Raw genomic sequence first — 57671 nt, 5'->3', positions numbered from 1 at the left:
CCGATCAAAGCATCCTTCCATACAGCCGTATCCTTAAATGTATATTCAGCAAGCCGTTCTCCATCTAATGCTATAAAATTCGGCTTATCTCCTCCTGCTGTTTTATACCGAATTAAAATCATATAAGTGCCTTCAGCTTCAATATCCATCAGAAATCTCAGATTGTCGCCGCTCGTATCAAAGCCCTCCACGAATTTACCGCCTGATGCACTGTCATCCTCTGAGCTGGTTAATCCAGTCAGTTCTCCATCCTCTGCCTCTAACGTAAGTGTAGTTCCCAATATCCTTTGTTTCTCCCCAGATGCAGCCAATGTCTCCACTGGCAATTCAGTTGGAACAATCCATTCATTTTTAGTTGTTTCTGTATCTGCTTGCTTCATCACAATCACTCCAATTAAAAAAACGATAATAATACCCAATAGTATGAGCCACTTGCTGATACGGTTTCGTATGGCCTGCTTATTATGCATCTTCCATCCAACCTTCTACTTATTTACTCTGCATGCTGCAAATAATCATTTCAGACAAGGAAAAGGGCTGGAATCCAGCCCTCCCCCTATCCTATGAGTACCTATCCATTTCGTTATTGCAGCACAACACTGTCTACATAAACCGAAGTTGATCCGCTTGAGTTAGTAGGTGAAATGAACTGAACGCCTACTTCACGCACATCACCCAAATTGGCTACTCCAGATAAGCTCAGTGAAATCGTAGATGCCCCCGATGAATTGATGTTTACCGTTCCTGAGTCATACCAAGTGTAAGCGGAGCCCGTCTTAATAAACAGCTTCGCCTGCAGGCCGCTGCCAAAGCTTCCCCATGCAGCATGCTTTACTTTAACAGAAACAGAAGATTTTCCGCTGAAATTATTAGCACCCGCATATTGCAAATAAAATTGACCGCCGCCTAACGTAATGTCTGCTTTGAGCGAGCTGCTGCCGCTTGCCGCCCATTCCGTTACAGACCAAGGTCCGCCAGCAACGTTTGATGCCGTCCAGCCTTGTGCATTTCCGCCTTCAAAATCGTACAAGGTAGAGCTGCTGCTGCTATTAAACACAGAAGCTTTTGTAGAAGTAGCCCAAATGCCATTTGTTCCGTTAATGACAAGATTGCCCCATGAAGTAAGCGTCTGCCAATCACTTGTCGTCATATCCAGCCACGAATTGGCCGAATCATTTCCTGTCCATGACCATGCCATATAACCAATGCCTTTCGCCTGACTTTGGTTCATCACCTCTTGTGCATTAACTTGACTTCCCAAGTTATTATTGCCGTTGTTGTAGTTATAGCCAAACTCGCCAACCATAACAGCCAACCCTAAATTTTTAATCGCTTGCAGCTCCGTGCCAATCCGAGAAGAATCATTCCATGAGCCGTACATATGAATGGAGAACATGACATTATGATCCGGATCATGAGTGAGGAGCGCGTTGCCGTATGCTTTGATTGGTGAAGAATTTTGTCCCCAGCCTGAGGCGTCAACAATAATCGTATTATGAATTCCAGCATTTCGAATGGTTGAAATAGCCGTCTTGTACGCATCGCGCCAAGCGGTATCCGCAAGATTCCCATCGCCCCATTCATTAGCGATATTAACGAGCACATACTTTTCATTGTTCGTCAAAATCGTTTTAACCGCGCTGCTGGCAAAATAACTAGCCATATTATTTAAAGCAGTTGCGCTGTTAGAGCCTGTTGCATCATGCAGTTCAACAATGGCAACCATGCCGAGCTGTTTGCAACGATCGATAATTTGCTGCAACCGCGATGCCGAACCGCTTGTCGTCCAGACGATTCTAACAGCGTTCACTTTTTTCGAGCTAATCGTGCTCAGAGCATCATACGCCTGCGTATCAAACCATGCGTGAGCGTTATTGACTCCTCGAATGACAAAGTTATTTCCGTTTGCATCCTTTAAATTGTTTCCGCTTACATAAAAACCGTTAGCCGCATGGGTTTGTTCAGTTGCAATAAAAGGCACAACCAAAGCTAGCATAAGCACAAGCATAAACGTCATTTTCAATCTCCTGATCATCATAATAACTAAATCCCTCCAACTGTTTTTTTGTTTTGCAGTCTCGGTTCTTAGTGTTTGATCTGGTTGCCTGTTACTTTAAAGACGTTGACATATTTATGAGAGCCTACCACCCCCTTTCATCATCTGCTGCTTTCTTCGTTTTCCTTAATCGAGAAACCGCATCAAATTAGAAACCATTTCAGCCGCTTGCTCACGGTTCACAACTGACTTTGCTAAAATGGAATCATTACTTTTCACCGCTGTACTTCCAATAAGCTTGGCGACGCGTTCCAACAATGCTGCCGCATCCTGCTTAGTCATGGCTTCGCGCGGACCAAAACTTCCGTTTTCTTTTCCTTTAATAAGCCCGAGCTTTTGAGCTGTTGAAACAGCCTTGGTATACCAGCCATCACTCGGAACGTCGTTAAATGTGTTGCTGGCGGTATCGTCATTCAAATCAAACGCTTGAATAATGATTTGAACAAACTCCGCTCTTGTCACAAGGTCAAGAGGCTTAAATAAACCATTGCCTTTTCCCTGTATGATTCCTCTTGCAGCCAAATAATCGATTGCATCCTGGCTTGCTGCGGATGAACCTTTATCCTTGAATGAAACATCTACTGCCGCAGCTGCATATTGACTGAATTGAGTGGGATGAAAAATAACTTTTTTTGTTGTTGCATCGTAATAGCTGTTTTTTACAACCTCAAGCTCGCCGTTTTCTTTGATGTGGTATGTCACGATCGTGTTTGGATTTGCGCCTGAGGTCAGTAAATAATTCAAAGCAACTTTTAAGGATGCTGCATGAAATGTTGTTATTTTCTTTCCGTCAAAGTCAAGATTCAGGTCATAAACCTGCGCGCCACCAAGCTTAGCTTTGGCAAGATCGCTCATTTGGGATGGATCGACAATAGAGAATGTGAACGTAATCGTTGCAGATGTTCCGCTTAAATGGCTTGATATTTCAGATAGTGAAATTGTAATCGCAGCATAACCGATATTCACTTCAATCCGCTCAAGACCTTTGTCTATAGCCTTAGCTATTTGCTCAGCTGGAATATTGACCTTTACCTCCTTAGCTCCTGCTGCTGGAGTCCCGGTAACAAGGATTGTACCCTTTTGAGCTTTGGCGACAGCTGCCTCAAATTCCGCGCTATTAAGCTGAATCGTTTGTTTGCCGCCAGGTCCCGCTGTAGGAGGCTGACTTGTGTCTGGATTAGATGGCGTAACGATGGGCTCAGACAAAGTGGTTACTTCAATCTGAGGACCGCCAACGCTCCAAACTCCATCTCGTGTAGCCGCTTCTACTTTAAACGTATATTTTGTACCAGCTGCTAGTCCGCTCACCTCATAGCTGCTGCTGGAGCCATTCACCGCATCCAGTTGAATACCGTCTTTATAGATCAAATAATTTATGATTTCCTGCTCGCTTGATGCACCGCTCCATGACAAGGTGGCGCTCGTTTGATTGACATTTGCTGCTTGTAACTCAGCATTGATCCACTCTGGCGCTTTCAAGCCATAGGTTGACAAGTTGCTCGGCAGCTCATCGAGCGTAATGACATATTCATGGTTGAAGACATGAGTAAGATGCTCGGCCGTATTATAAATACCGTTTCTAATAAAATCACCCGTCCATGTGCTGAACCAGCTCCAGTCTGCACCATATAAAGGCAGCAAATCAGGATCTGGAATCGTTCCTGTCTCCGGAAGCGAAACAAGCTTGCGATCCTTGACAACCTCTACTAGACGATCATATTTATTAATATTTGGGCTATAATCGCCTGCTTGGTTGTAAATGTCGGTGCTGATAATATCAACCACATCATCTCCTGGATACCAGTCGGATGACACGGAGTTCCACACCCAAATCAAATTGTTCAATTGATGCTCGTTTGTTAACCGCTCATACATCAATCGATATAGCTGCTTTGCGGACTCTGGTCCTTTGGCGCCCCACCAGAACCAGCCTCCCTCTGCCTCATGCAGCGGTCTCCATAGAACAGGAATATTAGCATCCTGAAGCCTCTTCAGCTGAATGGCAATCACATCAATGTCACTGAGCAGCAGCTTATACTCCTCTGAATCCGGATGACTAAGCGCATACTCAACATCAAACGTTGTGGAGTCGGTGTAGAAGGCTCTCCACCATTCTTTGCCCGGCACATCGATTAAACCGTTTGGCGAATTCCAATGCCAGCAAAGGGATACGATCCCGCCTCTTTCCGCCCACTCCATCATTTTTTCTGTTTCCTCTGACTTCGTTCCATGAGCTACCCGAGTAGGTGAATAGTCGATAAGGTCGAAGGAAACCATCGCTGGATGCTTACCGGTTTTTTCATAAATCCACTCCGCATCAGATAATTCCTGCTGGCCGGAAATGATGTTTTTGCCGTAGTTATCAACTAAATAATTCATGAGCGCACGCGCTTCCCTTGTTGCATTTGGGTTGATTAACGACTTTGGAACCTGATGCTCTTTATTCTCGATAGGCATTGGAGTGAGCTTTATATAATCAATGTCATACCAACTCCAATTGGCATCAAAGGTTATCGTGTTGTTTCCTGCATTCAAAAAAACCTTACCTGCCGATATTTCAACAAATTCAGCTGATTCATTAAGATCAACTTCAAACCCTGAAGCCCCGGCTTGATTTTTATTAATGGTTATTAGCGTCTTTTTGAAGCCGTAAGAAGCTCTGTAACCAAAATCCAGCGTATAAAAACCTTCAGCAGAAGCCGATACATCTATCTGAACAGATCCTCCAGGAATAAAAACATAACCGTCGCCGGAATAGCCGTTTCCAGTAGCGCGTATTTCTGCTCCACCCGCCAAAATCCCCGCTTCCGCTTCATATTGGCTGGTATCTGGCACAGTAACGGTATCCGCGGATTCAAGCGTAATGTATTCAATGCCATAATAACCCCAGCCTCTTTCAAAACGAATCGTATTGTCACCTTGTTTCAGCATAACTCTCCCTGCGGAAGCTTCTGATGAAACAGAGCCAGCTTCCGCAATTGCAGGCAGCTCAATCTCCCCGTTGCTCTGACCGTTTACGAGCAGCGACGTTACCTTCCGTCCATAAGGCGAGTAATAACCAATGTTCAGCTTATATAAGCCAGTTGCTGCTGCTTGAACATGAAAGGTTGCAGCTCCCTGATCACCAGTGAAAAATGAAATGTAACCGTTTCCAATATATTGAATGTCACCTCCTGCAGTTGTAGTTAAAAATTGTGCAGCGCCCTCTACTTCTGCACTAGCTGCTTCATATTTAATAGCAGATGCAGTCGCGTTTACATAAGGGTAGAGAGGAATGGCCCCCATAACAAACGTTAGGATCAAAGCATAAAACAAAACCTTGCGTGTTCCCCATCGGTAGTTAAAATCCATTTCATTCGTCACCTCTAATTCATAATGATGAAGCTATGCTTTTGGGACGTGCCGCCTTGCGATAGTATAATCAGCCCCGCCGGAAAACGCTTTCAAAAATGAATCACCTCCTTTCTACATTTAGTAGACGTAAGTAGCTAAGTTACATGAACAGGAGCATCTTGCTGCATGGGTAAATTTACAAGCTGCATTTCGTTATTGAGAAGATAACATAAATAACATTATTTTTGCAATACAAATAATAAATAACTTTACAATAACAATTAATTATTTTGTTATTGTCGAATTTAGCCGTATAAATGCTGTACTTTGTCTCATTTGCTAGCTCAAACGAATAACAATTTTCATAAACCTTGCAAACAAAACCTCTCTTTCGACTAAAGTCTAGGTAACAATTAGACCAATGACTGATTTGATGAAATGGCGATTCCATTAAAGTTAAGAGGAAATAAATTACATATTACTTGAAAGGATGGAAATCAATGATGTTGATGTTTCAACAAAGAAGGAAAAGTAGGAAAGCTTGGGCACCCGCCCTGCTCGCAGCGGTGATCGCCTTTTCTGCCATCTCATTTCCTGCAAGGAGCGTTGAGGCAGCAGGTGCAACTGGCCCCAAGGATGCTAAGGAAGTTGAGGCGTTTGTCGATGAGTTCTTTAAACGTCCAGAGGTTGCGAGCTCGCTAGCTGGTAGTGCAGTGGTAGTGGTGGGCAATGATAAAGTGCTGCTGAACAAAGGTTATGGTTATGCCGATGTGGAGAGCAAGAAACCTGTTGATCCTGATAAAACCATGTTCAGAATAGCTTCCATATCCAAAGTATTTACAGCAACAGCCGTCATGCAGCTCGTAGAAGAAGGCAAAATAGATTTGGATCAGGATGTAAGCCCCTATTTGAAAGGTGTGACGATTCCCAATGAGACCGGCAGCAAACTAACGATGCGACATTTATTGACTCATACAACAGGTTTCGACAAAACAGATGTGTTGACTGCTCCAGATGCGACCCGTAAAGACTATCCTCTCGAACAATATATTAAAGAGAATTTACCTACCATCGTGCGTAAGCCGGGAGCGGCTTATCGCTATGATAATTTAGCTTTCAATTATCAAGGATTAATCGTGCAAAATGTGACAGGCAAGCCATTCGAACAAGTCATTGATGATCAAATATTCCGTCCGCTGCAAATGACAAACAGTGATTTCCGGATGACGGATAAAGTGCTGGAAAACCTTGCTACCGGCTATAACCAATTAAAGGAGCCTTGGCCGCAATACCAGCTCACGCCTACAATAGCGCCAGACGGGGGCATGTTCGCAACAGGCACGGATATGAGCAAATTTATGCTCGCTCAATTAAATGGCGGCAAGCTTGGAGAAAATCGTATTTTACAGGAAAATACAGTTAAGGAGATGCAGCGGATACAGGTTGGCATTCATTCAGAAATTCCGAACATGGCTTTAGGTTTTGAGATGTTTTTCCAAGAAGATTTCAATGGCGAGACTGTCATTGGAAAGGGTGGAGATTTGGAGGGCTATCATTCGTGGATGTGGCTGCTGCCTGAACAAAAGGTAGGCGGATTTGTTGTAACGAACAGCGATGCCAGCGATATACGTGAGCAGCTGTTCGCCGCGTTTATGGATCATTATTACCCTAAAACTGAGAAAGAGCGGCCAGCCATTGCACTAACCAAGGCACAATTAGCACGCTTTGAAGGCAGCTACCAGTATTTGCGCGCCCCGCTCGTTTATTACAAAGTAAAGGCGGAAGATGGTTATTTATCCGTTGCCGGACCCAATAGCACCAGGAAACTAAAACCCGTTGGCGAGCTGCTGTTCCAAGATGAAGATGGAAAACTTGGCGCATTTAAAAGAGATGAAGCTGGCAATATCTCATACTTTTATTATTTACTTATTGATGCTTGGTGTGAACGTATAACCCCATCACCTAACTATTCTGATGTACCGCGCAATCATCCGTATGCCGATGACATTTATACTTTACGTGATTTGGGCGGGGTTTTGAATCAAACGTCTACCCTTTTCGAACCAGAAGGAAACACGACTCGTGCACAATTCGCAGCTCAGATTGTACGACTAGCTGGTATTACCAAATCACACCAATCCTCTAAATTCACGGATCTAAAGGCTCATCCATATGAATCAGAAATTCAAACACTGCTAGAGATTCACGTATTAAGTGGTACTTCAGCCCAGAGGTTTGAACCAGACCGAACGATCACAAGGGAAGAAGCTGCTGTCATTATCTATCGATTATCACGTTTTCTTGGTTTCCCTCCCATTCCAGCGAAACTGAGCGGCAAGACTTCAGCTTGGGCCGAAGAAGCGGTTCAATTCATTGTTGGAGCTCGCTTATATGGACCAGAAATAAAAACGACAGATAAAGGTACTGATTTCCGTTCGAGAGATCCGCTGCTCAATAAGGAAGCTGCTGTGATTTTAAACCGTTTCGCTAAATTATTTGCGTCAAGTGCAGGCATCTAATACAAAAAAAGACTGCGTAGTCGCCCTTCATCAAGGCGGACTATGCAGTCTTTTTTTGTATAAACGTTAGTTGTAACGAAAGCAGTACAACATACGGATCACTCAATCATTCATTAATGCTTCTAAGGAATAAGCTCATCACCGTTCATAAACGTTTGCAAGTCTTGATCCGCCTTCGATTGGTTGCAAGCATTGCAAGCACAGACACAATTAACCGGCGTTGTATGCCCGCCCTTAGCGCGCGGCAGCATATGATCGATCGTATCACCCTGCTCCCCGCAAAAATAACAAATGTGATGGTCACGCTCCAAGATGTAGCGCCGGAATTCCTTATTGCTGAACAATCGGCGTATCGTATAGCGATTGACGATAACCGCAGCATGCTCCTTTACCAGCGTTATCGCAAGCTCTGGCTCAATTTCTTGATACCATCGCCGTCCTTTATCCGTCTTGCCTCTCATCCAAATCGTACCTTGACGCGTAGGTTTTAGTGCTGCCGGATCATTCTGCAGCGTTATGGATGTCATCGGTGGAACCGGGAATGGTTTGCTGGGATGAGCTTTTCTTCGTATTGCTTTATAATCATTAAGTTGAACATCAGGCAATGGAGCTAAAGCCGCTTTCGCCTGCCTGCAAGCTCGGCATGCACCGCGCCTTGCACCAGCGCCGGCTCGTTTGCCCGTTCGCCGCAGAAACTCAGAGAGCGGTTTCGTTTCCTTGCAAATGGCGCATGGTTTGGTAGCAAGAGGTTCTGTATCATCCATCATTTTTTCCGGAGCATATGATTAGCTACGCAGCCGAATTCGTCCCCTCGTGTTTTTATACTATTGTAGCATTAATATAGGTTCGAGGGGAAAATAGCACATAACCTATGATTCCAATAAACCGTATTTCCTCTTGAAGCGCTGCAAAATGGCAATCCAGCTGCTCCCAAACACGGCGAGGAAAAAAACATTGGACAGCGCATGCGCAAGATCAAAATAAAAGCTTTGAATGTAGGCAACAAAAATCAAATTCCAGCTCAGCGCGTCCGGCAATCCGATGATAAACCAAATATTCATAATCCAGCCAAACAAGAAGCCCCATCCAAAACCAAATACGAGCAAGCCGGTCTTTGTTTTGATGAGCCAAGTATTTCGCAGCCACCCCGCGCTAGCCCCGATCATCCCCCAGCAAAACATTTGCCATGGCGTCCACGGGCCCTGACCTAGAAAGATATTCGATACGACTGCAGCTATTGCGCCGATAATGAAGCCCAATTCAGCTCCAAACACAATCGCAGCAATAATGATCACGAAGGATGTGGGCTGAACGCTCGGCAGCGGCGCAAACGGTACGCGGCTAATGGCCGCAATGGCCGCCAGCACAGCAAGGATAACAATCTCGCGCGCTTCGATCTTCCGTCTCTCAAACCTTGCAAAAAAAGGAATCATCGTGACAAATAGCAGCACGATACTTAGCATTAAATAATGATCATCGGAAATGGCAGAGGATAAGGCCATAGCTGCGATGAACAGTCCAATGCTGGCAATGAACCAGAGCTTTATTTTGCCCACGTTGCAATCACATCCTCTGTCGTCAGCGCTTCTGGCAGCCATTCACGCACCGTTCGATTGATGGCTGTTGTGTAAAAATAATTAGTACCAAAAAATTGCGCCGGCTCCGACTCAGCAGATATTGCTCCATCAAACAGCATCGCGCAGCGCGTTGCATGCTCGGCAGCAAATTCAATATCATGTGTGACCATGACTATGGTTTTGCCTGCATGGCATAACTGCTGCAGCAGCTCCGCTGTTCGCTGCTTGGCTATGGGATCAAGCCCCTTTGTCGGCTCATCCAAGCATAGAACATCCGGCTCACCAAGCAGCACTAAGGCTAACGCCGCTCTCTGCTGCTCTCCTCCGCTCAAATCATAAGGATGCTTCGGCAAAATAGAGGAAATCTGCAGGGAATCGACAACCTGAGCTATTTTCCGATCCCGATCATCGAGTTTGGCGTAATCCGCCATTCGCTGAAGCTCCTCTTCAACTGTATCGTAGCTAAAATAAAGCAGTGGATTTTGCGCCAAATAACCAACTTTAATCGATTTATCCCGCTTCAGCTTGCCTCGCTGCGGCTTTAATAATCCGGCCATCATTTGCAGCATCGTTGTTTTTCCAGCCCCGTTGCCGCCAAGCACCGCCAAAAACTCATGCTTGTACACGTTAAGCGACAGCTTCTTCAACACCTCTGCACTCGCTTTTTCGTATTTAAACGTTATTTCATCACAAGCAAGCAGCCATTCCTTTTTTTCGAGCTCGCTGCTTTCGTTGATTACTGAATGATTTGCGCCTATTGTATGTACGCCGAAAACATTGGAGAGCCACTTCTTCCCTTCACGCACGGTAAGCGGAATTTGATTTGCTTCTGGTAGGCTGCCAGCCTTCTGGGCAGATAGAAACAGCTTCGTAACGGAAGGCAGGTATGGCATTTCTTTCTGCGCTGCATCAACACCAACGAGCCGGCATAGCTCTCTCGGCGGCGCGTCGTATTTCACTTTGCCTTCCTCCAGCAGAATGATTCGATCTGCAAGTGGAATAACATCCTCCAGCCGATGCTCGCTTATAATAACCGTCATCGACATTTCCTGATTCAGCCGATAAATAAACTGCAGAAAATCTCGCGCCGCTACCGGATCAAGCTGAGAGGTGGGCTCATCTAATAGAAGCAGCTTTGGCTGCAGCAGCAATACTGAAGCAAGATTGATCAGCTGCTTCTGTCCCCCCGATATTTCATGAACGGATTTGTTAATCAGCTCATCCAGCCCAAAGAAATGGCTCATTTCGGCTAGTCGTTTACGCATAACCGCTTGCCCATAGCCGACATTTTCCATGGAAAAAGCCAGCTCATGCCATACCTGATCCATCACAATTTGATTTTCAGGGTTTTGAAACACCATGCCGATCTGTTCAGCCGCCTCGACCGCAGGCAGTTCCTCTAGCAATACACGATTATACTTAATGGTGCCTGAGCGTTTCCCCGTAGGCTGCGTTTCTTTTTTCAAGTGCCGAAGCAGCGTCGTTTTGCCGCAGCCGGATGCCCCACAAAGGACGACAAAATCGCCTGGCTTGATATTTAAAGTAATGTTATCGAGTGCTGCAACCGTTGATTCCGGATAATGGAACGTCAATTGATCAACCTGAATTACTTCCATGACCTTCTCTCCATTTCTTCAAGTACGACTGGTGTTAACAGAAAGGCGCAATAGCAAGCGTATGCAATGCCTTCCCCCCTATGAAACTGCATTGTTTCCAGACGCGGGTAAATAGTAAGCACACCAAAACCTTGCATCCAGCCCCAAATGCATACTAGTGCCATTGCTCCAAGAAACAATAGAACATACCAATCTCTACGATCCATACGATAGATGACATAAGAGCTTCGTTTAGCTGCGCCATACCCTCTAGCTTTCATAGAATCAGCGGTCTGAAGCGCCTCCTCCAAGGACCAGGTCAACAGCACACGAACGAGCAGCATGCCATCCTTGCTCCGTTTTTTCAAGCTGCCTTCGAGAATCGAAACCCCTTTTATTCGTTGAACCGTAGTAATTTGATCCAGTCTCCGCAAGAAAAGCGGTACGAACCGAATCGACATCGAGGTTAGCAGTGCAGTTCGCGGAGCGACTCGTGAAAATAAATACATCCATTTCTCCGTCGTAACAATCTGCTGAAACGATACAAAGGCTAGTAAAATGCACAATAAAGATAGCATCATCGTCACACCATATAAAATAGCTTCCAACGTGATCGGCTGATCCATAAAATAAAATAAAATATGCCGCCCGCGATGAGAAAACAGCGGGTTAAGAACAGCAACTAAACCGCCCATTAGAACATAATAAGGAAGCAGCTTAAGCAGCCGCTTCCCTTCGCCATGAATGACAATAATTACCGTAATCGCAGCAAGTGACGTCAATAAGAAAACAGGATGAAATAAGAGCATGCCGAATGTAATGACTCCTGCATAATAACTGAAGCTCGTAACCGGATGTACCGAACCGAACGCACTATTCATCGAATTTTGCTCCTATATCCTCGCCAAGATCAGTCGTGTACAACCATTCAATAACATCACCTTCATTAACCTTGTAAACCCCGGCGCCCTTGTTAGGAAACTCACCGTTTACTCGGTACATCCAGCCGCTCTTCGCACCCAGATCGAATTCGTAAATATTATCGATGCCTTCGATATAAGCACCGCCTTTAACACCTCTGTATTCCATTTGTATTTTGTTTTTTCTCGTAATTTTCTTCAATACATCTAGAACGGTATCGTCCTTCTTGAACTCTACGGCTGTTGGTGCAAGCACCGTTCCCGTATCTTTGTCCGCGACAATTGAAATCGTAACCGTCTGCATAGGATTCGGCGTTGCAACAGGCGTGACGGGCTTCGCTGTAGCCGCACTGTCTGTTTTGGTTGGTTTCGCAGAAGTAGTAGGCTTCGTTTTTGGATCATCCAGTTTTGGCTCATTTGTCTGCTTCGGCTTCGGGGAAGGCGTTGCTTGCTTACCGCCAGCGTTGTCGGTTGCCTTCGCGTTATCTTGATCTTTATCTTCGCTAGGCAACTGCGTTGCCTCTGCCGTTTCTGATGCTGAAGTACTCGTTGGCTGCTCATCAGCGGCTTTCTCCGCTTCTTTTCCCACTTGTCCTTCGTTGCTGGTTTGCACTTGATTGGTATTGGAATTAACGCTTTGTGCCGGACTGGCACAGCCAGCTAATAAACCAATAAACAGCCATAGGATGATTAAGCTTGGTAACCATTTCTTGTAGATCTTTGCCATCGTCTCTTTTCTGCTCCTTTTTGTCTCATTCACACAAACCTTAACAATAAAAAAAAGACCCCCTTCTATTAGGGGATCTGCATGCCGAATGTAAGAATAGCAACCGTATATAACTAAAATATATGATGCGTCCTGCAAAACGATTACGCCTCCACATTCTTTACCCCCGAAGAATGAGAAACAAAATAAAAAAGGCAGGTTTCCTGGCTTGTGCGTCAACGCGATTCTCACACCTTCCCATCCTTGAATCGGACAGTGGCATTTGCAGAGAATCACTCTTCACATACAGTGGCGGGACCGCGCCGGCATTGAACCGGACTTCCCTATTAAGCAAACAAAAGCATGCTTTTGTTTGCACCTTCTCTATTCAATTATGCGATTATTTAATCAATCATATCGGGATTGCTGGGGTTTGTCTATATGGGATTTGAATGATTCGATCGCAAATAGCAGCTGCATCCTCTTGATCATGGGTGACGAACATACACGTAATTTGGGCTTTGTGAAGCAATCGCTTCAGCTCCTCCCGAATGCTTTGCTTTAAGTGTGAATCCAAACTGCTAAATGGCTCATCCATCAACAGCATCAAGGGAGACGGGGCAAGCGCACGAGCAAAAGCAACACGCTGCTGCTGACCGCCGCTAAGCTCATGCGGATAACGCTTGACGAAATCATTTAACTGTATCAGCTCCAGCATTTCATCCAGCCGTTTGAATCTATCTTTTCTTGATAATCGATGTAAACCAAATAATATATTTTGACCGACAGTCAGATGAGGAAACAACGCATAATCCTGAAACACCATGCCTATGCCGCGCTGCTCAGGCTGAATAAACTGCTGATCATCTACTAAAACCCTGCCGCCAGCGGCAATACGTCCCGAGGCAGGAATCTCAAGCCCGGCAATAATCCGCAGCAGCGTGCTTTTCCCGCAACCGCTTTGACCAAGCACTCCAACAACTTCACCCTTCTGCATTTGCATCGTAAAGTTTTCCAATACACTCTTTTTCCCATTGTCATAGCTAAAAGAAACGTTAGTCAGCTCAAAAAAGTTCATCTGGATTTCTTCTCTCCCAACCGATGATAAACAAAAACAGTTGCCATTCCCACCGTGATTATGAATAAAGACGGTACCGAAGCTTGATGAATTTGCTCATCGCTTGCATATTGATAGGCTTTTGTCGCTAGCGTCTCAAAATTAAACGGGCGCAGCAGCAGCGTCAGCGGCAGCTCCTTCATAATTTCCATAAAGGTAAGCAGGAAGCCTGCTAATATGGATCCTTTTATTAAAGGCAAGTCAACTTTGAAGAAGGTAGCAGTCATACCGATGCCGAGCGTTCTGGAAGCTTCAGAATAACGATTGCCTATTTTATCAAATCCCGCTTCCACCGCATTAAATCCTACACCAAGGAAGCGGATTACATAGGCGAAAATAAGCATTACGAGCGACATGCTGAGTACGAGCTTGCTCGATCCAAAACCTAACCATGAATAGACGCCGCTTAATTGATGGTCTAGGGAAATAAACAAAGCAAGCACGCCAATGGACAAAACAGCACCCGGGATAGAGTAGCCCATTAAAATTAGCTTTGTTGCTGCAAGCGACAAAAGCGATCGATTCAGGCTCCGGCTTACATTGGCGACAATAACTGCAAGCAGCATCAACACGGTAATCGCAACAATGGAAACCAAAAGCGTGTTTGAGACGAGCTGCGCAAATTTGCTGTTCAATACATCTTGATATGTCCATGTCGCCCAAACGAGGAGCTGAACTACTGGAATAGCGAACGAAAGGGCAAATATAACCGTGCTCACAAAAATAGCAGCAGCTGTCCCTAAATAGGATAACTTCCTTCGTTTAAGCGGATTAAGCTTGCTTGTCGCGGAATGATACATTTTTCGCCTGCGAAGCAGTCTCTCCATAATAAACAATCCAATAATAGCGCTCATTAGGAGCGCAGATAATCTCAGGGCAGAATCAACGTCATACATACCAAACCATGTTTTGAAAATCGTTGCAGTAAACGAAGCAATGCCAAAATGTTTTGTTACTCCAAAATCATTCAGTACCTCAAATGCGACGAGGCTGGCTCCGCCGATAATTGCAGCCTGCGACAAAGGCAATACGATTCGGAAAAAGATATGAAGCTGCCCTTTGCCGAGCAATCTTGCGTTTTCTATGAAAGCTGCGCTTTGCTTCTCCATAAAGGTTTTGGTCATCAAATAAATGTAAGGAAATAAAAACATTGAAAATATGAAAATAGCGCCTTTCATGGACAATATATCAAAATAAGCTTGGTTAGGGGTTACGCCGAGCGTATTTCGCATAAAAACTTGTATGCTGCCCGTATAGCTCAGCATAGAACCGTAAGTATAAGCTGCAATATATGGTGGAATAGCCAGTGGCAGCAAAAATGCAAAGTGAAAGAACTTCCGCATCGGGAAATCATAGGCTGCAACAAGCCATGCAAGCGACACGCCGATGATAACGGAGAAAAACACCGATCCTACTACAAGATATAAAGATTGAACGACAGATTCAAACAGCATATACTCTTTGATTTGCTGCCAGTTTTCATTCGGTTTGTCAAACAAACCGAAAAAAATATAAAGAGACGGAATAAGGGCCATGATGGCCCCTATTACGCTCAATATAACCCAGCCGTTCAATATTCTCTTTAAATTTCGCAAAGAGATGGAAGCCATCATTTTTATTTCCAACCTGCCTTAGCCAGAAGCTCGACTGCTTTTTTGTTATGATCGCCCAGCTTGGAGAAATCCAGCTTCTGTGTTTTAAAGTCACCCCAGCCCTTTAACAACTCAGGCTTTTCTGCAGCAGCATTTACAGGAAATTCGAAGCTTCCTTGCGTTAACAGCGTTTGCCCATCCTTGCCTGTCATGAATTCGATCAGTTTAACAGCGTTATCTTTATTCTTAGCATGCTTAGTAAGGCCTACACCGCTGATGTTAAGATGTGTGCCTGTCGTTTCTTGGTTCGGGAAGAATACGCCAATTTTCTCTGCAACCTTAACTTCTTCCGTATCCTTCGAATTCAACATCTGCCCAACGTAATAAGTGTTCATAATCGCAACATCACCTAGACCAGCAACGACCGCTTTCGCTTGGTCGCGATCTCCGCCTTCAGGATCACGAGCAAAGTTTGCTACAATCCCCTTCGCCCATTCTTCAGCCTTTTGCTCTCCATTTAGTTCGATGAATGAAGCAAGCAGCGACTGATTATAAAGGCTGGCAGACGAGCGCGCCAATACTTTCCCTTTCCATGCGGCATTTGCAWGATCTTCATAGGTGGACAGCTGCTCCGGCTTCACACGATCTTTGGCATAAACGATAACGCGTGCACGGGTTGCAATGCCAACCCAATTGTTTTCGTTATCCCGCAGCTCTGCGGGTACATTACTATCAACCGTTGTGGATTGAATCGGTTGAAGCACTTCATTTTGCTTCGCATAATTTAGAACGCCGCCATCTACTGTAATGAACAGATCTGCTTCTGAGCTTTCTCCTTCTCGCTTCAAACGTTCAACGAGCTCTTCTGCTGTACCTTTAATTTCATTGACTTTAATGCCTGTTTCTTTCGTAAAGGCATCAAACAACTGGCTGTCAACATCATAGTGTCTTGCTGTAAACACGTTTACGACTTGCTCTTTGTTGTTATTCTTACTCGTATCATTACTTCCACCAGCTGCTTCAGTCGTTGCTGGGCTCGCCTCTGGCGATGGCGAAGAAGCATTCGTCTTATCGTTTCCTGCATTATTCGCTCCACAACCTGCTAATACGAGCACTGTTAGCATCGTTAACAATACGACACTTACGATATAATTCTTTTTCATCTTTGTCATACCTCTCGTTCCCACTTTTAATTTGATAATGAAAATCATTACCACCAATTCAACAGTTCCTATTGTAACCTACTAAAATGAGAAAATGCTGTGAAAATAAAAAAAAGCTACCCGACATTCATTTTCGGGTAACTCGTTTAAAAACAGCTGAAACGGTGGTACCTTGATGAAGTTTACTTTCAATGAGCAAACTACCGTCATATCGTTGCACCAAACGGTTCGCAATCGCCAGCCCGAGTCCATGACCGCCGCTTGTGCCGCTCCTCGAACGGTCTGCGCGGTAAAAACGATTCATAACGAGCGGTAAGTCCTGATCAGATATGCCAACGCCAAAATCTGTGACTTGAATGACAGCATCCGTTTCTCCTAGCAAGCAGCAAAGCTCTATTCTTCGGCTTTCTCCCGAATAGTTGACTGCATTATCAAGTAAGATGAGCATAATTTGCTCCAAATGCTGCTCAGACACAAATAGATCTACGTCTGACAAATGACTCAAATCAGCATGAAAAGTGAACTCCGGATGAAGCACCTCTATATTTCTAATAAGCTGTTCCATGTTCTGCTTCGAATGGCTGCTCATCTCATTCCCGTAAGCGGGCTCTTTCTCCGCACGAGACAATGCGAGCAGCTCCTGTACAAGTCCTTTCAGCCGAGCTATTTCCTGYGACGAAGCTTGCAAAGACTCTTCCAGAACTGCAGGGTCATCCTTTCCCCAGCGCTGCAGCAGTGCGAGATGCCCTTCAATGATGGCAATTGGTGTTCTTAGCTCATGAGAAGCATCCTCTACAAATTGTTTCTGTTGCCCGAACGAGCGCTCAAGCTGATCCATCATTTCATTAAACAGCTTCATGAGCGTTGCAATTTCATCATTTTTATTTTCGTTTAGCTGAACCCTTTCTTGTAAGCCTTTCTGCTTTACGCCGGTCATGGCAACATTCATCGCTTGAAGCGGCTTAAGCAGCTGACGCGCCAGCAATCCTCCGCCGATGCCGCTTATAACAATGGCACCGACACAGCAAATTAACATAATTCGAAAAAAAGCTGAACTAAGCTTCTCAAAATCCTCGATGTTTTTCACAATTTCGATTGTTCCGTTAAACGAGAAGATCGTTAAAGGGCTCCGCATAAGCAGCAGGTTTTGGTCAAGGAACCACGACCCTTTGGCAGCTAAACTCGAAGATGGATAAGCATCTAACCACTGCTCTGTTAGATTATCAGAGACAATCATAATCGGTGCTCCATCTTCATCAAGCACGCGTATTAGCTGATTTTTACCATTTACTTTTTCAAGAAAGCTTCGTATTGAATTCAACTCCGATTGCTCGAAAGTGAACTCCTTTTCCAATAAATAGTTCAATATTTCCCGCATGTCTTCCTGTGTGTTCGTCTCTGCTTGTTTATTCATCCACTTCTCTACAAACATATATTGAACGGCATTGTATGCAGCAAATAAAAGAAATAACAGCAGCGCCGACCATAATGTCAGCTTCCACTTGATCGGTATTCGTGAGAAACTTACGCGCAAATTATTCATTTTTTCATCACATACCCAATACCGCGCAGCGTTTGAATGCAGCTCGTTCCTCCGGGGACATCAATCTTATTGCGCAAATATCTCACATATACATCAACAACATTCGTATCGACAGCCGCATCGTAACCCCATACGGTATCAAGCAGCGTTTCCCGTGAGAAGACACGGTTCGGATTTTGCATGAAAGCAAGCAGCAATCCGTATTCCCGCTTAGTCAACTCTATGATTTGTTCGCCTCTGCTAACGATTCTAGCGTCTAAATCTACAGTTAACTCACCAGAAGACAAAATAGAACGATGATCAGATGCAATCATATCCTGTCGCCTAAATACAACGCGTAGACGTGCAAGCAGCTCTTCAATCGCAAACGGTTTCGGGATATAATCGTCCGCCCCGCTGTCAAGGCCAGATACTCGGTCTGTAACGCTGTCCCTCGCTGTCAGCATAAGAATAGGTGTTGCTTTTGATTCCCGAATACGCCTGCAAACCTCAAGTCCGTCCATGCCAGGCAGCATTAGATCCAATAAAATAACATCCCATTCTTCTCGCAAGGCGCGCTCTAGACCACTATTGCCATCATAAGAAACAACTGTCTCAAACGATTCATGACGCAGTTCAAGCTCAATAAAACGCGCTAAATTTCTTTCATCCTCAATAAGTAAAATCTTTTTCATGGATTGACCCGCCTTTAGTATTGCAAATGCTTGTCTACAGCATATTTTCAATCATTGTAATTGATAATTGTTCTCACAGTCAATCGTTCTATCAAAAAAGAGACAGTCCATGTTCCCATAGACTGTCTCTAGTATTCAAATCTATTAATGCTGTTTGCTCACATGAACCCGTTTAATGAAGAAAGCAACGATCAAACCGATAATGGCAACAATCATAGCGAAAATAAATGCGTTCTGAATTCCTGCTGTCAACGCAAGCGGAGCATTGGCCGGATCTGTAGGATCAGCCACATCCTTCATAAAGCCGGTCATTCCTGCGGTCATAATACTTACTGCAACTGCGGTACCGATAGCGCCAGCGACCTGCTGCAGTGTATTCATAATCGCCGTACCATCCGGGTACAGCTCGCGTGGCAGCTGGTTGAGCCCGTTTGTTTGTGCAGGCATCCATACCATCGAAATACCGATCATCAAGCATGAATGAAGAACAATAATTAATGTAATCGTTGATGCTGTCGTTATGCCTGAGAAGAACCATAGCGCAGCGGCAACGATGACAAGACCTGGAATAACGAGCCACTTAGGACCAAACTTATCGAACAGGCTGCCCATAATGGGAGACATAATTCCGTTAATAAGTCCCCCTGGCAGCATAATGAGGCCAGCTGTCAGTGCACTAAGACCAAGTCCACTGATCAAATACATAGGCAGAACGAGCATAGAAGATAAAATAACCATCATACAAATAAATACCATTAACGTTCCTACAACAAACATCGGATGCTTAAACGCCCGTAAGTTCATCATCGGCTGCTTCATCGTCAATTGACGAACAGCGAAAATCGCAAGGGACAATATACCAACGATCATGGTCGCAATCACTTTTGTACTGCCCCAGCCGCCTTCACCTTCACCCGCGCTGCTAAAGGCAAACACAATACCGCCGAACCCTAGCGTTGAGAATACGAGAGAAAAAATATCAATTTTCGGTTTTGTTATGGTAGATACATTTTGCATATACATAATCCCGAATAATAGTGCAATGACTAGGAACGGAAGCGACAACCAGAAAATCCAGTGCCAGCTTAAGTTTTCAATCAAGAGTCCTGCAATCGTCGGGCCTACAGCAGGCGCAACCATAATAACAAGCCCAATTACACCCATTGCCGCTCCCCGCTTCTCAGCCGGGAAAATAATAAGAATTGTGTTAAACATAAGCGGCAGCAAAAGCGCCGTTCCAACTGCTTGGATAACACGCGCAGCCATAAGAACTTCAAAGCTTGGTGCGAGCGCCGCTACCAATGTTCCTAGTACGGAGAAACTAAGTGCTGCTATGAATAGCTGCCTTGTCGAGAACCATTGAAGCAGCAGCCCCGATACAGGAACCAATATGCCCAGCGTCAGCAAGTATCCCGTTGTCAACCACTGTACCGTTGGCGCCGTGATATCAAAGACGCGAATTAAATCGCTTAGTGCCACATTTAATGCCGTTTCACTAAACATTCCGATAAAGCCGCTTAATAATAATGAAATCATAATGGGGATTACTTTATATTTTTGCCCCGTATTTTGTTGCGATTCTGTCATTGTTGCTTGCAAGCCTTCCACTCTCCTATTATCTATCTAGCATTTATTCATGACTTCTCATAGAGAAGGACATTTATTAATGATATACGGCAAACATTTCGTTGCGGATAACAACGGCTGCTTGTCCCGATTCGTCAGCGTTAGAATAAGCGCACCTTCCAATAAGGAAACGGTGACGACGCCAACCTCAACTGCTCTAGTCTCTTCCATTCCAAGCTGAACCAGCCTCTCGGAAATCACGTTCTGCCATGCTGCAAATACACCTTGTCCAGCTGCTCTCAGCTTCTCGCTAATCGATGAGGTTTCGACTGCCATCCAGAAGCTAAACGGCATATAACCCTTATAATCAAACTTCTCTGCATCATCGGCCATATCAAATACAAAAGCCTGAACGGCTTCAGCAGGGTCCTCATAATCAGCAAATTTCTTTCTCCATTTCTCAATAACAAGCTCCTTCGTGCAGTTAATGCATTCCAGCGCAAGCTCTTCCTTGCCGTTTGGGAAATAATAATAAAGAGATCCCTTCGGACAATCACTTTCTTTAATAATTTGGCTTAATCCCGTCGCATGATAGCCCTGCGTAAAAAAAAGCCTAGCTGCCGTATCAAGTATGGCATGCCTTGTATTATGTTTTTCCGACATTGATTCACTCCTCGATTATAACGATCGGTCTATATAATAAAAACATTGATCCGCTTATCAAGTCAACCTTTTTTTATATCCAGTAACAATAGAACCATTCGTCCTTCGATCCTATTAATACATAAATCAACTTAATAATTCGTTTATTATATATTTTTAATATTAAATATAGGTTGCTATAATCAGATTTACATTGAAAGGAGGAATGAAACATGAATTATAGGAAACTAGGTAAAAGCGGCTTATTAGTAAGCGAAGTGGCTCTCGGAAACTGGATAACCCACGGTGCACAAGTGGATGACAACACCGCACAAGCATGCGTAAATGCTGCACTAAACGCTGGAATTTCAACTTTCGATACTGCTGATGCTTATTCGGAGACGAGGGCGGAATCGGTCTTAGGTCATTGTTTAAAGGGAATACGTCGTGAAAGTATTGAATTGTGCACGAAGGTTTTTCATCCAACAGGGAACGGGCATAACGATAGAGGGTTATCACGCAAGCATATTATGGAATCCTGCCATGCTTCACTTCGCAGATTACAGACGGACTATATTGATATTTATTACGCTCACCGATTTGATACGACCGTATCGCTTGAAGAGACATTTGTGGCGTTTTCCGATTTGGTTCGACAAGGAAAAGTTTTGTATATCGGCGTAAGTGAGTGGACAGCAGATCAGATAACGCAAGGATCGGCTTTGGCAAGGGAGCTGAAAGTTCCTTTTGTTGCGAGTCAACCCCAATATTCTATGCTTTGGCGGGTTATTGAAGCCGAGGTTATTCCCGCTTGCGAGCGTGAAGGAATTGGTCAGATTGTCTGGTCACCACTTGCGCAAGGTATTCTTTCCGGTAAGTATGCTCCTGACAAGCCTATACCAGAAGGCTCGCGCGCTTCTACGGCCGCTGGTTCGCCGTTTTTCAAACGTTTGGCAGGACAATGGTTGAATAAAGAAGTCCTTCAGGCAATAGAACAACTAGGGCCGATTGCACAAAAATGCAACTTAACGCTGTCACAGCTCGCGGTAGCGTGGGTTTTGCAAAACCCGCAGGTGTCCTCCGTTATCATTGGCGCCTCAAAGCCGGAGCAGGTATTAGAAAACGTAAAAGCAGCAGGAGTTAGTCTAGATGCTGAGATCGTAGTGCAAATAAATAACATATTAAAAGACGTTGCTCAGTTTGATGCTAGTAAAACCGGTTAGAGCGTTCACACAAATCAGCTTGTCTGGTTAGCGGCTGTTTCCTCCACTACTTTTAGAAAATGAGTCAGAACCGTTTCACTCTTCTCTGTTTTCCAGGTTGCATAAAGAGGAACACGCGGTGTATCCTCATCAAATGATCGAAATACGACATCACTGCGTTGAAACACGGAAACCGAAGAGGGAACAATTGAGATGCCAATGCCTGCAGCTGCCAGATTTACAATCGTGTACATTTGAACAGCTTCCTGCACGATGCGAGGCTGAAATCCATGCTGCCTGCAAAAATCTACAATCAGGTCATGAAATGAAGCCCCCATATGATGTGGTGATAAGATAAAGGGTTCTTCCCTCAAAGAATGCAGTGAAACGGTTGGTTGATCGGCTAACGGATGTGTTTTGAGCAATACAGCAACTAGTGATTCGTTCGTGAACAGTCTGGATGTGATATGTTTTGAAGGGTCCAGCAACCGATGGAATCCAACATCAATTTCTCCATCATGCAGCGCTTTCAGTTGCTCAGCAGATGTCATTTCAGATAATGTAACCTGTACATCTGGGAAACGTTCTCGATATTTCTTTAGAACATTGACCATCATACCGCCTGCTGCTGAATCCACAAACCCGATGGATAAATTGCCTATTTTCCCTTCACTTGCAAGTTGTGTCATCTTTATCGATCGTTCCAAATGAGCAACTATGTTTCTCGATTCCTCCAAAAATATCGCACCGGCTGTCGTAAGTCGAACCTGTCTCTTGGTTCGTTCCAGAAGTTTCACACCAAGCTCATCCTCAAGAACTTGAATTTGTTGGCTTAGTGGAGGCTGAGTCATATTCAGTTTTTGGGCAGCACGGTTAAAATGCAGCTCTTCTGCTACTGCGATAAAATAACGCAGCTTTTTCAAGTCCATAGACATCATACCTCTTCCTATTTTAGCTCTGATTTATCAACTTTTCGTCCATGCTTTCCTATCGCCATCGTACCCGATCACGTATCACACCGCAAATTTTTATTAACGGTTTGAATTTATCCACATACAAAAAGGCAGCCGAAATTATTCGGCTGCCTTCGCATTTAAACGGTTGATTTAGAAACGAGCAGCTGATGCTGCTGCTTCCTCAAGACCTTTTGCTACAATAGCTTCTGCTTGGTCAGGAAGTTGGTTGTGACCTTCAATGATGATGCTCTCTAGGTTAGTCACACCGTAGAAGCCCATTACTGTGCGGATAAAGTTATGTGCCATTTCAACCGAAGCTGCAGGGCCTTCGGAATAAATGCCGCCGCGAGCAGTAAGCAATACGACTTTTTTATCAGTGATCAGACCAACTGGGCCTTCAGCTGTATATTTGAACGTTTTGCCAGCTTGTGAAAGGTAGTCGATATAAGTGTGCAATACTGCAGGAACAGTGAAGTTCCAAAGCGGGAATGCAAATACCACTTTATCCGCCGCAAGAAATTGATTCATATATTTGTCCGAAACAGCAACAGCTGCTTGCTCTTCAGGTGTAAGGTCATAACCGCGAGCTGCTTTGAAGTTACCGTTAATCATATCAGCGTTCATGTAAGGCAAGTTTTCATTGAACAAATCAAGCTCAACCACTGTGTCTTCTGGATGGCTAGCTTTAAAGCTGTCTAGAAAAGATTGATATAGCTTAACGCTGACTGCTTGTTCGATTCCGCGATCGTTTGCTTTAATAAATAATACTGTACTCATTATATATTTCCCTCCAAGATGTTTGTTTACTTTTTGTAAGTACCTTAATTGTATATAGTTTTAGAGCAACAATCATCGGTAAATAGACCGAAAAATCGACATAAAAAAACCGCCAAAGGCGGAGAGCTAGTCTTACGACTATAGTCTTACGTCAGCGTGTTATTCAGGTTCTCGCATTAACTGCACCGCGTATAACGCAGCTTGTGTTCGGTCCGTTAAATCCAATTTGCTTAAAATGCTGCTCACATGCGTTTTGACTGTTTTCTCCGCTACAGTGAGCGAGTGAGCGATATCTTTGTTGCTCATTCCTTTGGTAAGCAATTGCAGCACCTCCAGCTCTCTCGGAGTCAATATTTCACTTAACTCACGAATAGGCAGCCCTTTCACCGAACTAATCTGCGGCGATACTTGAGCGAGTAACGCACTCGCTATATCCGGATGCAGCTGAATATTCCCTTTATAGGCGCTGCGAATCGCTTCTGCAAGCTGATCAGGTTCTACATCCTTCAGCATATACCCAGCAGCTCCGGATTGTAGAGCAGGGACGATATGACTCCGATCCGAGAAACTGGTGAGCACAAGCACTTTAATATCCGGATTTTGCCTAGCGATTAAATTGCTCGCTTCGATCCCGTCCATAATCGGCATGTTCAGATCCATCAGTATGATATCAGGCTTTAGTTCAGCAGCTTTTTCTACCGCTTCCTTGCCGTTATTCGCTTCACCCACCAGCTCAAAATCAGGCTGCATGCTTAGAAAAAAAGAAATTCCCTTCAACACAATTTGATGATCATCTACGAGCAATATTTTTATCGTCAAAACAGTTCCTCATTCCTCTTCCCACATTTCCATTTCCGTTGCAATTGGTATAACAGCAGTTACCATTGTAGGTTGCCCTTTTCCGCCCGTTATCGTTAGCTCTCCGCCAAGCGTTTCTGCACGTTCCCGCATCGTTAGCATACCCATGGTCAGTTTTCCTTTACGCTTCTCTTGCGAAAAACCGCGGCCTCGATCCAAAATTTCCAAGCAGGCGCGAGACTCTGTTTTGATGAGCCGCACATAAACGGTATTCGTATCTGCATGTTTCCTTACATTATTAAGCGCCTCTTGCCCGATTCTCCAAAGGGCTTCTTCAATCGCACGCGGAAGCTCGCGAACGCCCTCCACCTTCTCATACACGGTTAAATCCATGCTCTTGCCATATTGCTTAAGCGCAGTAATTAGCCCATGCTCAAGACCTGCCGGCCGCAGCTGCCATATCAGCGTTCTCATTTCCTTCAGCGCTTCCTGTGACAGCTGTCTTATTTCTTGCAACGATCGTTCCACGACAGGTTCTTTGCCTGCCAGCACCGTCTCGGCGCCCTTCGCTAGAAAGGATAAAGAGAAAACCTTTTGAATAACCGAATCATGCAAATCTCTAGCCATTCGATTTCGCTCTTCCATGCGCGCGAGCTCGCGCCGCTGCTCATATACCCGCAAATTTTCTACGCTTAACGTGAAATGATCCCCAAGCGAATACATGAAGTCCTCTAAGTAATCATCAAACTGCTTGCCTAACTGACTGCTTACAAACAGAACACCAATCGGGCGGCTGCGAATGCGAAGCGGTATTGCGACTGCTGATGAGAACGGTGGTATCCCTATCGATGATAAGGACGAGCAGGAATTGCTGTCGCATTCGGACTGTTTGACTAGACGATTCTCATGAAACGCTTTGCTAACCATCCCGCCTTGATCGATGGCAAGCGAAAGCCACTCTTTTCGGACGTGATTGTCTGTATAATGTGCGCGAAGCGATAATTGCTCTTGTTCATACATAAATAACGATACATGCTGCCAGTTGAACGTATCGCCTATATGGCTCACTGCTTGCAGTGGCAGATGATTTATATCTTGTATGGCGTTTATTTTCTGAATAACATCACCAAGCTTCGCATAATGAATCGCATGCTGCTCCTGCACCTGATACAGGCGGATTCGCTTAATTGCCGTTCCGATCTGATAAGCAACGGCTTGCAGAAGTGCAAGCTCCTCCTCAGTAAAACGATCCTTGCCAGCTTCAGCAACATTTAACAAGCCGAATTGATCCGTTCCTGCTCTTAGCGGAACCGTCGCATGATGAGTAACACCCTCATTATCACCAAGCTTGTTCGTGATGGCATATGTAATTCTTGAGCATTCTATAATATTTACCGCTTGATCCAGCTTGTTTTGCTTAAAGCTTTCAATGCACCAGCAAACCTCGCCGCACATGACCGCCTGATTGTTTGCCGCTAAACCTTGAGGCAAATTATGTGTAGCCACGCAAAGATTTTCACTTTTATTGTCAATCATAAATATCCAGCCCGTAGTAAAACCTGTAACCTGCAGCAACTTGGCAAGCACATCATTCAGCATTTGATCCATGTCGTTTGTGCTGTTAAGTGTCTCTGCTATCTCCTTCAATGCGACCAGCTCATAAGCTCTTTTTTCTCTGGACATGCTTCCACTTCCTTCTAAGCACACATTATACACCTACCTGAACAGCAAAAAAAAGAGCCTATCCAAAGCAGCTTGCACTGCTTAAGCTGGATGGCAGGCTCTTTGGATTAGCGCTTTCGAAACGGCTTTTTGATCAAAAGAATATAACAGGCTACAGCACCTAGCTCTGCAATGGCTATCCAAATTCCCATAGGGAGAGCATTTGCGCTGCCGCCAAGACCAACGAGCGGTGAAATCATGCCCCCAAATGTAAAGGATAATAACCCGAGCAATGCAGATGCACTGCCCGCAGCATAGCCATGCTTTTGCATCGCTAAGGAGAAGCCAGTCGTCGAAATAATACCAACGCTTGCTACAACAAAAAACAATGGCACAAGAATCGCAGCGAGCGGCGCGTCAATTAATATCATGATAAGCAATATTCCGCCAGCTGATGCCGAACAAGAGACGAGCTTGTAACGAAATCATCCGTTAGCTGCGGCAGCGCCGGCAAATACATGTCAAGGGACAACGACCCAAACGCGGAGAGCGATCCAAGCAAGAGGATCAGCCAAAGCCGTTTAATGCCAGTGGATTGATTTTGAGTTTGGATTTTTTTCTGAGCAAGCAAGTAGGGCATCTCCTTCTGTGGCACTTTTTCCTCGCTCCACTTTATCACCTTTCCTTATTTGTTCCAATAGAAAAGTCGTTTCATCAAATATTTGTCCTCTTTTGTTTTGTTTGTTATGATTGAGCTAATAATGTCGTTTAACGTAGCATCTTGTAGCTACCATTTAGGAGGATCACATGCAAAAGATTAAAATTTTCTCCGGCACTTCGAACCAGAAGTTGGCTGAGGAGTTATGTAAAGAACTTGAGCTCCCGCTAGGCAATGTTGCAATATCAAGGCATCAAAGCGGTGAGATTCATGTTTCATACGGAGAACCTATTCGTACTTGTGACGTATTCATCGTCCAATCACTTTCCCATCCCGTTAATGAGCATTTAATCGAAACACTCGTCATGATAGACGCTGCCAAACGAGCATCAGCGAAAACCATTAATATCGTTATGCCATATTATGGTTATGCACGTCAGGAAAGAAAATCGGCACCGCGGGAGCCCATCTCCGCTAAGATGGTAGCCGATGTATTGACTACTGTTGGAGCAAACCGAATCATTACCGTCGATTTGCATGCTGATCCGATTCAAGGCTTCTTCGATATTCCAGTCGATCATTTAACGGCGCTTGATTTGATCATTGATTATTTGCGAAGCAAAAACATCAAAAACCCTGTTGTCGTATCGCCAGATGCGGGCCGAGCTACAACAGCCGAGAAACTTGCCGGCTTGCTTGACTGTCCATTTGCGATCATGATCAAAAATCGTCCCGCTCATAATCAGTCTGAAATCACGCATATCATCGGTGATGTTGAAGACATGACACCAATTATTATTGAAGACTTAATTGATACAGGCAGCACAATTGTAAACGTCGTAGAGGCGCTTAAGAAAAAAGGCGCGCATGATTCCTACATATGCGCAACACATGGACTGTTCTCAGCCAATGCGCTTGAGAAGCTGGATCATCCGAACATCCGTGAGGTCGTTATTACAGATACGATCAGTATCTGTCAAGAGCATTCGAGTAAATTTGTCGTACTGCCGATGTCCCCGCTCCTTGCAACCGCCATTAAAATCATTACCGAAGGCGGCTCGATTGCAACGTTGTTTAAATCAGGCTCATAGGCCGTCAGTAAAGCAAAATAACATATAACATCAATTATGCCCCCTTGCTCTTTCGCAAGGGGGTATTTATTTTGCATGCGTATAGCTATGGTAAACCGTGGCAAAATAGGTGTATCAATCAAGACGGCAGCGGGGATGGGAGGACGCAAACAATGGATCAAACAGAACCTATCAGCTCAGACCTGAAAGTAAATATAGAACGTATAAAAGAGATTTTTTCGGATACAAGCGATTTAGTCATAAGGAATCTAACGATCAAGCAAACAACTGAGCAAGCAGCGCTCATCTACATCGATGGGCTGACAGATGGAGCAGCAATTAATAGCGACGTCCTTCGTCCCTTGCAGCTAGATTCGAGCGGGGGAAAACCCGGTGATGAGTTAATGATGACCATTGGACAAATCGTACCCGAAACGGATTGGTACCAAATTGAGATCGCAATACTGCACGGTAAATCCATATTATTCGTGAGCGGCAGAGAGACAGCCTATGTGCTTGGCACAAGCGGCTGGCCGCAGCGGGCAATCGAAGATCCACAAATGGAAGCCTCCTTAAAAGGCGCCCATCAAGGCTTTGTCGAAACCAGCGGCCAAAATATCGCTATGATCAGACGTTATATCCCGAATCGCGAATTAAAAATGAAACGGCTGATTGTCGGCCGGCGCGGCCAGACCTCCGTAACGATTATTTACCTGGAGGATGTAATGAATCCTCAATTGTTAAACGATCTTAAGGATCGCATTCAAAAGATTGACGTAGATGTCATTTTAAACACGGGAGAGCTGGCAGAGCTGATCGAGGATAATCCCTACTCACTCTTCCCGCAATTCGTTCTTACTGAGCGGCCAGATTCTGCAGCATCGCAAATTTTGCAAGGAAGATGTGTCGTTGTCGTTGATCGCTCGCCAAGCGTACTCGTTGCTCCAGTCAGCTTCTACTCTTATTTCCAAAGTATCGACGATTATAGTACTCGTTGGTCCATTGCAACCTTTTTGAGGCTGCTGCGAATGTTTGCATTTATTACAGCTACATTTTTGCCTGCCTTTTATATCGCAGTTGTTTCCTTCCATATCGAGATCATTCCAATGAAGCTGCTGCTCACCCTAGGTGAATCACGTGGACAAGTACCGTTTCCACCTTTTGTGGAGGCCATTATAATGGAAATCACATTGGAAATGCTCCGTGAAGCTGGCGTCCGGCTGCCTGCCCCCGTTGGCCAAACTGTTGGCATCGTTGGAGGTATTGTGATTGGACAAGCTGTCGTTCAAGCTGGCTTAATAAGCAATGTTATGGTTATCGTTGTAGCATTTACAGCCATTTCTTCATTTATTTTGCCAAACTACGATATGGTTGCAGCCGTTCGTTTAATCCGTTTCATGCTCATGATTTTATCTTCACTGTTTGGGTTTGTTGGGATCATTATTGGTTTGATGACGATGATCGCTCATTTATTAACGCTTAAATCGCTAGGCATGCCATATGGAAGCCCACTGGCTCCGCTCCGCTTCTCAGATTTGAAGGACACCCTAATTCGAGCACCATTATGGCTGATGGAAAAGAGACCAAAAAACGCGCTCCCGCTTCAAGAAAAACGTCAAACAAACACTCGGAAGGAGGATTGAGCATATTGACGAACACCGAAGGTAATACGATAACTTCGATGCAATTTATTTTTATTATTTCCGGTATTCAGATTAGTGTTGCCGTCCTTTCCTTGCCGAGGAAATTAGCAGAAATAGCAGGAACGGATGGCTGGATTTCCATTCTAATTGGTTATGTCATCAGTCTTCTATGCGGGTATATCATTATTATGGTGATGAGACATTGTTCTGATCAAACATTAATTGATGCGCTGCCTGCAATGATGGGGAAATGGCTTGCCAAAGGATTTACCCTATTGTTGGCCTTTTTTTTCCTTACCCTTATGTATGACGGTCTTGTGCGCACCATCCTGATTATTAAAATTTGGCTCCTGCCAAACACACAGTCCTACATACTCATGATTCTGCTGTTAATACCCGCTTATAAAATCGCTATAAACGGTCCTCGCATCTTAGGACGATATGCAGAGCTAGTAGCTGTCATATCATGCTGGTTGCCCTTTGTTTATCTATTTACCCTGAAATATGCTCATTGGCTCAATTTACTGCCTATATTAAAAGTAGGTTGGCTGCCCGTCTTGTCGGCGGTGAAAGCAACGATTTATCCGAACCTGGGGCTGGCTGCCGTTTTTATATTTTATCCTTATTTAGTTAAGAAGGATAAAGCTGCTTCTTCACTTTTTATATCCAATACAATTACCCTTTCTGTACATCTATTTATTACAATCATATGCTTCATTTACTTCAGTCCCCATGAAATCACACTTTATAATGATCCAATCATCAGTATTCTCAAAACAATTGAATTTCGCTTTATTGAACGGATTGAGGTGCCTTTCATCGCGTTTTATTTGTTCGTCTTCTCACTCGTTTGGATTCCGTCTATGTATATCGTCTCTTTTTGCATAAGCAAGGTTTTCGGGCTAAGCAGCCATCGTATCCCATTACGTATCTTGTGCATTATTCTTGCGATAGCTACTTTTATTCACCTCCCCTCATTCAAGCAAAGCGATCAAATTGAATTATGGCTTACTTGGTTTGGTTTTGGGATGGAATATATACTCCCTAGTCTACTGCTGATATACATGGTCATTTACAAACGAATACACCGGAGGGCTGATCTATGAAGCTGCGCCTCTTTTTTGTATGTTGCTTGTTCATTACGATTTGCCTTACTGCATCCGCCTGCGGGGATCAGCTGTATTTAGAAAATGCGGCAACACCGCTTGCTCTTGGCATGGACCTAGATAAAAATGAGAAATTTCATTTTTATTCTTCCGCTCCTGTTTTCAGCAAAAACATAAAGAAAAAGAGTCAAGAAACATCAGGAAGCGCTAATTCGCTTCGGCAATCCAAAGCGATTCAAGACTCGCAATCAAGCGGCTCCATCCAAGGTCGAAATTACCAAGTGATTCTCCTTGGCAGACATTTTCTGAGTTACGAGGATTGGTTTCCAATGCTTGATGTGTTGTTTCGTGATGCAAGAAACACAGTAACCGACAGAGTTATTGCTGTTGATGGCTCTTTAGATGAGGTATTTTCACTAAATCCTCCTGATCAGCCGCTGCTTCCTATTCTGCTCAGAGGCATGGTGGACACCAAATCGATAAAATCGGAAACGTATGCGACGACCGCCCAAGAATTTCACAGGCAGTTTTATGATAAAGGCTTAACGCCTTACATTGCAGAAGTGAAGATCGTCAATAATCAGGTTAGGCTGAAAGGTTCCGCTTTGCTGAATCCGAAAGGCAAATATGAGCTTTCATTGGGCCCCCAAGAAACGATCATGCTAAGCATTTTGCAGAAACAAGCGGCACCGGGCTTCAGCTTGTCCTATCCTATTCCCGGTGAACCCGTAAACGGGCCATTCGAAACGAATATTTTGAGCCTAACTGGCGCCAAAGTAAAAACAAAAATCAAAACTACCTATGAAAACAATAAATTCAAGTTTGATATCCACGTGAAGACAAGGGTCGGTCTCTCCGAGCATCTATTCCCTTTCAATGTAGAGAAGGATGATAAAAAGCTGGAAAAACAGGTTGCTGTTCTCATGCAGGAGCAATTTACGAGCATTATCGAGAAACTGCAAAAACATAAAATCGATCCCATAGGGCTTGGAGTGTATGCAAGAGCAAAGGAATACGAGAAATTTTGCAAGGTAGAGGATCATTGGAGTGAAGCATTTGCGAATGCTGAAGTGCGTGTAAAGGTAGATTTAGAAATCACTTCAATGGGGCCTGTTAAGTAAGTATCGAGGGATTAAAAAAGAAGGATACCGGCAAGTATGCGGTATCCTTCTTTCTAGCGATGACTATTCCTATAGCGCTTGCTGAAAACGAATCTTATGCTCAAGCAGCTCTGCACGCTGATAAGCTTCTGCGATCCCATAAACAGCTATGTCCGCCTTGCTTACTTCTTTATAAGATAATGAAGTCTCCACCTCATGTTCGAAAGGGAATGGATTCAATTGGATGGTCGTTTCATCCTTCCAATCCGCGATCAATGAGGTTTGTCCCGTACGATCGAACCAATAGGGAAACCCATTATCAAACCATTCATATTGATTTCGAGGCGTTCCCGGCTGCTCCATACATACAAACAGCGACAGCTCATCACAAAGCAGCAGCGCTTTCGCATGAAGCTGAAGCAAACTAACATCCAGCTGCAGTCGCTCGATGATCGCGCTTTGTCTTGCAAATTCACGTTCTACAAACGTAATTGTATCCTCATTTCTGAACCGTTCAGCAAGCGTCGTATACAAAATACTGCCAAGCAAAGCGGCGTATTCGCTCGTTTTCTGAACATGATCCAAACCTTTTGAATAGAAGAAAAAGCGGATGTTGCCTGGAAAATCGCGGAACGAAAACGGCATATTTGCTGCATCATTCCAAAGCGGGATACGGTCCAAATCAATCCAGCTGCTGTCATGCTCATATGCAGCGTAAGCTAATTCATCTTTTCGTTCCTCACTATGAAATAACTGGCTCTGCCAGGCAGAAACAAGATCTCCGGATATTCTCGCATGATCATGTTGTGCAATCAATATGAATGCGTCTTCCTTCTCATATAAAATCATCGTTTCCATCCCTTTCTTCGTCACACAGTAGTTGATTACTATTGTATTTCTATATTAGCTATTCACGATTGTTCAGCGCATTAACCTGCTCAATTTCCTTATGCCGTGAAATAACAACATCCATTAAGCATCTATAAATAGAAGCTGCTGTCTCTGGATTTAAATCATGGCTGCTTGCAAGTTTCTTTATTTTATCAAATTGTTTGGCTTCACGGCTCAGGTCTTGTGCAGCGAGATGATTTGCTGCTTTGTACATACCCACTTCTTCCGTTAATTGAAACCGCCTTGCTAGCAAGGAAATGATGTCGTGATCGATTTGATCGATCGCTTGTCTTAATTCATCTAGTCTAGAAACTTCCATGCGTCTCTCCCTTAAATCTTTTTCCTATAATTGTACCATCTCCATCACTCAGCGGCTATGTGCATTCGCATTTATCGGATGTAAGTTCCAGAACAATAAAAAGAAGAGCCGCCTTATTTCTAAGAAGCAGCTCTCCTTTGAACATTTCTATCGTTTTATTTCGCGAAGACATTACGAATGAAACTGTGGCAGTAAATCAGCATGGCTTTCGAGCATCTGCTCCAAAGCTTGATATGCAGCCTCTTTATTTTCAATAGCCGGATCAGCGTCTATCGCTTTCTTCGCAATAGAGACATTGCCCATCACTGCTGCTTCAACGACAAGCTCATGAACATCCGAAATAACACGGCACAATTGAAGCAGCGGCTCTGGGAATGCTGGAACCTCTACCGGATGAATCATGCCGCCTGATACGGTTACTGGTATTTCTACGATTCTCTTTGAGGGCAGACCCGGTATTGCGCCATCATTCTTAACGTTCAAAATATCAATCTGAAGTTCGCTGCCCGTATACAACGCTCGAGCAAGCGCTACTGGATGCTCCCAGCTGCCATGGTCAAATAAACGATCATAATGCATTTTGCCTGCACCAATCTGCTTCAGCTCTTCCAAGCGTCTGCTGCGTTCTTCGAGCGACCCATGATATGGAGGTGCTGTCGTATAATGAATGTCCTCTTGATAAGGAAGATATTCCGCATGATGATCGACGTGGCCAGCCGCGACTGCACCATACTCGCACAGCCATCGCTTAGTGATACGAAGCTCGCGCTGCGTCTCTTCATCTTGATCAGACCAGTTCTCCTCTTCAATATATTGGATAAGCTTAGGCAGAAGGTCCTCACCCGTGCGGCTATCTTTTATTTCCATCACCCATGCAAAGTGATTAAGTCCAGCAGTTACGATAGATACCTCAGAGGCCGATTTGCCGAGCAGCTTTGGCAAAAATGTGTAGCCCTCAGCACCCCGATACGCAATATTGCAAAATCCAGCTATGCGAATCGATGAATAACGTGCTGCTGCCGTTACGACACGAGGCATTGGATTCGTTACATCCAGAATCCACGCCTGCGGACACAACTCCTCCATATCACGGCAAATATCCATGATCAGCGTAATGGACCGGAAAGCATTCATCAAGCCCCCCATGCCGCCACATTCCCTTGCTTGATCGGCCATCCCTAATGCATGTAATATATCAAAATCGATTTGCCAACGGCGTGCACCTTGAACCGAGGCGGATACGATAACAAAGTCCGCACCTGTTAACGCTTCTCGTCTGTTTACCGTTGCAGTCACAAGCATGTCTACCTTTAGCTGCCTTGCTATTTCTCTTGCAGCTGCTGCCATCCCTTCAGCCGCATCCAGATTTGGATCAACAAGGACAAGCTCACAGCCTGCAAGCCTCTCTTTTACGATAATATCTTCGAGTACTGTTGGCGCAAATACGAAGCTTCCTCCGCCTATCAATACGATTTTCACGATAGTCTCATTCCTCTCGGTTGTCTTTGGATTGCTATTGTTGAGCGGTAAGAGAGATAATAAAGGTATGAATAATTCCGTTTACAAAGGAGCTATGATGAGCAATCTTAATCCTGCCCTCAACCAATCATTTCCTAATTATAAAGAACAGCTTATCCTATACGGCATGCGTACGTTCGAAGCCGGCCAAGGCCCTGTATGCGATTTACATCTGCATCATCGGATGCTGGAGATCAATATTGTCCTAACAGGCGATCAAATCGCTCGTATTGGAAACGAGAGCTTCACGCAGCATGAAGGTGATATTATTCTCATTCCCCCCATGAAGCTGCATGACTTTATTGTTCCCGATCAGCAGACGATGCACGGTTTTGTCCTTCATTTGCAAAATGTGGACAGCAAGCTGCTCTACGCCTTTCGAGCTTGCGGAGAGTATTTATTTGCGAGAGACCATCCGCTCAATGAACGTTTGAAACCGCTGCTAAAAGCACTTATTTCCTGCTTGCAGCAGAATCCTTCTGCTCACCGCGTCTTTATGCTTTGTAATGAAATGCTGGTGCATTTGGAGGAGTTCGTGCAGAGCGAAGCCTTACTCTCCATCAATGAACCAAATGAGCAGCCGCTTGCTGATCGGATCGCGAGGGAAATTGAGGCGCTCATCAGCACCTTCAATGAGCTCGGTACAGATTCCTCAACGAGCAACTGGCTTGAAACCATCGCAGCCAAGACAGGCATTAGCCGCAGACATGCCGGCCGTTTGTTTCAACAAGCGTACGGCATGTCGCCTCGTCAATATTTATCGATCATTAGACAGCAGGAGGCGATGCATATGCTTGTCATGCGAAACATACCGCTTGAAGAAATCGCATTCCGAATCGGATTCGAGAATGTGCAAAGCTTTATTAGGCAGTTCGCCATATGGACAGGATTAACGCCTGGCGCCTATCGAAGACAGCATAAATCAACGATAAGCTATTTAACGCCGCTTGAGGTGGAGCCTCATGCTGGTCATTTATCCAGCTCCGTTCCCTCTGCTACCTCAGAATAACTTCAGGACGCTCATTCAATTGTACGCCTCGTTCAGCATACCAATTGAAATGCCGCGCCTCTCCGGCTATCTGCCAACGGGACGGACAGCGATCATCAAGCCAGTCCAGCGGTTCAGCCGGTGGCAGCGGTTTAGACGCTCGTTCGAACGCTTTGCGAATCGCTGCTTCCTGTTCCGCGCCAACCGCCTTTGGGTCTGCGGAAATGAACAGCGGTGTTCCGCTTTCGGACAATAGCTCCAGCCACTGCTTGTTCAAATGCCAAGGGACATCGGCGGTCAAGCCAACACAATCCGCATCAGCCGCAAAGAAAGTGTCATGCTGCGGCATGCGGAAAGCAAGCGTGTTGACACCCATTTTACGTGTACGCTCCCACTCCTTACCGCTAGTATCGTCACCGGTCCGCTGAATTTCAACCAAGCCCGCTGCTAAGTGCCCTACTGTATTACAGCCAATAATTAAACTGTCCGCTGAAGCTTCTGCAATCTTCTTATACAAAGCGACAATAATTTCCGCCGTCGTCTTCGTGCGATCAGCAAAAGCTAAACCATGATTACTCATTGATGCGCCCATTTCAAAGCCCCATTTGGCAAAAATATCGAAAGTGGAAAAATCATGCTTAATCAGTTCGTAACCCCAATCATGCAGCTTGCGAATTTCATTGCCTACATAGTCAAGCACATCAGGAACGCTTGGGTCCAAATAGATGCTGCCCACATTGTGGCCACCATATCTTCTCCAATGATTTGGCACACTGTTTGCGACTAATAGCGGTCTGCACCATATGCCAGGACGAACCCCGATTCCTTTCATATCGCTGGCCAGCTTCTGCATATCAGAAAACTGATAATTGGGTTCCCAAGGCCCACCATTGCAGCTGCCCCCGCCGCTGCAGAGCTGCCAACCGTCATCAATGACCATAAACGGACGGTTATCGACCGAAGAAGACCAATCTGACACGCGCTCTGAATCTGCGATTATCTCAGCTGTCGAGCTATTCCCATAGGCATAATACCAGTTGTTTCCCCCATACACAGGCTGTGAAGGCAGAATCGGCTGCTTGCACATCATTCTGCAAAAAGCCGTTGCCGCACCGAATGCCGATTCGCCTTCCGCACCTTCTCTCGTTACAATGACCGCAGCCTCGAGCGTTCGATCACCAAGCAGCACTCCCGCTTCACCGCAGCGAACATCAAGTGTCAGGCTAATTCCGCCTGCATCCGCTTGCCAATAACAAAAGGAGCTTGTACCGGTCTCTACGCCATAACCATGCGTACGTCCCCCTTTTGACAACAGGAAATACCAAGGCATTTCACGCTCAGCAACTAACCCCCGCCATTCCAAATCACCGTAACCTCGTTCCCATTGGTCACCCAGAACACGAATGCCCCCACTGTCCAGTTCTCGCTGCCATCTCAGATGAAGCCGCCTAACTGGCGTCTGGCCTGCACTTAATCGAACGGCCATACGATTAGCCATCGTTTCAAATGAAATGACGGTTTCGCCTGCATGCCATTCTCGTGAACGGAATGACGCGCGAACCCATCCCTCTTCCCACTCCATTTCAACATTGTCCGGATTGGTTAATAGATCTAAAAACTCCATCGTGAGCGCCTCCCGTATTTGAACATCGTTCTATAAAACCGAGTATAGTATTCGCTGCCAGCAATTTGAATAACGAAATGAGTCGTACCACGAAAAAATAATGAACCAAATGGGACATCCAATAACATAAAAAAAGACTGCCGCCGCCACTTCATGGCATTGAACAGTCTTCATATTCACTATTAATCTGACTTAGCAATCTTTTATTTGCTTAGTTCTCTGCGCACAACTGGCGCAACCTTCGTCGCCAGCAGCTCAATGGAAGCCGCTACCTTTGAGAACGGAATGCCGCCAATATCAAACTGAGCCATGAAGCGCTGATGACCAAAGAGCTCATGCTGCGCTAATATTTTCTCAACAAGCATTTCCGGGCTGCCAACAGCCAGCGCATTGATTGGACTTGCCAATTGTTCGAATTGCTCGCGTGCCATCGACTCGCCCCTCTGCTTGCCTCCCATGAACTGGCTTACATAATGAGCATAATAAGGATAATATTCATCCTTCGCTTGCTCAGTCGAGTTGGCAATATAACCATGGCTTGTGATCGCTACTTTTAGCTCTTCTTGTTTATAGCCTGCGCGAACACCAGCAGCACGATATACGTCTACAAGCGGTTTAAAACGAGCTGGATCTCCGCCAAGGATGGCAAGGGCCATTCCTAGGCCATGGCTTCCTGCGAGCTCCGCGCTCTGAGGTGTACCGCCGACACCGACCCATACAGGCAGCTTCGCCTGATCTGGACGAGGTGCAATCTCAGCATTCAGCAGCGGCGTTCTATATTTTCCATTCCAAGTGATATGCTCGGTTTCATTTAATGCAAGCAGCAGATTAAGCTTCTCCTGAAAGAGCTCCTTATAGCTCTCAAGCTCATACCCAAACAATGGAAATGATTCTATATACGCTCCGCGTCCCGCAATAATTTCCGCGCGTCCATCCGAGAGCAAATCAAGTGTGGCGAAATCTTCGAATACTCGAACTGGATCTGAGGTTCCAAGCACCGTCGTTGCACTCGTTAACCGAATCCGCTTCGTTGCTTGCGCGATTGCAGCAAGCAGAACAGGTGGAGATGTAACAGCGAAGTCCAAGCGATGATGCTCACCCACTCCAAATACATCAATGCCCGCCTCATCTGCAAGCTTGGCAGCTGCGACGATTTCCTTCAAACGCTCTCTCGCATTCGGCGATACTCTACTGATAGGATCAGTACTTATATCACCTAATGTGTAAATGCCAAACTCGAACACATCTGCTCGTTCCTTTGAAGACTGAGCAACTTGTTGTATTTTCTCGTTGATGTCAAACACCGCTTTCCTATATTTATATCCAAGGCAAGAGTACATATTTTGTTCGCCGACCTAGTTACTTTACGTAAGTAATGATACATAAGTTATTAAGTTGCGTCAAGATCAAGAGCATGAAGCCCGCCTAAATCTCTTACAAAGTACAAAAGAACCTTCAAAATCACAGTAAAAGTGATCGGAAGGTTCCTACTATTTAGGCTGATATGATGAGAAAGCCCCATGGTGCGAGCTCCAGCTGTTGTCCACTTGTAACTTTACTACCATTCAACAGCTCAGTACCGTCCTGATGCTTGTAGTCAAATGTAACGGCATCATTTGAGTAGTTGAAATAATATCGTATATGCTTTCCGCTAGTATTCAAGCCCGATTTCACGATGATTGGAAAAACAAGCTCTTGCTCTGCGCCCCAAAGACCTGCATTCTGCAAAGCCCCGCATAGCACACGTCTTACAACAGCAGGGCTAGGCAAGCATCCTATATAGGTAGCCGTTCCTTTTCCATAGTTATTTCTTGTAATCGCTGCATATTCACCCCACTGCGCATGATCATAATAAGCCAGCACTTCAGCAGTTGTTGGCGTGATAAGCTCCATCCACGCTTCAACCTCTTTCGTCTCGTTACTCTGATCGATCAGTGCCCCTTTTAACCCGACATGATTTGGCGTTACGAACATGCTATAGGATATGCCGCAAGCTGCTTGTATGATACCGGGCTGCTGTGAAGTACGTACCTTAACGACCTCGTCGGCGAATCCGCTTTTGAACGTATAAACCACATGTCCTCCGCTTCGTACGAATTCATTTAATCGCTCCAAAGTCTCTGAAGGGGCAGCGTAAAGCGCTGGTACGACAATCATATTGTATTTATCCAAATGGGTGCAGGTCGGCTGAATAAAATCGACCTCGACGTTAAGCTTGTACAATTCGTCATAAAGTGCGCGAACAACATCATTGTAGGTTTTTCCATCTGGAAGCTTAAACCATTCCATTGCAGATAAAGCCTCGTTGCTGACCATTACAGCCACTTGATTGTTTTTGCGGAGGCTGGCAAGCTCCTCGCTCAGCCTAGCAAAATCCGCACCGATCGTTTTGGCTTCGTTATAAACAGGATTAGGCTGAAAATCATGACTGAGCAGCCCCTTCCAATACGTCTCGAACGAATTGTGAATCGAATGCCAGTGCCAATACGCAACCATGTTCGCACCGGAAGCAAGGTGGCTAAACGCCTGCAAGCGCAATTGCCCGGGATACGGCGTCCAATGCGGGAAGGCTTGTGCCTGCGTTTCGAGCACTAAGTAATTATCGTTTTTGAGCGATCGTGTCATGTCCCCGCCAAACGAGATTTCGATGCCGGTTAAATCATCCTGCGAAGGATGATAAATATCGACGCCTGCAATATCAAAAGGCTCCGAAGCAGCGAAGTGATCAACGGAAGGCTGAACACCAAATGAGTAGCCTCTCCATTCAAAATCAAAGTTTTGAGTTACAAATTGTCCCGGCTGCTTATATTCGTTCACGATAGAGACCTGCCATGCCAAAAAATCATTTACCAGCTTCCGCTGGAACTTCGCGAACTCCGCGCCTAAGCTTCCATTGATTGTGCCGACAACGGAAGGGAACTCCTCCCAGCTGTTGATGCGATTGCTCCAATAATCAAGCCCAAACATCTGATTAACGACGTCCAGCGTTTCATAAGTATCCCTCATATATTTGACGAACTGCAGCTGGACATTTGGCCCCGCCGTATCATAATGTTTCGTTTCATTATCCGTCTGATAGCCAATCACGGCTGGATGTTTGCTTACACGGCTAATGAGCTTGCGGATAATTCGCTCTGAATAGAAAAGATAAGCAGCATTCGTAATATCCATAATTTGACGAGCGCCGTATTTACCTGGTCCGCGAGGGGTTACGGCAAGTACATCCGGGTGCTCCTTGACCATCCAAGCAGGCACGGCATAGGTTGGTGTGCCAACAATGACGGCGATTCCGGCTTTGTACATTGCATCCAGCACTCTGTCTACGGAGGTGAAGTCGAATACGCCGTTTTGCGGCTCATGTGTGCTCCATGTCGATTCCGCAATTCGAACCACGTTAATGCCTGCTTCCTTCATCATCCGAATATCCTCATCTAATCGCTCATAAGGCATATATTCGTCATAATAAGCGACGCCATATAACAGTTTATTCATCCTTTAACAGCCCCCTCGGCAATCCCATGCATAATAAACTTTTGGAAGAAGGAGTAAATAATAATGACTGGAATCGCAGTCAGTACAAGCGCCGCCAAAATAAGCGACCATTCTTTGTTGTACTCACCGAACAGCGTATTTGTCGATAAGATAAGCGTGTAATTTCTTACGTCCGTTAGCATGAGCAGCGGCAGCAGGAAATCATTCCAGATCCAGAGGAAATCTAAAATCGCTATCGTCACCGTAATCGGCACAAGCAGCGGGAAAATAATTTTAAAGAACGTTTGATATTCATTGCAGCCATCAATTTGCGCCGCCTCCTCCAGCTCCTTAGGTATAGACTTCACGAAGCCATGATACAGAAAGATCGCCATATTGACGCCGAGTCCAATATATATGATTGCAAGCCCATACGTACTGCCTTGAACAGACAAGGCTTTGGCCATTCTAGTCAATGGAATCATAATCGAATGAAACGGCACAAGCATGGAAGCGATAAACAGGAAAAAAATCAAATTGCTTATCTTTCCGCTCGTACGTGACAGCTTATAGCCAGCAAGCGAAGCACAAAAGACGATGCCACCGATGCCGAGCACCGAAATAATGATCGAGTTGAGTGTGCTGCCCAGCAGATTGATTTGATGAAAAGCATTTACATAATTATCGAATTGAATCTTCGATGGCAGCGAGACGAACGACTTGAACATCTCACCTTGTGTTTTAAACGAGTTAATAACCGCCAAGTAAATCGGGAAAAAAGAGATCGCAGCCCCGATCGAYAGGAAAATAGTAATAAGGAGGGAGGTTGATTTATTCTGTCTCATGCTTCCACCTCTCTTTTTTTCATGACACGAATTTGGATAAATGTGAAGATGAGAATAATCACGAATAGAATGACCGATTTTGCGCTTGCATAACCATATCGGAAGTTGTTTGAGAAGGCTTCCTCGTAAATGTTCATCGTAATAACCTGTGTGCTTCGTCCTGGTCCTCCGCCTGTTAAGCCATATACAACCTCGAACACTTTAAACGCGCCGTTTAGCGTAAGGAAGAAACAGATTGTAATCGCATGTGAAATCATCGGCAGCGTCACATTGCGAAACGTTTGGAAAGCGGTAGCTCCATCGATAACAGCTGCTTCCTTCAAGCTTTGAGGCACACCTTGCAGTCCAGCCAAATAAATGATCATCATATAGCCGACGCCGTTCCAGAGGGAAACCGTCAGAATCGAGAAGAAGCTTACTTTTGGATCACCGATCCAAGCTTGATCTAGAAACGTAAGCGCTGTCTTTTCTGCCAGCTGAGGAAGCACCTGCGCGAATACAAATGTCCACATAAATGCGCTGATAATCGTGCTTATCATGTTGGGCATGAAGAAAATGGTACGGAAGAAACCTTTGCTTTTGCGGCGTGATTCAATAAATACAGCCAGCAGCAGCGCAAATACATTTTGCAGCACAACCAAGAACAGCACATACTTCAAGGTGAACAATAACGAACCGACAAAATCGGGATCGTCTCTAAGAGCTTCAATAAAGTTGCCCATTCCAATAAAGTCATAGTCACGATTCAAGCCATTCCAATCCGTGAAGCTGTAAAACATTCCGCCGAGCGTTGGAATCAGCAGGAAGATCGCGTACAAAATAAAAGCGGGCGCGACAAACGTAAATAACGAGATGTATTTTTTGTAGCTCTTGATCGGCACAGTATCCGCCCCTCTCCTATGTGTCTTTACTGAGCAAAGATGTCTTCGGCATCCTTTAGACGCTGAGTAGCTTTGACGGTGAAATATAAGATAAGTATGAGAAAAAGATGTACTTTCTTATTTTTTTAAAATCGGGATGAAGCGAAGCAGAATCTCCTTGTCTCCCCTTCATCCCGAGCATGTGTGGTTTATTTATTTACCTTGTTGTACGATTTCCAAGCTTTATCGAGTGCTTTGAGTACATCATCCTGCGATAATTGACCGGCATAATACGCTTGCAGCCCTTTGCCCACTTCATCCTTCACGGATTGAGGAATAGCCGGGTCTTGATAAGATTTGCCTTCTTTCACATAAGCTGTTGCATCATTTACCCATGGATAGCTCTCATACGTATGCACGGTGGAGATTGGGTTGAATTTAAGCGCTTGGAAGAAAGCATTTGAAGCAGTATCATCCAGAATGTAGTTAATGAAATCCAGCGCGACTTCCTTGTTTTTTGTGCTCTTAGAAACAGCTAGAGAAGTCGAAGCGCTTAGGTTAATAAGAGTCGCATCTGGATTGTCATTGATTGGCAGCGGTGCTACACCAAAATCAAGATCCGGATTGGATTTAAGAATCGTTTCTGCATACCACGGCCCTTGCAGCCACATTGCGCCTTTGCCTGCCGCAAACGCTGCTGCGCCATCATCGCCGCCCACTTCTGTCGCTTTTTCCGTTCCGTTCGCATTGATAAGATCAAAGATGTCGAACATTGCTTTTAGCTCTGTGAAGGAGCCTTCATCCTTATTCATCCGTTCGATGAAGTCAGCGTCCTCCGTATTGATAAGTGCGCCTGCAGCAAGCGGCAGCACGAGCTGTGGAATCCAAGCTTCCTTATATGAAAGCACAAAAGGCGTTACCTTATTCGCTTTCAGCTTCTCGACAACCGCTTTCATTTCTGTCAACGTTTTTGGAGGCGTAATGCCGAGATCCGTAAAGATCTTTTTGTTGTACAAGTAGCCCCATGACAATGTTTCCAGCGGAACGGCTACGACCTTACCATCTGTCGTTGTAACCGAAGGTTTAACGCTCTCCAGCAGCTTGCCGACAAAAGGCTGATCGGATAAATCCTCTAAGTAACCTGCTTTGTAGTAAGAAGGAATTTCGTTAATGGCATGAAGCGCGAAAATATCAGGTGCATCATTGGAGGCGAGGCGCGTCTTCAAAATTTGCGCCGCATTATCGGCTGTCGGCATTTCGAGCTGTACCGACACGTCGATGTTTTTCTCTGCTTTTTCCTTGGCTACGAAGTCAGCAATATATTTATCGTAATGCTCTTTAAAACGAGGCTGAGCAATGAACATTTTCAACTTTACGCTCTTAGCTTCACCGCCTCCGCTTGTTCCCCCATCTGTGCTGCCAGCATTATTTGTATTGCTGCCGCAGCCAGCTAACAGTGTTGTCGCGAGCATCGTAACGAGTAAGCCTTTAACTATTTTTTTCATCTCATTTGACCTCCCAGAAGCTTGTTTTGTTTACGCTTTCATTGTATCTAAAAAATGAAAGCGTTTAATTGGACAGAATTAGACTCTTTCATTGGACATTTTTAAACCTCGCTGCTCTTCCTCATCTCACCTGGCGCGATGCCAAAATGCTTCTTGAACACACGATAAAAATAGGTGATATCCTCGTAGCCCGCCATTTCCGCAATCGCTTTAATGGGAATGCTCTCATCCATCAGCCACTCTTTCGCCTTCACCATGCGCAGGTGCAGCATATAATCCGTGACATTGCGTCCATATTCCTGCTTGAACACTTTGCTCAAATATTCCTTGCTCACAAAAAAAGCTCTAGCGAGCTGCTCCAGCGTAACCGGCTCCGTATAATGTTTCTCCATATACAGCCTGACTTCATCCAGATTCAATTTGTTTTTGAACTTCCGCTGCTGAATAAGCTGCTCCAGTGTAGTCACATAATGATGGGTAAGAAAAGCAGCTGTATTCTCGCCTGACTGGGTGATCTCATGCCCATACGGCGCATGCAGCGAGTCGCTGTCTTGTGAATTAGCATTCATTAATTCCTTAAGCAGCAGTAGCAGCTCTTGTACGACCTGCTCCAGCATGACCGCTTTCGTAATACCGCTCTGTTCAAGCTCCTTCATCATTTGATCTAGTGTTGTCTTAACGCCATCTGAATTCAGCTCATTGAAACGTAGCTTTAAAAGCTTCTTATACGATGCCAATGTATATGAAATATCAAGATCAAGTGATAATGTTCCACGCTCCATTTGAGCAGCTTCAAGCCCGCTTTTGCAATTTTGCAGCGCCGTATTAAGCTCTTTCGGATCAACTGGCTTAAGCAGATAATCCATCGCCTTGAAGCGAAGCGCATGTTTGGCATATTGAAAATCATCATACCCACTGACGACAATTGTCTTGATTGCTGGAAATTGATCATTAAGCTGCTGCAGCAGCGCAGCGCCATCTGTTCCGGGCATCCGCATGTCAGTAATGACAATATGAGGCTGCAAAACCTCCATCATTCGAAGCGCTTCCGTACCGTCCTCTGCTTCTCCTACAATTTCCATGCCGAGGCTTTCCCATTCTCCGAACGCTTTTATGATGTCTCTTGCCCAGCTCTCATCATCCACAATGAATACTTTAAGCATGCTGATCTCCCCCTGCTATTGGAATAGAGACGGTGACCGTCGTTCCCGCTCCTAACTCGCTTTCAATCGTAATCCCATAGTCTGGGCCAAAATGCATTTGTATGCGGGACGCTACATTTTGAATGCCGATACGATTGCCGTGCGTCCAAACCTGTCCGCTATGTTGGTGAAGCCGCTTTTGCAGGTCGGCAAGCTTATCCTCGCGTATGCCGACGCCATTGTCACGGATTCGAATTCGAACTTTATCATGCTCACGCACAACGCTCACGCTAAGCTCCCAATGACCTGATTTATTTTCTAGTCCATGGAAAAAAGCATTTTCAACAATCGGCTGAAGCGTCAGCTTCGGAATGGGAGAAAGCATCATAGACTCGTCCATTTCCGTGTGATAGGTAAGCTTGGAGTAAAAACGCTGCTTCTGGATAAGCATATAATTGTTTAGATGATCGATTTCTGCTTTTAAATAGGCGAGATCGTTCGGATCGCGAATGACATATCGAAACATATCGCTAAGCGATCGAATGATTTCGTAGCTTTCCGCAGGTTTTTTCGTAAAGAGCATACTGCCGATCATTTGAAGTGTATTTTGCAAAAAATGCGGATTGATTTGCGCTTGGAGCGCTTTAAGCTCCGCGGTTTTTTTCTCCAGATTGATGCTGTATTCCGTTTTAATATGCTCTCTAATGCGGTATGACATGTTGTAAAGCTTCGTTTCAAGCAAGCCGATCTCATCTACGCGGTTGCTTTGAGGCAGCTCCGTTTCCTTGATGATGCCAAGGCCCTGCATCGATCTTGCGAGCGTAACAATTGGCGTAGCCGTCCGCCAAGCTAACAAAATAGCAATCAAAATCGACAGTACGATAGAAATTGCGCCTACGATAAGACCAAATCGCATCGTCGATTGCGCGCTCTTATTAATAAAGCTGGTCGGGATAATCGTAATCAGCTTCAAGCCGACGGGATCAATCGTGTTATAGAAGACGTACTCCTTCGACATGCGGAAATAACCTTGATCCGCTGTTGTATCCTTGATCCGCAGCATAATGTTATCCGACGGGCGCTCTCCGAAACGTTGATAAAGCACATTTCCGTCTTCGCTCGCGATCAGAACCTGATGATCCTTGCCGCGGCCTATCAAATCAAGCGTCTGATCAAGCATCGACCAGCGAATTTTAAGCGAGATACCGCCTAGCTTCTCCCGATTCTCAAAACGGTTAATGCTCCGAATCAATTGAAAGTGACCTTCATCCCCATTATTGGATTGAATAAGAAAATCTTTATTTTCCTCAAATAGCTGCTTATAAGGAGAAGGGATAGCAGGCGAAGTTTCCAAATCATATTGATTTCCGCTTATGGTAAACAATTTTCGCGGCTCTTTCAAAAACAGCTCGACGCCGATGACATGATTTCCTGCGGAATAAAACAAATTGCTCAGTGTATCCATAATATTTTTTTGAGCGGCAAATTGGTTAACGAGCAGTGAACCCTCTGTGCTTGCCAAATAATCACTAAGATGAGGGCTGATGAGTACGGAATATACGAGATTGTTCAATTGCGAGAACTGCTCGCCCAAGTAGACGCCAGTCCACTTCATATTGGATAAATTCGTTCCGATTACTTCCGCTTCCATCGACTTTCGGTTGTTTTCGGCTGCTAAGGCAGTAACCGCTATAATCGGAATGACGGATAAAAAAATCATCGTAAAAATCAATTTATTCCGAATACTGCGACGGAAGGGTTCTGTCAGTAAACGGATTAGCTTGGCCAACATTTGCTCTCTCGCCTCCCGCTTCTCTTCTAGCTATTGTGTGCAAAAAACTAACGCCCCATCGATTGCTGGCGTTAGTTTATATGCTTTCATCATCCACATGGAATGACAATTGTATGAAAGGATTCGGGTTCCAGCTCAAGCAGCTGGTGTTTGGAGCCGATGGACAAACGCAGCTCCCTTTTTTCATTGAATGGATTCGTTAAGACGATGATGCGTGTGCCGTCCGGCTTCTCGAAAGCAATTGCATTGCCTGACCATGGACCTTTCAGCCCTATTCTTCGATCATCAGGCGAAGTGAAGTGGGCAAAATGCTTCATCACATAATACTCGGGATTACGAATGGCAAGCTGCTTTTCCTTGTCTACGGTCAGCATCGCATTTTGCTCCCAGCCCCATGTGCTGCGGCCTTTTGGTTCCAGCGCCATGTTCCAGTAAATATAAGCGTTCACGCCATTCGTAAAATAATGATGATAGAGATTAAACACATATCTTGCATAGAACCAACTGTTTTCACCGTCACCGCATTCATTTTCCGTTTGCATATAACGAAGCTCAGGATAGCTTTGAACGGTACGCTGCAAAGCATGCTTGCCTGCCCATTGATAGCCTACGCCCTTCACATATTTATAAGCTTCAGGGTCGCTTAGCACCGTATTGGCATACGCATCAAAATCAGTTGCCTTCTTCTTCAGCCATTCATCCCATGCCTCCGGCGCATTAATTGTGCCCAGCCATATTTCTGTATCGAGTCCGTGCCTCTCGAAGGCAGGTCCCAAATAATCACGTATAAATTCACGAAGCTGCTCGCCCGTCCATACGCAGGAAGGAAACTTCTGATCCGCAACCACCTCATTTTGAACATGAACCTGGTGAATCGTAATGCCTTCTGCCTTGTATGCCTCAACAAACTTTACGAAATAGAGCGCATACGCTTCTAAAATTTCTTTCTCCCAGCGCAGTGTGCCGTAATTGTACGCCTTCGGAAATTTCATCCAGGTCGGAGGGCTCCACGGAGAGGCAAACAGTTTCAATTCAGGATTGAGTTTTAGCGCTTCCTTAATATAAGGAATCAAATGTTGTTGATCACGGGCAATGGAGAAATGCTCCATACTTAAGTCTCCGTCTGTTTCGTTTAAGCTATACCATTCCAGTGCATAATCGCTAGCGCCAATCGGAAGCCTGCAAATACTGAATTTATGCTCGCCTTCGGGATGAAAGAGCGCATGCATCACTTGACTGCGTTCTTCCTCCGGCAGATGCTGCAGAGCAGCATAACCAAGCTCGTTAAAGCAGCCTCCAAACCCTTCTAACCGTTGAAAGCTCTCACCTGAGAATGTCAGATTAGTGTTTCCATTACCGGCTTCCTCTATCGTTTTAACCATCGCTTGGTTTCCGTGCTTGCAAACCATTGTATCTGTTTCTCTCTCATCACCGCAAACCTCACTTTTTGAAAGCGTTTTTATCATTATATCTTGTAAATGAAAGCGTTTAATTGGACGAAATTAGACTCTATTCTTGGACGATATTAAACCAACGCAACAAAGCGAAAAAACTATATTTTAAGAAGACAAACAAAATAGTGGTTAAAGTCTCATAAACTAAGCAATACATTCATGTTTACAACAAAATTAGCTTTTGAAGGGGGTGAATACGATACCTCTGGTCGTCCGATCAACATTAAACGCAACCGGCGCCATTACATTTACGGGGAATACGCTGGGTCTCAGCCGCTCAGAAGTAGCTGGAACCCCTGGTACTTCCGATAGTATAGGCGCTTTCAGCACTACGAATACAGCAGCTCGGTACGGCACGTACCCGCTTGGAACAACGAGCAACTATTTGGAAAATAGTTCTGCCGCCGCTCTCGTTCTCCCCACTGGAAGCACTGTTCTTTATGCAGAGCTTATTTGGGGCGGCACCTATGTCAACGGAACCGTTAATCTAACCGCAGCCATTAACAATCCCGTTACGTTCATTACACCGCTTGGAACCTCAAGCATCACTCCTGACGCAGCAACAAGCAATACGTTCGATTTGGGAGGAGGCGCACTTGGCTATACTCGTTCAGCCAATGTCACCTCGCTTGTGCTGGCGGCAGGTGCGGGTACCTATATAACAGGCGGCGTAGTCGGAACGATTGTTATTCCCGGCGATTCAACTGCTAACCATGCTGGCTGGACCCTCGCCGTCATTTATCAGAATCCTTCACTTCCGTTTCGCAACATGTCGCTGCGGGTTGGCGCTATTTTGGTTCAAAGCACTTCGGCAGCGGTCAACACGACAATAACCGGATTTGCCACGCCGATCTCAGGAGCCTTAGGCGGCAGGGCGTTATTTAGCGCTCAGGAAGGAGATGCAAACCGAACAGGTGATCAGGCGTTGTTCGGCCCGACGACAGCTAGCTTAGTAGCTCTATCTGGCACGAACAATTTCGCTAACAATTTTTTCGCTTCACAAATTAACAATGATTCCGGTGCATTAAACACAACTGGAACTTTCGGGGACCGCAATCAAATAAATGGCACACCCGGTACGAACATCATTGGCGGTCGACAGGGCTGGGATATTACGAATGTTGATATTTCCGCTAGGCTGACGAACAACCAGAGCTCAGCCGTTTTGTCACTTACAACCTCTGGGGATGCTTATGTACTTAACGCGAATGCCATCCAAGTCAATATTAATGCGCCCGTTATCAATGTAACGCTAAGCGAGAATGCAACAGGGCCTACCATCGGCGACATCATCACCTTAACGGTCACGGTCAGCAACTCAGGGACAGCAAACGCAGCCAGTATCGTCTTAACCGATACATTGCCTGCTGGCGTTACGTTCGTACCAGGCAGCGTCGTTGTAGGCGGTGTCTCGAAACCGACATTCGACATAAGAACCGGAGCGCCGCTAGGCTCATTAAACCTAGCAACCTCCATCACCGTTACTTATAAAGCTACCGTAACCTCCTTGCCAAGCACCGCTCAGCTTTCAAGCACCGCCAATGCGGCCTTTACGTTTCAAAGCATAGCAGGCGGTCCCAATATTACAGGTGTTATTCCATCCAATACTGTCACTATCCCTGTTTATGCCCCTAATTTATCTATTGTAAAAAGTGCGAACACACAGAACGCAACGGTTGGTAATCAAGTAGTCTACACACTGCTCGTTGCGAATACCGGCAGTTCAGCAGCCATTGTCAACCTGACGGACAATATACCTGCGGGAACATCTTTTATACCGAATAGCTTCCGTGTCAATGGAGTCGTTGTAGCAGGTGCGAATCCATCAGCGGGAGTAGCCATAGGAACAATTGCAGCTGGGGGATCGTCAACGATCACGTTTCAAGTGCAAGTAAATGTTTTGCCATCTCCACCTCAGCTTGTGAATCAGGCATCAGCCACCTATACGTATCAAATACCTGATGGAAGAATCTTTCCCGGCTCATTAGCTTCAAATACGGTTACAGTTCCTGTAAGACTTCCAAATGTTGTGGTCACGAAGAGCGCTAGCTTAACCGACATCGCTGTAGGTGAAACATTAACCTATTCCTTAGTCGTCACGAACAGCGGCATCGAATCCGTCACCAATGTCACATTGGGAGACACCATTCCTGTTGGAGCGGAATTCACCTCTGGAAGCGTAATTGTAGCTGGCGTATCCAAACCAACAGCAAATCCAGCGAGCGGCATCAGTTTAGGAACCATTGCGCCAAGCAGCTCTGTCACCGTTACTTTTGCAATTCGCGCGACTGCTATTCCAAGCTCAGGTACATTTGTTAATCAGGCTTCGGTATCCTTCAGCTCTGGCGTTTTCACAGGTCTCTCACTGTCTGGCAGTGTGACAACGCCTGTATATCAACCCATCATCAGCATTACAAAAAACGGTACGCCTACGAACGCTACTGTTGGAGGAAGAATAACCTATTCATTCAGCGTAAAAAACAGTGGGAATATTGCTGCCCAAGTGACCTTAACGGATAATATCCCAACCGGCTCATCCTTTGTGCCAAACAGTGTCATCGTTAATGGAACAGCACTTCCCGGCAGCAGTCCCGTTACAGGCATTTCACTTGGCGCTTTGCCTGCTTCCGGCGTATCCAGCGTTTCATTTCAGATCTTGTTAAGCTCGCTTCCGTCGCCGCCAACTTTGGTCAATCAAGCCTCAGGCTTATATACCTATCAGTTGCCTAGCGGTAGAAACTTAAGTGGAAGCAGCAGCTCCAATACGATCACGCTCACTGCCCAAGCACCAAATGTCACAATTACCAAAGCTGTCAACGCTACCGCAGCTGCTATAGGTGACATTTTGACGTTTACCATAATCGCTGTGAATAACAGTGTCGTACCTGTTACAAATGTCAACATCTCCGACACGTTGACCAGCAGCGCAGCTTTCATTGCTGGAAGCGCAACAATTAACGGGRCCGCAACAGCTGCAAACCCGAATGTCGGCATTTCTATCGGTACCATTAATCCATCTGCCAGCGTTACTATCGTATTTCAGGCACAGGTAACATCGCTGCCCGATCCCGCTGTCATATCTAATCGCGCGGCCATCAGCTATACATCAGGTTCATTTACAGGATCATCGTTATCCGAAACGATTCAAATTCCGGTGTACCAGCCCATCATTTCTATTGTTAAGTTTGCAAGCACTCAAAATGCAACGATAGGCGACACTTATACTTATACATTAAGAGTCCAAAACAGCGGCAATATTGGCGCTACAGTAAACGTAACGGATAATATCCCAGCCGGCGCTGTTTTCGATACAAACAGCGTGCTCATAAATTCAGTACCCTTTCCCGGATTAAATCCTGTAACCGGGATACCCATCGGAAATGTACTGCCCGGGAGCATGACAGAAATCAGCTTTGTCGTGACGGTTGCAACACTGCCTTCACCTCAATTTCTCGTCAACCAAGCAAGTGCACCCTACAATTACTCACTGCCGGACGGCCGTCAATTAAATGGTGCATCGGCTTCTAATACCGTATCAATACCTGTGTCACTGCCAAACGTAACTTTAGTGAAATCTGCAGCACCAACTTCCGTCGTTGTGGGCGATACCTTTACCTATACCTCCATTGTAACCAACAACGGTATTGCTCCTGTTAACCATGTCGTAGTTAACGATCCTTTAGCCGATAATATTGCCTTTATTAGCAATAGCGTGTTCATTAACGGCACTCCCCGGGCGGATTCAGCTCCATCCACCGGTATCCCAATCGGTACCCTCGCCCCTGGCGGTTCGGCTACCGTAACTTTTGAGGTGAGAGTAACGATGGCAGTCCCAACGCAAATAACGAATCAATCAACTGTTAGTTTTACATCAGGTGCATTCTCAGCTTCATCCTCGTCTAATACGACAACAACTCCTGTAACTCAGCCGCAAATTTCTTTGCAATTAAGCGCGAATACAAGCAATGCTACGCTCGGAGACACCGTTACTTATACTGTACTTGTAAGCAATACTGGGAATCTTGAGGGAATACTCACGTTAACTGATGCACTTCCGACTGGAACAACGTTTGCGCCAAACAGCGTCGTCGTTGGCGGAGTTCCTCATCCTGGAGAATCGCCTGTAACCGGCATTAGTGTGGGAAGCGTTTTGCCTGGTGTGCCGATAACCGTTACCTATTCGACAGTAATTACAACACTTCCAAACCCGCAGGTACTTGTGAATCAAGCCATAGGAGCTTATACATTTACACCGCCAGATGGCAGGCTTCTGAATGGCTCCACACAATCAAACGTATTATCTGTTCCCGTTTCTGCTCCTAACGTTGCGGTCGTCAAAAGCACAACGACGGTCGATACCGCGCTTGGAGACATCATTACTTATTCAGTAGCCGTAACAAACAGCGGCATTGAATCGATCAATAATGTTGTACTTACGGATCCTGTGCCGGACGGAGCAACATTCGTTGCTGGCAGCTTGACGATAAATGGCAATCCTGCACCTGGTGTGCCTGCATCGGGAATTGCCCTTGGATTAATTCCTTCTTCCAATACGGTAACCGTGTTGTTCAAGTTGAGCGTTACCTCTATTCCAGTCTCCGGTCAAATCGGAAACCAAGCAAATATTACCTTTACATCCGGTGTATTCTCGGGCATGACGATGTCCAACGTCGTTAATACCCCTGTCTATCAGCCCGTAATCTCACTCGTTAAAAGTGYAAATTCTATTAACGCCACACTTGGGGACACCGTTAGCTATCGAATCGACGTCAGCAATACAGGAAATTATGCTGGGAATGTAACATTGACTGACAATATCCCGCTCGGTGCAATCTTCGAGCCCAACAGTGTCCTAGTGGGAGGGCAGCCTCAGCCAGGTGCTGACCCTGTAACAGGCATCAACATTGGTGCTGTTGCTCCTAATGCAACAGTGTCCGTTACCTTCTCTGTCATCATTGATTCCCTGCCGAATCCGCAGCAGCTTTCAAACCAAGCTCTTGCGAACTTTGCATTTGTTCTGCCAAGCGGCCGCCCGCTTAGCGGCAGCGCAAGCTCCAACACCGTCCTAATTTCTGTATCTGCACCTAATGTCAGTGTTGTCAAAAGCACAACTTCAACAGCCGTAGCAATTGGCGATATCGTCACCTATTCTATAAACATTCTCAATAGCGGCATCGCAGCGGTAAATAATATTATTTTTACAGACCCATTGCCGGTCGGAAGTGCTTTAGTTTCAGGCAGCGTATTGGTAGACGGAGTTCCAAGACCAACGGCCAACCCCGCAACCGGTGTAGCTATAGGGACGATCGTGCAAGGCAATACCGTTGTAGTATCCTTCAACGTATCCGTCATTTCTTTACCTGCTTCTGGACAGCTTAGCAATCGTTCATCTGTCAGCTTTACATCAGGTGTATTCTCGGGCGTCACTTTCTCGAACACAGTGATCATTCCTGTCTATCAGCCGATACTAACGGGAACCAAAAGTGGAAACACCAGCAATGCGACGATTGGCGACACCGTTGTCTACACGATTGCAATTCAAAATACCGGCAATTATCCCGGTGACGTTACCTTAACGGATACGATTCCAGCTGGCACAAGTCTTGTCCAGAACAGCGTCATCGTTAATGGCCAGCTGGTGCCAGGTGCAGATCCGGCAGCAGGCATATCGCTTGGCAGTATCACAACTACGGCAAGTGTCACTTTTTCGGTAGTCATCAATGCGCTTCCGCAAAATCAGCAGCTTGTGAACCAAGCGTCCGCTACCTACAGCTTCTTGCTGCCTGATGGCCGCACCTTAGGCGGCTCATTTAGTACAAACGCATTGTCTATTCCTGTATCTGCACCTAATGTTGCCGTTGTGAAGAGCACCACTGTTACCGATGCGGTCGTAGGCGACACGATAACCTATCGAATTGCAGTTACGAACAACGGCATTGAGAATATTAATAATGTGCTGGTGGTCGATCCCTTGTCCCCTGGATCATCCTTTCAGGCTGGAAGCGTCTTAATTGATGGCGTTCCTAGACCAGCAGCTAACCCGTCCCTTGGCATCTTAGTCGGGTTGATCGCGCCTAGCGTTACCGTGTTAGTTGATTTCAGCGTACTAATAACGTCACTTTCAGATTCCGGCACGCTCAGCAATAGAGCTACCGTAAGCTTTACTTCGGGTGCTTTTTCAGGAAATACATTTTCCAATACGCTCGTTACACCGATTTATCAGCCTATTCTTGCACTTGGCAAATCTGCCGATACCGCCAATGCGACTGTCGGAGACACAGTAACTTATTCACTAACCATCACGAATACGGGCAATATTGCCGTGCAGGCTTCCGTATTTGATACGATTCCAATTGGCGCCGCCTTTGTACCAAATAGTGTGTTAATCAATGGTGTTCCGCAGCCTGGCGCTAATCCAGCGACTGGTGTTCCCGTTGGCACCGTTTCGCCTGGCGCATCCATTAGCATCCTGATTTCACTGCAGGTAACGGTAGATGCACTTCCTTCACCGCAGCTGCTCGTGAACCAAGCAACAGCTAACTTCTCCTACGTACCGCCGGATGGCCGTGTGCTGACCGGAACTATTTTATCGAATGTATTGTCCATTCCTGTGTCTTCTCCAAATGTGTCTGTCGTGAAGAGCGCATCATCCATTGATGCTGTTGTAGGCGATACCATTACCTATACCATAACGGTGTCCAACAATGGCATTGAATCCGTCAATAACGTCATACTCATCGACCCTACCCCAGCAGGAACAACGTTTACGACGGGCAGTGTCACTGTAGATGGTTCACCGCGGCCAACAGCTAATCCTAATAATGGCATTACCATTGGCACCATTGCTGCTGGAGGCAGCTCAACCGTTACATTCAAAGTGCTGGTTGTTACACTATGAGCCCGCTTCCTGGCGGTAATCCAATGGTTCAAAATCAATCGCTTGTTCAGTTTGCCTCAGGAAGCGCAGAGCTGGTGACCTACTCCAACACGGTCAATACCGCATTAATAGGGACTCGTATCTTACTCGAGAAAAAAGCCTATGAAAGCGAGGTTACTCTTGGCAGTACGATAACCTACAATATCACGGCAACGAACACGGGAAACACAACCGGCAGCGTCACACTTACCGACAAGCTGCCGGAAGGAACTTCATTTGTCGCGAACAGCGTAATATTGAATGGTACACCCATGCCTGGCGCTAACCCAAACAACGGTATTACAATTGGAAATATGATGCCGCAAACGCAAGCTCAAATCATATTTCAACTCATTGTCGTTTCCATTCCAAGCAGCCTTCAGATAGTTAACCAAGCGCAGGCAGATGCCGAATTTCGAACAGCAGAAGGGCGAATTGTCACGAGTATTACCTACTCGAACACGCTCGTTACACCTGTTAATGAGGTATCGCTATCTGCTCGACTTAGCGCAAGCACCGAACAAACCTTTGTCTCAGAACATGTGACCTATGAACTTTCGATTGTTAATGACGGCAATCTTAGTCTCCGAGAGGCAGTCGCTTCCTTCGATCTGCCTCTCGGCATCCTTTTTGTGCCCGGCAGCGTGACAATCAATGCTGTTATTTCACCAAGCGCTGATCCGAATGCAGGTATCCCGCTCGGCACTATTAGACCACAATCAACCATCGTTATCACCTATCGCGCGCAAACGACGGAGGATGCAGCCTCTATATCTATCAGCAAAGCAAACGTTCGTTATCAAGTTTCCAGCACGCCGGATTATACGCATTCAAATAAGGTCGCCGTTATCCTTATCCAGCCCGAGATCAGCGTTAATAAGCAAGTAGATCAGCTTGTTGCTGCCCCAGGTGATGTCTTGCATTACACGATCTACATTGAGAATGCCAGTAATGTAGCCGTTGATGCCGTGATGGATGACGTTTTGTCTGCTGGTGCTGTCTTTATACCAAATAGCCTGAAGTTGAATAACCATTCGATGCCAGGCGTGTTTATTGAAGATGGCATTAATCTCGGTACGCTGCTCGGGCAATCACAAAACATGATAACCTTTGATGCCCAAATCCCTTTACACCTTGCCACTGTTGCACCATTAACGAACACTGCATCGGTTGTCTACACTTTTCGGCTCTCAGACGGAAGAGTAGTTAGCAATTCCGCGAGCTCAAATGCTGCAATAACAGAAGTGGCTGCTCCTATCATTCAGCTTACAGCAAAGATCACTCCACCTATTGTGGAGTATGGCGATACAATAACCATCGTTTCAACGCTTATGAATAATGGAAACTTGCCAGCTTTCGTTTCATTTACAAGCGAGTTTCCATTTGGCGTGGATTTATTGCCAAAAACGTTCCGTGTAGGTGGAACTCGACTAAACCCCATTGATTATGACGGCAATCAAACTTGGCAGCTTGGGAATGTACTACCCGGAGCAACACTTGAAATCAATTATTCTGCTATCGTTACTGACGCAATCGTTTCTGATGAAATTATAGGTTATGTCAAAGCGAAATTTTCCTATGAGGTAAGCGGGCAAAGCTACACTGGCGAGGCTCTATCCAATTCATTAGTCGTTGCTGTGATTGGGGATGACGAGTGAAACAAAGAAACAAATAAACCCCGATTTGAACCATAATGGTTCAAATCGGGGTTTCAATTATTGGATCTCCTTTTGCCAAAGCTGCCTCACAAGTTGCTTCAAATAAAGGGACTGCGACCAGCGGTCACTAATCTCCGTTTGCCGAGAACCAGCCTCATCTGACGTAATCGCATACGATGGAGGACCCAGCTCAACGACGACAGGGAATGAATCATTCTCTTTTCTTTGTCCAGTAAGCCAGTGTCTCATTGCACTGCCCCACCATCTGGAGAAATGGGGTACCATCGGATGATTGCCAGCTTCCCCCGGGTCGATCTGTATTTGCTCGCCATTTGATATACGGGTATGAATACTGTGCGTGTTTGGCAGCAAGCTTTGCAGCATCTGCTCCGCCTCATCCGAAATCGTATGAAGCTCACCAGCTACGACATAATGTGAATAGTCAATCGTAAGCCTCAGTTCCGGCAGCGACTGCAAATATTGCCGTGTTCGGATAAGATCCTGTGTGATCGTACCTCGGTGCGTCTCTACATAAACCGGGATGCCCGCCTGCCTCGACAGTGCATCAATTCCAGATAGCAGTTCAATGGCGGAATCGCCAATGAGGAAAGGCGTCATCACCTGTGCGTTGATATAGCCGATGTTTTCGAATGCTGCTGCTTTTTCCAAAAACTGAGACATCTCGTTTAGTGAAGAAGGATATGCATTTACAC

Annotated in this window: 41 protein-coding genes, 2 pseudogenes and 1 riboswitch (1 of these 44 running past the window's edge); of the genes and pseudogenes, 9 read left to right on the top strand and 34 right to left on the bottom strand. The window is 45.4% G+C overall.

The features are described 5' to 3' along the window. The 3 genes from AC1DPK_RS22805 to AC1DPK_RS22795 form a co-directional block, all read right to left on the bottom strand. Window positions 1-470, bottom strand: partial view of a CBM35 domain-containing protein gene (locus AC1DPK_RS22805; protein WP_477511738.1) — the start only. It extends 1780 nt beyond the left edge of the window; only the first 470 of its 2250 coding nucleotides appear in the window; it begins with the start codon at window positions 468-470; the stop codon falls past the left edge of the window. 113 nt (window positions 471-583) lie between these two features. Continuing rightward, entirely contained in the window at window positions 584-2017 is a 1434-nt protein-coding gene (locus tag AC1DPK_RS22800) for a cellulase family glycosylhydrolase (RefSeq protein WP_441881642.1), read from the bottom strand. 165 nt (window positions 2018-2182) lie between these two features. Beyond that, on the bottom strand, window positions 2183-5407 hold the full coding sequence (locus AC1DPK_RS22795; RefSeq protein WP_477511737.1) for a glycosyl hydrolase: 3225 nt from the start codon (window positions 5405-5407) through the stop codon (window positions 2183-2185). A gap of 482 nt (window positions 5408-5889) precedes the next feature. Here AC1DPK_RS22795 and AC1DPK_RS22790 point away from each other — a divergent pair, with 482 nt between their 5' ends. Then, window positions 5890-7908: a serine hydrolase gene (locus AC1DPK_RS22790; RefSeq protein WP_477511736.1), complete on the top strand. Its 2019-nt coding sequence runs from the start codon at window positions 5890-5892 to the stop codon at window positions 7906-7908. Window positions 7909-8030: 122 nt separating this feature from the next. Here the strand turns inward: AC1DPK_RS22790 and AC1DPK_RS22785 are convergent, their stop codons facing one another. The 12 genes from AC1DPK_RS22785 to AC1DPK_RS22730 all read right to left on the bottom strand — a co-directional run bounded on the left by AC1DPK_RS22785 (window position 8031) and on the right by AC1DPK_RS22730 (window position 21024). Next, window positions 8031-8675 (bottom strand): HNH endonuclease, encoded by a 645-nt coding sequence (locus tag AC1DPK_RS22785; RefSeq protein WP_477511735.1) that lies wholly within the window; start codon window positions 8673-8675, stop codon window positions 8031-8033. 102 nt (window positions 8676-8777) lie between these two features. Then, window positions 8778-9464, bottom strand: coding sequence for an ECF transporter S component (locus tag AC1DPK_RS22780; protein WP_477511734.1), 687 nt, complete (start codon window positions 9462-9464; stop codon window positions 8778-8780). Further along, the gene (locus AC1DPK_RS22775; protein WP_477511733.1) at window positions 9452-11101 is read right to left on the bottom strand and encodes an ABC transporter ATP-binding protein; all 1650 of its coding nucleotides are present in this window, start codon (window positions 11099-11101) and stop codon (window positions 9452-9454) included. The genes AC1DPK_RS22780 and AC1DPK_RS22775 overlap by 13 nt, the downstream gene beginning before the upstream one ends. Next, window positions 11092-11961 carry an energy-coupling factor transporter transmembrane component T gene (locus tag AC1DPK_RS22770; RefSeq protein ID WP_430054306.1) on the bottom strand — a complete coding sequence of 290 codons (870 nt, stop codon included), beginning with the start codon at window positions 11959-11961 and terminating at the stop codon, window positions 11092-11094. Before AC1DPK_RS22770 ends, AC1DPK_RS22775 begins: the two co-directional genes overlap by 10 nt. Next, window positions 11954-12727 (bottom strand): DUF4430 domain-containing protein, encoded by a 774-nt coding sequence (locus AC1DPK_RS22765; RefSeq protein ID WP_477511732.1) that lies wholly within the window; start codon window positions 12725-12727, stop codon window positions 11954-11956. Before AC1DPK_RS22765 ends, AC1DPK_RS22770 begins: the two co-directional genes overlap by 8 nt. Window positions 12728-12903: 176 nt before the next feature. After that, window positions 12904-13104, bottom strand: a riboswitch (cobalamin riboswitch). 14 nt (window positions 13105-13118) lie between these two features. Continuing rightward, a complete protein-coding gene (locus tag AC1DPK_RS22760) occupies window positions 13119-13784 on the bottom strand; it encodes an ABC transporter ATP-binding protein (RefSeq protein ID WP_441881663.1) in 666 nt (221 codons plus the stop codon). Continuing rightward, window positions 13781-15436 (bottom strand): ABC transporter permease, encoded by a 1656-nt coding sequence (locus AC1DPK_RS22755; protein ID WP_477511731.1) that lies wholly within the window; start codon window positions 15434-15436, stop codon window positions 13781-13783. The genes AC1DPK_RS22760 and AC1DPK_RS22755 overlap by 4 nt, the downstream gene beginning before the upstream one ends. 2 nt (window positions 15437-15438) lie before the next feature. Further along, a complete protein-coding gene (locus AC1DPK_RS22750; protein WP_477511730.1) occupies window positions 15439-16578 on the bottom strand; it encodes a Fe(3+) ABC transporter substrate-binding protein in 1140 nt (379 codons plus the stop codon). Window positions 16579-16705: 127 nt separating this feature from the next. Then, window positions 16706-18121, bottom strand: coding sequence for an ATP-binding protein (locus tag AC1DPK_RS22745; protein WP_441881672.1), 1416 nt, complete (start codon window positions 18119-18121; stop codon window positions 16706-16708). Next, on the bottom strand, window positions 18118-18795 hold the full coding sequence (locus tag AC1DPK_RS22740; protein ID WP_477511729.1) for a response regulator transcription factor: 678 nt from the start codon (window positions 18793-18795) through the stop codon (window positions 18118-18120). The genes AC1DPK_RS22745 and AC1DPK_RS22740 overlap by 4 nt, the downstream gene beginning before the upstream one ends. Window positions 18796-18939: 144 nt before the next feature. Then, the gene (locus tag AC1DPK_RS22735) at window positions 18940-20382 is read right to left on the bottom strand and encodes a DHA2 family efflux MFS transporter permease subunit (protein ID WP_441881798.1); all 1443 of its coding nucleotides are present in this window, start codon (window positions 20380-20382) and stop codon (window positions 18940-18942) included. Between the two features lie 57 nt (window positions 20383-20439). Then, complete coding sequence (locus tag AC1DPK_RS22730) at window positions 20440-21024, bottom strand: TetR/AcrR family transcriptional regulator (RefSeq protein WP_477511728.1); 585 nt, start codon at window positions 21022-21024, stop codon at window positions 20440-20442. A gap of 212 nt (window positions 21025-21236) precedes the next feature. Between AC1DPK_RS22730 and AC1DPK_RS22725 the strand changes: the two genes are divergently transcribed. Then, window positions 21237-22226, top strand: coding sequence for an aldo/keto reductase family protein (locus tag AC1DPK_RS22725; protein WP_477511727.1), 990 nt, complete (start codon window positions 21237-21239; stop codon window positions 22224-22226). A gap of 14 nt (window positions 22227-22240) precedes the next feature. Here the strand turns inward: AC1DPK_RS22725 and AC1DPK_RS22720 are convergent, their stop codons facing one another. From AC1DPK_RS22720 to AC1DPK_RS22695, 6 genes and pseudogenes are all read right to left on the bottom strand, one after another. Further along, a complete protein-coding gene (locus AC1DPK_RS22720; RefSeq protein WP_477511726.1) occupies window positions 22241-23134 on the bottom strand; it encodes a LysR substrate-binding domain-containing protein in 894 nt (297 codons plus the stop codon). A 177-nt stretch (window positions 23135-23311) separates the two neighbouring features. Then, window positions 23312-23938 (bottom strand): FMN-dependent NADH-azoreductase, encoded by a 627-nt coding sequence (locus AC1DPK_RS22715; protein ID WP_076266669.1) that lies wholly within the window; start codon window positions 23936-23938, stop codon window positions 23312-23314. 159 nt (window positions 23939-24097) lie between these two features. Next, a complete protein-coding gene (locus AC1DPK_RS22710; protein WP_441881687.1) occupies window positions 24098-24757 on the bottom strand; it encodes a response regulator in 660 nt (219 codons plus the stop codon). 9 nt (window positions 24758-24766) lie between these two features. Continuing rightward, window positions 24767-26419, bottom strand: a complete 1653-nt coding sequence (locus AC1DPK_RS22705; RefSeq protein ID WP_441881690.1) for a GAF domain-containing sensor histidine kinase — start codon at window positions 26417-26419, stop codon at window positions 24767-24769. Window positions 26420-26526: 107 nt separating this feature from the next. Continuing rightward, window positions 26527-26856, bottom strand: a pseudogene (locus tag AC1DPK_RS22700) (MFS transporter); the annotation flags it as partial. Then, window positions 26826-27053, bottom strand: a complete 228-nt coding sequence (locus tag AC1DPK_RS22695) for a hypothetical protein (protein ID WP_477511725.1) — start codon at window positions 27051-27053, stop codon at window positions 26826-26828. The gene AC1DPK_RS22695 and the pseudogene AC1DPK_RS22700, both read right to left, overlap by 31 nt. 152 nt (window positions 27054-27205) lie before the next feature. Between AC1DPK_RS22695 and AC1DPK_RS22690 the strand changes: the two genes are divergently transcribed. The 4 genes from AC1DPK_RS22690 to AC1DPK_RS22675 all read left to right on the top strand — a co-directional run bounded on the left by AC1DPK_RS22690 (window position 27206) and on the right by AC1DPK_RS22675 (window position 31996). Continuing rightward, window positions 27206-28147: a ribose-phosphate diphosphokinase gene (locus tag AC1DPK_RS22690; protein ID WP_477511724.1), complete on the top strand. Its 942-nt coding sequence runs from the start codon at window positions 27206-27208 to the stop codon at window positions 28145-28147. Window positions 28148-28299: 152 nt separating this feature from the next. Beyond that, window positions 28300-29769: a spore germination protein gene (locus AC1DPK_RS22685; protein ID WP_477511723.1), complete on the top strand. Its 1470-nt coding sequence runs from the start codon at window positions 28300-28302 to the stop codon at window positions 29767-29769. Between the two features lie 5 nt (window positions 29770-29774). Beyond that, window positions 29775-30875 carry a GerAB/ArcD/ProY family transporter gene (locus tag AC1DPK_RS22680; RefSeq protein WP_477511722.1) on the top strand — a complete coding sequence of 367 codons (1101 nt, stop codon included), beginning with the start codon at window positions 29775-29777 and terminating at the stop codon, window positions 30873-30875. Then, window positions 30872-31996 carry a Ger(x)C family spore germination protein gene (locus AC1DPK_RS22675; protein WP_477511721.1) on the top strand — a complete coding sequence of 375 codons (1125 nt, stop codon included), beginning with the start codon at window positions 30872-30874 and terminating at the stop codon, window positions 31994-31996. The genes AC1DPK_RS22680 and AC1DPK_RS22675 overlap by 4 nt, the downstream gene beginning before the upstream one ends. 69 nt (window positions 31997-32065) lie before the next feature. Here the strand turns inward: AC1DPK_RS22675 and AC1DPK_RS22670 are convergent, their stop codons facing one another. The 3 genes from AC1DPK_RS22670 to AC1DPK_RS22660 form a co-directional block, all read right to left on the bottom strand. Beyond that, entirely contained in the window at window positions 32066-32824 is a 759-nt protein-coding gene (locus AC1DPK_RS22670) for a DUF3891 family protein (RefSeq protein WP_477511720.1), read from the bottom strand. Between the two features lie 58 nt (window positions 32825-32882). Further along, window positions 32883-33185: a chorismate mutase gene (locus AC1DPK_RS22665; RefSeq protein ID WP_477511719.1), complete on the bottom strand. Its 303-nt coding sequence runs from the start codon at window positions 33183-33185 to the stop codon at window positions 32883-32885. A 171-nt stretch (window positions 33186-33356) separates the two neighbouring features. After that, window positions 33357-34664, bottom strand: coding sequence for a family 4 glycosyl hydrolase (locus tag AC1DPK_RS22660; protein ID WP_477511718.1), 1308 nt, complete (start codon window positions 34662-34664; stop codon window positions 33357-33359). 67 nt (window positions 34665-34731) lie between these two features. Between AC1DPK_RS22660 and AC1DPK_RS22655 the strand changes: the two genes are divergently transcribed. Then, window positions 34732-35712: a helix-turn-helix domain-containing protein gene (locus AC1DPK_RS22655; RefSeq protein WP_477511717.1), complete on the top strand. Its 981-nt coding sequence runs from the start codon at window positions 34732-34734 to the stop codon at window positions 35710-35712. Here AC1DPK_RS22655 and AC1DPK_RS22650 read toward each other — a convergent pair. The 9 genes and pseudogenes from AC1DPK_RS22650 to AC1DPK_RS22610 all read right to left on the bottom strand — a co-directional run bounded on the left by AC1DPK_RS22650 (window position 35699) and on the right by AC1DPK_RS22610 (window position 48359). Then, window positions 35699-37315 (bottom strand): alpha-amylase family protein, encoded by a 1617-nt coding sequence (locus tag AC1DPK_RS22650; protein ID WP_477511716.1) that lies wholly within the window; start codon window positions 37313-37315, stop codon window positions 35699-35701. The genes AC1DPK_RS22655 and AC1DPK_RS22650 overlap by 14 nt on opposite strands. Before the next feature lie 203 nt (window positions 37316-37518). Next, entirely contained in the window at window positions 37519-38610 is a 1092-nt protein-coding gene (locus tag AC1DPK_RS22645; RefSeq protein WP_477511744.1) for an LLM class flavin-dependent oxidoreductase, read from the bottom strand. A gap of 199 nt (window positions 38611-38809) precedes the next feature. Continuing rightward, on the bottom strand, window positions 38810-40807 hold the full coding sequence (locus AC1DPK_RS22640; protein ID WP_477511715.1) for a beta-galactosidase: 1998 nt from the start codon (window positions 40805-40807) through the stop codon (window positions 38810-38812). Then, window positions 40804-41631 (bottom strand): carbohydrate ABC transporter permease, encoded by an 828-nt coding sequence (locus AC1DPK_RS22635; protein ID WP_477511714.1) that lies wholly within the window; start codon window positions 41629-41631, stop codon window positions 40804-40806. Before AC1DPK_RS22635 ends, AC1DPK_RS22640 begins: the two co-directional genes overlap by 4 nt. Further along, on the bottom strand, window positions 41628-42512 hold the full coding sequence (locus AC1DPK_RS22630; RefSeq protein WP_477511713.1) for a carbohydrate ABC transporter permease: 885 nt from the start codon (window positions 42510-42512) through the stop codon (window positions 41628-41630). The genes AC1DPK_RS22635 and AC1DPK_RS22630 overlap by 4 nt, the downstream gene beginning before the upstream one ends. A 188-nt stretch (window positions 42513-42700) precedes the next feature. Next, entirely contained in the window at window positions 42701-43996 is a 1296-nt protein-coding gene (locus AC1DPK_RS22625) for an ABC transporter substrate-binding protein (RefSeq protein ID WP_441881724.1), read from the bottom strand. 101 nt (window positions 43997-44097) lie between these two features. Continuing rightward, window positions 44098-45159 (bottom strand): response regulator transcription factor, encoded by a 1062-nt coding sequence (locus tag AC1DPK_RS22620; protein WP_477511712.1) that lies wholly within the window; start codon window positions 45157-45159, stop codon window positions 44098-44100. Beyond that, window positions 45152-46930: a sensor histidine kinase gene (locus AC1DPK_RS22615; RefSeq protein WP_477511711.1), complete on the bottom strand. Its 1779-nt coding sequence runs from the start codon at window positions 46928-46930 to the stop codon at window positions 45152-45154. The genes AC1DPK_RS22620 and AC1DPK_RS22615 overlap by 8 nt, the downstream gene beginning before the upstream one ends. An 89-nt stretch (window positions 46931-47019) precedes the next feature. Next, window positions 47020-48359, bottom strand: a pseudogene (locus tag AC1DPK_RS22610) (glycoside hydrolase family 30 protein). A 215-nt stretch (window positions 48360-48574) separates the two neighbouring features. Between AC1DPK_RS22610 and AC1DPK_RS22605 the strand changes: the two are divergent. After that, a complete protein-coding gene (locus AC1DPK_RS22605; protein WP_477511710.1) occupies window positions 48575-55282 on the top strand; it encodes a DUF7507 domain-containing protein in 6708 nt (2235 codons plus the stop codon). Between the two features lie 23 nt (window positions 55283-55305). Beyond that, window positions 55306-56958 carry a COG1361 family protein gene (locus AC1DPK_RS22600; RefSeq protein WP_441881742.1) on the top strand — a complete coding sequence of 551 codons (1653 nt, stop codon included), beginning with the start codon at window positions 55306-55308 and terminating at the stop codon, window positions 56956-56958. A gap of 57 nt (window positions 56959-57015) precedes the next feature. Here AC1DPK_RS22600 and AC1DPK_RS22595 read toward each other — a convergent pair. Beyond that, window positions 57016-57671 (bottom strand): sugar phosphate isomerase/epimerase family protein (locus AC1DPK_RS22595; protein ID WP_477511709.1); only part of this gene is annotated, 656 nt, incomplete at its 5' end.

This window comes from Paenibacillus sp. 01T424 (genome assembly GCF_056398745.1).
The sequence above is the reverse complement of the archived record's forward strand: the minus strand, read 5'-3'. Positions and strand labels throughout refer to the sequence as shown.

Bases quoted from the DNA above. Each gene is read 5' to 3' on its own strand.
- AC1DPK_RS22800 (WP_441881642.1), bottom strand. From the start codon at position 2,017: ATGACGTTTATGCTTGTGCTTATGCTAGCTTTGGTTGTGCCTTTTATT.
- AC1DPK_RS22795 (WP_477511737.1), bottom strand. From the start codon at position 5,407: ATGGATTTTAACTACCGATGGGGAACACGCAAGGTTTTGTTTTATGCT.
- AC1DPK_RS22790 (WP_477511736.1), top strand. From the start codon at position 5,890: ATGATGTTGATGTTTCAACAAAGAAGGAAAAGTAGGAAAGCTTGGGCA.
- AC1DPK_RS22785 (WP_477511735.1), bottom strand. From the start codon at position 8,675: ATGATGGATGATACAGAACCTCTTGCTACCAAACCATGCGCCATTTGC.
- AC1DPK_RS22775 (WP_477511733.1), bottom strand. From the start codon at position 11,101: ATGGAAGTAATTCAGGTTGATCAATTGACGTTCCATTATCCGGAATCA.
- AC1DPK_RS22770 (WP_430054306.1), bottom strand. From the start codon at position 11,961: ATGAATAGTGCGTTCGGTTCGGTACATCCGGTTACGAGCTTCAGTTAT.
- AC1DPK_RS22765 (WP_477511732.1), bottom strand. From the start codon at position 12,727: ATGGCAAAGATCTACAAGAAATGGTTACCAAGCTTAATCATCCTATGG.
- AC1DPK_RS22760 (WP_441881663.1), bottom strand. From the start codon at position 13,784: ATGAACTTTTTTGAGCTGACTAACGTTTCTTTTAGCTATGACAATGGG.
- AC1DPK_RS22755 (WP_477511731.1), bottom strand. From the start codon at position 15,436: ATGATGGCTTCCATCTCTTTGCGAAATTTAAAGAGAATATTGAACGGC.
- AC1DPK_RS22740 (WP_477511729.1), bottom strand. From the start codon at position 18,795: ATGAAAAAGATTTTACTTATTGAGGATGAAAGAAATTTAGCGCGTTTT.
- AC1DPK_RS22735 (WP_441881798.1), bottom strand. From the start codon at position 20,382: ATGACAGAATCGCAACAAAATACGGGGCAAAAATATAAAGTAATCCCC.
- AC1DPK_RS22730 (WP_477511728.1), bottom strand. From the start codon at position 21,024: ATGTCGGAAAAACATAATACAAGGCATGCCATACTTGATACGGCAGCT.
- AC1DPK_RS22725 (WP_477511727.1), top strand. From the start codon at position 21,237: ATGAATTATAGGAAACTAGGTAAAAGCGGCTTATTAGTAAGCGAAGTG.
- AC1DPK_RS22720 (WP_477511726.1), bottom strand. From the start codon at position 23,134: ATGGACTTGAAAAAGCTGCGTTATTTTATCGCAGTAGCAGAAGAGCTG.
- AC1DPK_RS22715 (WP_076266669.1), bottom strand. From the start codon at position 23,938: ATGAGTACAGTATTATTTATTAAAGCAAACGATCGCGGAATCGAACAA.
- AC1DPK_RS22705 (WP_441881690.1), bottom strand. From the start codon at position 26,419: ATGTCCAGAGAAAAAAGAGCTTATGAGCTGGTCGCATTGAAGGAGATA.
- AC1DPK_RS22690 (WP_477511724.1), top strand. From the start codon at position 27,206: ATGCAAAAGATTAAAATTTTCTCCGGCACTTCGAACCAGAAGTTGGCT.
- AC1DPK_RS22685 (WP_477511723.1), top strand. From the start codon at position 28,300: ATGGATCAAACAGAACCTATCAGCTCAGACCTGAAAGTAAATATAGAA.
- AC1DPK_RS22675 (WP_477511721.1), top strand. From the start codon at position 30,872: ATGAAGCTGCGCCTCTTTTTTGTATGTTGCTTGTTCATTACGATTTGC.
- AC1DPK_RS22670 (WP_477511720.1), bottom strand. From the start codon at position 32,824: ATGATTTTATATGAGAAGGAAGACGCATTCATATTGATTGCACAACAT.
- AC1DPK_RS22665 (WP_477511719.1), bottom strand. From the start codon at position 33,185: ATGGAAGTTTCTAGACTAGATGAATTAAGACAAGCGATCGATCAAATC.
- AC1DPK_RS22655 (WP_477511717.1), top strand. From the start codon at position 34,732: ATGAATAATTCCGTTTACAAAGGAGCTATGATGAGCAATCTTAATCCT.
- AC1DPK_RS22650 (WP_477511716.1), bottom strand. From the start codon at position 37,315: ATGGAGTTTTTAGATCTATTAACCAATCCGGACAATGTTGAAATGGAG.
- AC1DPK_RS22640 (WP_477511715.1), bottom strand. From the start codon at position 40,807: ATGAATAAACTGTTATATGGCGTCGCTTATTATGACGAATATATGCCT.
- AC1DPK_RS22625 (WP_441881724.1), bottom strand. From the start codon at position 43,996: ATGAAAAAAATAGTTAAAGGCTTACTCGTTACGATGCTCGCGACAACA.
- AC1DPK_RS22620 (WP_477511712.1), bottom strand. From the start codon at position 45,159: ATGCTTAAAGTATTCATTGTGGATGATGAGAGCTGGGCAAGAGACATC.
- AC1DPK_RS22615 (WP_477511711.1), bottom strand. From the start codon at position 46,930: ATGTTGGCCAAGCTAATCCGTTTACTGACAGAACCCTTCCGTCGCAGT.
- AC1DPK_RS22600 (WP_441881742.1), top strand. From the start codon at position 55,306: ATGGTTCAAAATCAATCGCTTGTTCAGTTTGCCTCAGGAAGCGCAGAG.